This window comes from Streptomyces sp. NPDC001270 (assembly GCF_042896695.1).
GTDB lineage: Bacteria > Actinomycetota > Actinomycetes > Streptomycetales > Streptomycetaceae > Streptomyces.
This window is the reverse complement of the sequence record NZ_JBIAXM010000001.1, coordinates 112932-170602: the sequence shown is the minus strand read 5'-3', so window position 1 is coordinate 170602 and position 57671 is coordinate 112932. Positions and strand designations below refer to the sequence as shown.

The window sequence follows — 57671 nt, the reverse complement described above, 5'->3', positions numbered from 1 at the left end:
ACCATGCTGTCGCTCGGGGCGGGTCTGCTGGTGACGTTCCTCGGCGTGCCGGTCCTGGCGGCGGCGCTGGCGGGGTGCCGCGGTCTGGGCATGCTGGAGCGGGCGCGGGCCCGTGGCCTGCTCGGTCTTGAGGTGGCCGAGCCGGAACCGCTGCGGATGCGCAAGCCGGGCGTCATGGCCTGGGTCGGCGCGGTGCTGAAGAGCGGCGCGTCGTGGCGGCACGTGCTGTACGCGCTGCTGCACTTCCCGTGGGCGGTGTTCTCCTTCGTCGTCGGGGTGACCTTCTGGTCCATCGGCTGGTCGCTGCTGACGTATCCACTGTGGTTCTGGGTCTTCCCGATGTACGCCGGCCAGAGCGGTATCCAGCTGTACGGCGACGCCCACCACGGGATCTACCTCGACAACCCCTTCGAGATCACCGTCACGGCGCTGGTCGGGCTGCTGTTCACGCTGGCCACGCCGTGGATCGTGCGGGCACTGACGATGGTGGACCGGCTGCTGGTGTACGGGCTGCTCGGGCCGTCGCGGCTGTCGGCGCGGGTGGTGGAGCTGGAGTCGGACCGGGGCGTGGTGGTCGACACGGCGGCGGCGGACCTGCGACGGATCGAGCGGGACCTGCACGACGGGGCGCAGGCCCGGCTGGTGTCGCTGGCCATGGATCTGGGGCTGGCCAAGGAAAAGCTGGCCGAGGACCCGCACTCGGCGGCGCGGATGGTGGCGGAGGCGCACGGCGAGGTGAAGACGGCGCTCCAGGAGCTGCGCGACCTGGCCCGCGGCATCCATCCCGCCGTCCTGACCGACCGCGGCCTGGACGCCGCGCTCTCCGCGGTGGCCTCCCGCTGCACCGTGCCGGTGCGGGTCGAGGTCGACCTGACGCACCGCCCCGCCCCCGCGATCGAGGGCATCGCCTACTTCACGGTCTCGGAGCTGTTGCAGAACATCAGCAAGCACTCGCGGGCGACCTCGGCGTCGGTGGACGTGTGGCGGACGGACGACCGGCTGATGCTCCAGGTGGTGGACGACGGGGTGGGCGGCGCCGGGGTGACCGGGGGTTCGGGTCTGGCCGGGCTGGCGGAGCGCCTGGACGCGGTGGACGGAATCCTGGTGGTGGACTCGCCGCCCGGCGGACCGACCCGGGTGACGGCGGAACTGCCCTGGCGAGGCTGACCCCGGCCGGCCGCCGGACCCGCCCCTCGGCCGCCGGACCCGCCCCTCGGCCGCCGGACCCGTCCCTCGGCCGCGGGCGGCCCCTGTCCACCTACGGGGGCCGGGCGGATCGGCCCACCCGGCCGGAACCCGCCCGCTCACCGCAAGACCGCCAGACCGCCCCCTGTCGACTCCCGGAGCACCCCCTGCCGGCCTCCGGGACCGCCCCCAGCCGCCCCCTACATCCGCAGCCCGCGCCGACCCGGCGGCCGATCCGCGTGTTGAATGAGGAACCGCGGGCAACCCGGTCCGCCAGGCCGCGGTCTCCCCTCCCGGGGCCTGCCTTCGAAGACTCGTCCCGGGGTCCGGGCGCGATGCGCCGGGAATGCTGGGATGCTGGATTTCCGTACGGACAAAGACCGTCGGAAGTTCAGGCTGTGGGGGGCCGGAAGATCGTGGAGGACAGAGTGCGGGTCGTCATAGCCGAGGATTCAGTGCTGCTCAGGGAGGGCCTGACCCGGTTGCTGACCGACCGCGGGCACGACGTGGTGGGCGGTGTCGGGGACGCGGAGGCACTGCTCAAGACCATCGCCGACCTGAACGCGCAGGGCGCGCTGCCGGACGTGGTCGTCGCCGACGTACGGATGCCGCCGACCCACACGGACGAGGGGGTGCGGGCCGCCGTACGGCTGCGCAAGGCGCATCCGGACCTCGGGGTGCTGGTGCTGTCGCAGTACGTGGAGGAGCGCTACGCCACCGAACTGCTGGCCGGATCCAGCCGCGGCGTCGGCTACCTGCTCAAGGACCGGGTCGCCGAGGTGCGGGAGTTCGTCGACGCGGTGGTGCGGGTGGCTCAGGGCGGTACGGCCCTGGACCCGGAGGTCGTCGCCCAGTTGCTCGGACGCAGCCGCAAGCAGGACGTGCTCGCGGGGCTGACCCCGCGGGAGCGTGAGGTCCTGGGGCTGATGGCGGAGGGGCGGACCAACTCGGCGATCGCCAAGCAGCTGGTGGTCAGCGACGGGGCCGTGGAGAAGCACGTCAGCAACATCTTCCTGAAGCTGGGCCTGTCGCAGAGCGAGGGGGACCACCGGCGCGTGCTGGCCGTTCTGACCTATCTGAACTCCTGACGGTCCGGTCGTGGGACCGCGACGGCGGGCGTGGCAATGGTCACGCCCGCCCGGCACGCGGGATGGCGGTGCCCGAGAACGGGAAATGAGAACCGAGGAACGAGCGGGGAGCCACGCAGCGGAGCCCGGGGGGCGAAATGGTGAGAAGTCAGGGTGACGGGCCGTTCCGGAATGCCGGCCATCATGCGAATGGCCGCGGGAAGGCGACCCTAAGCGACGTAGGGTTGATCCTGGGAAGGTCCGGGGGACGACCATGCCCGGACAGCCGCCTCGAAGGAGGTCCACTTCAGTGACCAGCCAGGTCAGCAGCCCAGCGGAGCAGTCCGACGGAACCGTCGTAGGAGAGCAGCGCAAACCGGGCGGTACCAAGGACGTCCGGCGTCTCGACCGGGTGGTCATCCGGTTCGCGGGGGACTCGGGTGACGGTATGCAGCTCACAGGAGACCGTTTCACGTCGGAGACGGCGTCGTTCGGCAACGACCTGTCGACGCTGCCGAACTTCCCGGCGGAGATCCGCGCCCCCGCAGGAACCCTGCCCGGTGTCTCGTCCTTCCAGCTCCACTTCGCCGACCACGACATCCTCACACCGGGCGACGCGCCGAACGTCCTGGTGGCGATGAACCCGGCGGCGCTGAAGGCCAACATCGCCGACCTGCCGCGCGGCGCGGAGATCATCGTCAACACGGACGAGTTCACCAAACGGGCGATGCAGAAGGTCGGCTACGCGACCAGCCCGCTGGAGGACGGCTCGCTGGACGGCTACGGGCTGCATCCGGTGCCGCTGACCACGCTGACGGTGGAGGCGCTCAAGGACTTCGACCTCAGCCGCAAGGAGGCCGAGCGCAGCAAGAACATGTTCGCGCTGGGCCTGCTGTCGTGGATGTACCACCGGCCGACCGAGGGCACGGAGAGATTCCTGCGGACCAAGTTCGCGAAGAAGCCGGAGATCGCCGAGGCGAACCTGACCGCTTTCCGCGCGGGCTGGAACTTCGGCGAGACCACCGAGGACTTCGCGGTCTCCTACGAGGTAGCCCCGGCGGCGAAAGCCTTCCCGGTCGGCACCTACCGCAACATCTCCGGGAACCTGGCCCTGGCCTACGGCCTGATCAGCGCCTCCCGCCAGGCGGAGCTGCCGCTGTTCCTCGGCTCGTACCCGATCACGCCGGCCTCGGACATCCTGCACGAGCTGTCCAAGCACAAGAACTTCGGCGTACGGACCTTCCAGGCCGAGGACGAGATCGCCGGCATCGGCGCCGCGCTGGGCGCGGCCTTCGGCGGTTCGCTTGCGGTGACCACGACGTCCGGTCCGGGTGTGGCGCTGAAGTCGGAGACGATCGGTCTCGCGGTGTCGCTGGAGCTGCCGCTGCTGGTGATCGACATCCAGCGCGGCGGGCCCTCGACGGGGCTGCCGACCAAGACCGAGCAGGCCGACCTGCTACAGGCGATGTTCGGCCGCAACGGCGAGGCCCCGGTGCCGATCGTCGCGCCGTACACGCCGGCGGACTGCTTCGACGCGGCGCTGGAGGCGGCCCGGATCGCGCTGACGTACCGGACGCCGGTGCTGCTGCTGTCCGACGGCTATCTGGCCAACGGCTCCGAACCGTGGCGGATCCCCGGCATCGACGAGCTGCCGGATCTGCGGGTGCGGTTCGCGCAGGGCCCCAACCACACCCTGGACGACGGCACCGAGGTGTTCTGGCCCTACAAGCGCGACCCCGAGACCCTGGCCCGTCCGTGGGCCGTCCCGGGCACGCCGGGCCTTGAGCACCGCATCGGCGGCATCGAGAAGCAGGACGGGACGGGGAACATCTCCTACGACCCGGCCAACCACGACTTCATGGTCCGCACCCGGCAGGCGAAGATCGACGGCATCGAGGTGCCCGACATCGAGGTCGACGATCCGGACGGAGCCCGCCTCCTCGTCCTCGGCTGGGGTTCCACCTACGGTCCCATCACCGCGGCGGTACGCCGGCTGCGGCTGAAGGGGCTGCCGGTCGCACAGGCCCACCTGCGCCATCTCAACCCGTTCCCGGGGAATCTCGGGGAGGTGCTGCGGCGTTACGACAAGGTGGTGGTCCCGGAGATGAACCTGGGGCAGCTGGCCCTGTTGATCCGGGCGAAGTACCTGGTCGACGCCCGCTCCTACAACCAGGTCAGCGGAATGCCGTTCAAGGCGGAACAGCTCGCCGCGGCGCTGAAGGAGGCCATCGATGGCTGAGACGTCCACCAGCGGCACCGGCACGATCGAGGCGCTCTCGCTCGTACCGAAGGCCGGGGCCCGGCAGTCGATGAAGGACTTCAAGTCGGACCAGGAAGTGCGCTGGTGCCCGGGGTGCGGTGACTACGCGATCCTGGCGGCCGTGCAGGGCTTCATGCCGGAGCTGGGCCTGGCCCGGGAGAACGTCGTGTTCGTGTCGGGCATCGGGTGCTCCTCCCGTTTCCCGTACTACATGAACACCTACGGCATGCACTCCATCCACGGCCGGGCCCCCGCCATCGCGACCGGTCTGGCCGCCTCCCGCCGTGACCTGTCGGTCTGGGTCGTGACGGGTGACGGCGACGCGCTGTCCATCGGCGGCAACCACCTCATCCACGCCCTGCGCCGCAACGTCAACTTGAAGATCCTCCTCTTCAACAACCGGATCTACGGTCTGACCAAGGGCCAGTACTCGCCGACGTCCGAGGTCGGCAAGATCACCAAGTCGACGCCGATGGGCTCGCTGGACGCGCCGTTCAACCCGGTGTCGCTGGCGCTCGGCGCGGAGGCGTCGTTCGTGGCGCGCACCATCGACTCCGACCGCAAGCACCTCACCGGGGTCCTGCGGGAGGCGGCCGCCCATCCGGGCACGGCGCTGGTGGAGATCTACCAGAACTGCAACATCTTCAACGACGGCGCCTTCGACGACCTCAAGGACCAGCGCAGCGCCGAGGAGGCGGTGATCCGCCTCGAACACGGGCAGCCGGTCCGGTTCGGCCCGGACGGCGGCCGGGGCGTGGTGCGCGATCCGCTCACCGGCGACCTGGAGATCGTCACGGTGACGCCCGACAACGAGGACCGCGTCCTGGTCCACGACGCCCACGCGGCCTCACCGGCCACGGCCTTCGCCCTCTCCCGGCTGGCCGACCCGGACACCCTGCACCACACCCCCATCGGGGTGCTGCGCAACGTGGAGCGCCCGGTGTACGACACGCAGATGGCCGGGCAGCTCGACGCCGCCGTGGGGCAGAAGGGCAAGGGTGACCTCGCCGCCCTGCTCACCGGCAACGACACCTGGACCGTCATCGGCTGACGTACGCCGACGCCTGCACCGGCCGACGCCGCGCACGGACGAGGGCCCGGACGCACACGTGTCCGGGCCCTCGTCCGTTCCTGTGCCCGTACCGGGGCCGGGCGAGTCGGCCGACCGGGCCGCGCGTGTCACGCGTGTCGCGCGCACGGACCGCGTGTGACGGGCGAACGGACCGCCCGCGTCACGCGCGCCGGCCCGCCCGGCTCAGGCGCCCGGACCGCGCGTGTCGCACACCCGCGGCCGGGCTCGGCTCACACCGCCGAATCCTCCCCGACCACGTCCAGAGCCCGCTTGGCCGCGTCGTACGCCCCCCGGGCCGTCCGCACCTTCTCCATCCGTTCCTCGGTCCACAGCGCCAGGGCCCGGACCTGTTCCGCCGCCTCACGGCCCAGCGGGGTGAGGGAGTAGTCGACCCGGGGCGGGATCACCGGCTTGGCGTCGCGGTGGACGATTCCGTCGCGTTCCAGGGTCTGCAGGGTCTGCGCGAGCATCTTCTCGCTGACGGTGCGGCCGTACCGGCCGACCGCGCGGCGCAGCTCGCTGAAGCGGTGGGGGTGGTCCAGCAGCTCGATGAGGATCAGGACGCCCCAGCGGCTGGTGACGTGTTCGAGGACGAGGCGGTAGGGGCACAACGCCTCGTCGCCGGCACGGGCTGCGGTCTCCGTCGCACTCACTGTTTGTCCTGGCCGGGTAGTCCTTACTGGCACATCTGTACCTTACTTCAAAGTGGGTACTTTCCTGAAGTTAGCGCTCCTCCTAGGGTTTGTGGCACACCCACCCCACCAGGAGTTCTGAATCATGAGCATCGTCGTCACCGGAGCCACCGGACACCTCGGCCGCCTTGTCGTGCACCAGTTGCTGGAGAAGGTCCCGGCCGAGCAGGTCACCGCTGTCGTGCGCGACGAGGCGAAGGCCGCCGACTTCGCGGCGCGGGGCGTCAAGCTCGCCGTGGCCGACTACAACAGGCCGGAGACCTTCGACGGCCTCTTCGCCGCGGGCGACAAGGTGCTGCTGATATCCGGCAACGAGTTCGACAAGGGCCGGGTCGGACAGCACACCGTCGTCATCGACGCCGCCAAGGCGGCCGGTGTCGCGCTGCTCGCCTACACCAGCGCCCCCGGCAGCCTGACCGCCGCGCTCGCCGACGACCACCGGGCCACCGAGCAGGTGCTGCTCGCCTCCGGTCTGCCCTACACGCTGCTGCGCAACGGCTGGTACCACGAGGTCTACACCGAGAACCTCGCGCCGGTGCTGGCGCACGACGCCGTCGTCGCGGCGGCCGGTGCGGGCCGGCTGTCCTCGGCCTCGCGCGCCGACTACGCGGCCGCCGCCGTCGCCGTGCTCACCGGCGAGGGCCACGAGAACCAGACGTACGAGCTGGGCGGCGACGAGGCGTGGAGCTTCGCGGAGTACGCGGCCGAGCTGAGCAGGCAGACCGGCCGGGAGATCGCCTACAACTCGGTGCCGGGCGAGACCAAGCTGGGCATCCTGAAGGACGCCGGCATCCCCGAGCCGTTGGCCTCGATCCTGGTCGGCGTGGACGCCTCGATCGCCGAGGGCGAGCTGGTCATCTCCACCGGCGACCTGTCCCGCCTGGCCGGCCGGCCGACCACCCCGCTGGCGGAGGCCGTAGCCGCCGGCCTCAAGGGCTGACCCCCTCCACCGGGAAGATCCGGGTCTCCCCCGGTCACCCCCACGACCCGTCACCGCCCTCACCCGCCGTCCACCCGCACCCCCCTCACCGTCACACGCCCCCGCCTGTCATGACCGTATAGCGATACGGCCATGACAGGCGGGGGCCCTCGGCGCTACCTTCGTGCAGCGAACACGCGCGCGAGGAAAGCCGCGGCGGACGAGAAGGAGGGCCGGTGGCCGACAAGAAGGGCGAGCAGCGGACAGGTCTGCTGAACGGCTTCGCCGCGTACGGGATGTGGGGGCTCGTCCCGCTGTTCTGGCCGCTGCTGAAGCCCGCCGGGGCGATGGAGATCCTCGCCCACCGGATGCTGTGGTCCCTGGTCGTCGTCGCCGTGGCCCTGCTCGTCGTACGGCGCTGGGCCTGGGCGGGGCAGCTGCTGCGCCAGCCGCGGCGGCTCGCGCTGATCACCGTCGCGGCCGCGGTGATCACGGTCAACTGGGGCGTGTACATCTGGGCCGTGAACGCCGGGCACGTGGTCGAGGCGTCCCTCGGGTACTTCATCAATCCCCTGGTCACCATCGCGATGGGCGTGCTGATCCTGAAGGAACGGCTGCGGCCCGCGCAGTGGACGGCGGTCGGGGTCGGCTTCGCCGCGGTGGTCGTGCTGGCCGTCGGCTACGGCCGCCCGCCGTGGATCTCCCTGAGCCTCGCCTTCTCCTTCGCCACCTACGGGCTGGTGAAGAAGAAGGTCAACCTCGGCGGCGTCGAATCGCTCGCCGCCGAGACCGCCGTCCAGTTCCTGCCCGCGCTCGGCTATGTGCTGTGGCTGACCGCGCACGGCGAGGCCACCTTCACCACCGACGGCGCCGGGCACGCGGCCCTGCTCGCGGCCACCGGCGTGGTCACCGCACTCCCCTTGGTCTGCTTCGGCGCGGCGGCCATACGCGTGCCGCTGTCCACCCTCGGGCTGTTGCAGTACCTGGCGCCCGTCTTCCAGTTCGTGCTGGGCATCCTCTACTTCCACGAGGAAATGCCACCCGAGCGCTGGGCCGGGTTCGCGCTGGTCTGGCTGGCGCTGTCGCTGCTGACCTGGGACGCCCTGCGCACCGCCCGCCGCGCCGCCCGTACGCTCGCCAGCGAGAGCAGTGCGCCCAGCAGGACCATGGCGAAGGGCACGGTCAGGGCGGTGCGGAACGCCGAGAGCGTCGCCTCCGGATCCGCCTCGGGACCGGAACCCGACCCGGAACCCGATGCGGAGCCTGCCGCCAGACCGTAGACCGCGGTCACCGCCGAGATCCCGATCGCCGAGCCGAACTGGGTCGAGGTGGTCAGCAGACCGCCCGCGAGGCCCTGCTCCGCCTCGGCCACCCCGTCCGTCGCCGCGATCGTCAGCGGCCCGTAGGCGAGCGCGAAGGCCGTGCCGGCGATGATCAGCGTGGGGAACATCGCCGGATACGGCCAGTCCAGGCCGACCGGCAGGAACAGCCCGTAGGCCAGTACGGCCAGCACGAAGCCGCCGACGATCACGCGGGCGTTGCCGAAGCGGGCGACCAGTTTCGGGGTGAGGGTCGGGGCGAGGACCGCGTCGCAGCCCATGACGACGAGCGCGAGCGCCGTCTGCAAGGACGACCAGCCGCGCAGTTCCTGGAGGTAGAGGGTCACCACGAACTGGAATCCGAAGAAGGCGCCGACGAACAGCAGCGCCCCGAGGTCGGCGCGCACGAGCGAGCCGGTGCGCAGGATGCCGAGCCGCACCAGCGGGTGCGGCGAGCGGCGTTCGATCGCCACGAAGGCGGCGGCCACCAGCACCGCCGCGAGGGCCGTCAGCGCGGTCAGCGACCAGCCCGAGGCGCCGTGTTCCAGGCGTACGACGGTATAGGCGGCGAGCAGCATCGCGGCGGCGGCGGTGACCGCGCCGGGCAGGTCGAAGCCGCGCAGCCGGAGCGGCGGGGCGGCCTGCGCCGGGATCAGCCGCACGGCCGCCAGGAACAGCGCGCCGGCCAGCAGCACCGGAGCGAAGAACACCCAGCGCCAGCCGAGCTGGGTGAGCAGACCGCCGGTGACCAGGCCGAGCGAGAAGCCACCCGCGGCCGTACCGGCGAACACCAGCAGGGCCTTGTCGCGCCGCGGGCCCTCCTCGTACGAGGTGGTGATGAGGGACAGCGCGGCCGGTGTCATGAACGCCGCCGCGACACCGGTGACGAAGCGCGCCAGGACCAGTGTCCAGCCTTCGGTCGCGAACCCGCCGAGACCGGAGAACACGAGGAACACGATCAGCCACACCAGGAACATCCGGCGGCGGCCCAGCAGGTCGGCCGCGCGACCGCCGAGGAGCGTGAAACCGGCGTACCCGAGGACATAGGCGCTCATCACCCAGGCCGCGGTGTCGGTGGCGAGGCCGAGATCGGCGCGGATGGCGGGGATCGCCACGGCCATCATGGCGATGTCGATGCCCTCCAGGAAGATCGTTCCGCACAGCACGAGCAGCAGGGCCCAGGCACGGGTGCCCATGAGAACTCCTAGGACAGAGGCGAGGAGAAGGAAGGGAAGAGGAGGACGGGAAAGGGAGAGAGAGGGGTGTCGGTTCAGAGGCCGGGGGCCGGTTCCCTCTTGTAACCGAGGTCCAGCCTGGGGCAGCATCAAGAGGTATGGAAGAAGGCACTTCGAAGTCACCGAGTCACTGCGAGAGCACCGTGGACTACGGCGACGCCGATCCCTTTCAGTGGGACACCCGGGAGGACTGCCAGGTACGGCAGATCCTCGACCGGGTCGCCGACAAGTGGTCGCTCCTCGTCATCGCGCTGCTGGACAACCGGCGGCTGCGCTTCACCGCGCTGCGGCGGGAGATCGACGGGATCAGCCAGCGCATGCTGACCGTGACGCTGCGCCAGCTGGAGCGCGACGGACTCGTGAAGCGCACCGTCCATCCCGTGGTGCCGCCGCGGGTCGAGTACGAGCTGACCCCGCTCGGCGGAACCTTGCACGCCACCATCCGGTCCCTGGTGACCTGGACCGAGGACCACCAGGAGGAGATCGCGGCGGCCCGCTCCGCCTACGACGCACGGGACCAGCAGCCCGCCTAGAGGCAGGGTCCTTCGCCGGACCGGCACGGGCTCGGGCCGACCGGGATTGTCAGTGGCGACGGCTATACATGGCCGACATGCCGCAGACACCCGCACCGGGCCGCACCGCGGCAAGGTCCCGTTCTCGGTTCCGGAGCGGTTGTGCGCGGCGCAGGCCGCCTCAATTCGCCCATGAAGGCGGTGCGCCGGCCAGTCCCAGCGGGCCATTCGGCTGGGGTTTTCAGGCCACTGAGGTCCGGCCGGGGTATCAGTCGGCCGCTCGCGCCGCCCGCTCGGTCAGGCGGACCATACGGGCTCGGGCGGACTCCAGTTCCTCGATCTCGTCGGCCGCCGGGCCCTCCTCGACGACGAGCTCCGTCCACAGCGCGATCAGGTCCCGGCCGAGGCGTAGGGCCTGCTCGGGGGCGCGTACGGCACGCCAGGCCGTCGCCGCGCTGTGCACGTTCCCGTACGCCGCCTCGGGGTCGTGGGCGCGGTGGTGGAGCCGGGCCAGGTCGAAGGACAGTCGGAAGGCGTGCAGCGGGTCACCGGACAAGTAGGCGATGTAGGCGGTCAGTTCGCGCAGCCGGAGCACTTCGGGGTGGTCGGGCCCGAGGTCGGCGGAGGCCGTCTCGACCGTGTGCTGCGCCAGTTCGGCCGCCTGGTCGATCCGCCCCGCCCTGACGGCCTCGTTGATCCGGGCGGTCGGCTCCCCGAGCAGTTCGCCGGCGTTCCCGTCCCCGTCGGCGAGAACCGCCTCGGCCACGGCGTCGAACCCGCGCGCCGGGGTGGGCCTGGGGTCGTAGTCGGCCCCGACGGGGAGGTGGGTGACGGGGGGCAGGGGATTCCTGGGCGGCCGGGGAACGGAGGGCGGGGCGCCGACGGCCTTCACCTCGGCGGGGGCACCCGGCACGGCGGTCCCGGCGGATTCACCGGCGAGACCCGGGCCCGGCTCGGCGAACCGGGGCGGGGCGGTGGGCCGGGGCGGCACGGTCAGCTTGCGCGGCTCGGCGGGCCGGAGCGGACCGGCGGACCGGGACGGCTTGACGGAGCCGGGGGGATTCACGGAAGCGGGGGGATTCACGGAAGCAGGCGGGTTTACGGAGGCGGGTGGGATTGCGGAGGCGGGTGGATTCAGGGAGCCGGGCCGGCTTACGGAGCCGGGAGGATTGGCGGACCCGGGGGCATCGGTGAACCCGCCGGGATCGGCGGAGCCGGGGTTCCTGGTCGAGCCGGGGGGACTGGCGAGCCCGGGCCGGCCGGCGGGCATGACGGGGGGCGGTCCGAAGACGCCGGTCGGTGGCTGGACGGTGCCGGGGACGACGTCCGGCACCGGACGCAGGGCGGACGCGGGCGCACGCTCTCCCGGCGGCGCCGACTCGGAGACGGGCCGCAGCGGGGACGTCGGAGGGACGTCCCCGCGGGCCAGCTTGGCCGGATCCCCCGTGAAGCTGCTGGCGCCGTCGGTGTCCACCTGGAGGGGGACGACGTAGCCGACCCGGGCGTCGTGAATGGCCGCCTGTACGGGGTGGCCGACCGCGAGGGCGAGCCGGTGCAGGTGGTCCAGGACGGCGTGCTGGATCTCCCGGCCGGGAGGCGCGACGAGGGGCACGCCGTCGACCGTCGCCTCGCCCGCGTCCGAGACACGGATGTCCACCGGTACCACCGGACCAGTGCCGCGCCGTGCTTCCCGCTTGTGCTCGCGGCTGGGTCGAGACATCGGTCCCCTCACTCCCCCGGCGTAACGATCCGGGTTGTACTCATGCGTAATATCGAGTGTCGCTGCTCGGCCCCGCCCCCGCGTCACTGCGACGTCACAGCCTCGCACCAGGAACTCCCGGCCGCCGGCCCCGCAGGGTGCACGCGCCGCACGGACCTGATGTCAGCACCTTCGGCGCGCTCGACGACGGGCAGCGGTCCTCTCGACGGCGCCACCGAACATCCCGCCCGCGCCCGCCCGGCCGTGCTCAAGGACACGGACGGGCTCACCCGCTTCCGTGCGAGCGGAACACCCTGCCGACCGTACGAGACGGACTCCGTGCCGAGCGTACGAGAGGGACACCCTGCCAGCCATGCGAGGCGGGCCCCATGGCGACCATACGAGACGGACGCCCCGTCGGCCGCCACCGCCCGGTCCGCGGCGGTGACTCGCTACGCGGTGATGTCCTTCGCCGTGAACCGGGCCCAGGCCGCCGAGCCGAACACCACGGCGTACAGCGCCTGCAACCCCAGGTTCTTGACCAGGTCGTCCCAGTAGACCGGCTCCCGCATCAGATCGGCGAAGGACAGCCAGTAGTGGGAGAAGAAGTACGGCTGGAGCGCGTGCAGTTGCGGTATCTGATCGAGGATCTGCACGGTGATCACCAGCCCCACCGTGGTCGCCATGGCCGCGATCCCGCTGTTGGTCAGGGTGGAGACGAACAGGCCGAGGGCGGCGACACCGACCAGTGACGCGGCCACCACGAGGGCGATCAGCAGCGCACGCGCCAGGCCCTCGGCGAAGCTGATCTGCGTGCCGGAGATGGTCGTCAGGTCGCCCAGCGGGAACAGCAGTGCCCCGACGACCAGCGCCGAGACGGCCACCACCAGCGTGGCCACCAGGCAGAACGCGATCGTCGTCGCGTACTTGGTGAGCAGCAGGCGGGTGCGGCCCGCGGGGGCGACCAGGAGGTAGCGCAGCGTGCCCGCGTTGGCCTCGCCCGCGATGGCGTCTCCCGCGACGACCCCGATCGCCATCGGCAGGAAGAACGGCAGCGTGGCCGCCAGCGCGGTGAACACCAGGAACAGGCCGTTGTTGGTGATCTGCGTGATGAACGCCGGCCCCTCGCCGCCGCCCTGGCCGACCGACGAGCCGCCCCGCGTCTCGATCCGGACCGCGATTCCGACCAGGATCGGCACCGCCGCCAGCACGGCCAGCAGCGCGAGCGTGCGCCAGCGCCGGAAGGTGGTGATCAGTTCGCTGCGGAGCAGGCCGAAGGTCCACAGCGGGTTCGGGGCGCGCCCGGCACCGGGCCCGCCCGCCGGCACCGCCGCCGTGGCCCCGCTCACCCCGGCGTCGGCCCGTGACGCGTCAGCCTGCGACATCGAAGCCCTCTCCGGTCAGTGCCACGAAGGCGTCCTCCAGCGACGCCCGCTCGACCCCGAAGCCGCGGACCCGGACACCGGCCGCCACCAGCGCGGAGTTCAGGTCGGCGAGTTCACCCTCCGGTGGCTCGGCGGTCAGCCGGTCCTCGGTGACGACGACGTCACCCACGCCCCGCTCCTTCAGCACCCGGGCGGCGTCACCGGTGTCCGGCGTGGTCACGACCAGCCTGCCGCGCGCCCCCGCCGCCAGGTCGGCCACCGCGCCCTGGGTGATGAGCCGGCCCTGCGCCATCACCGCCGCGTGTGTGCACACCTGCTCGATCTCGTCGAGGAGGTGGGAGGAGAGGAAGACGGTCGTGCCGTCGGAGGCCAACTCCCTGACCAGCGAGCGGATCTCGCGCATGCCCTGCGGGTCGAGTCCGTTGGTCGGCTCGTCCAGGACGAGCAGCCTGCGCGGCTGAAGCAGCGCCGCGGCGAGCCCGAGGCGCTGTTTCATGCCCAGCGAGTACGCTCTCGCCTTCTTGCCGGCGGCGGCTGCCAGGCCGACCCGGTCCAGGGCGGCGGCGACGCGGGCGCTCCGGGTGCGCGGGTCGGCGGTCGGGTCGGCGGCGTCGTACCGTACGAGGTTGTCCCGGCCGGTGAGGAAGCCGTACAGGGCGGGGCCCTCGATGAGCGCGCCCACGTGCGGCAGCACGGCGCGCGCCGAGCCGGGCATGGGCCGCCCGAGCACCCGCGCCGTGCCGGAGGTGGGCTCGATGAGGCCCATCAGCATGCGGATGGTGGTGGTCTTGCCCGAGCCGTTCGGACCGAGGAAGCCGAAGACGCTGCCCGCCGGGACGGTCAGGTCGAGACCGTCGACGGCGAGCTGTCCGCCGCGGTAGCGCTTGGTCAGGCCGCGGGTGTCGATGACGCTCGGGCCCGCGTCTCCCGGCTCCCGCGCCGTCCTGCGCCCGGTGGCGGACGCTTCGTCCATCGGCTCCCTCGATTCGTCGTGCCGCAGTGTGCTACTGGGCCGAGTCCGCCGCCTTCACCAGGGCGTCCTTGGTCACGGCGCCGACGTACACCGTGCCGTCGTTCGTGATCAGGGCGTTGACCAGGCGGGTGGAGTACACCGTGCCCTTGCCGAACTTGCCGCTGACCTGGTCGCCGAGCGAGCCGAGGAAGCCGCCCAGGTCGCCGCCGCCGGAACCGGACGGCACGCCGCCCTGCGCTCCGGTGTCGAAGACCGCGATGGAGTTCCAGCCCTTGCCGAGGACCTTGTGGTCCTCGGAGCCCTTGGCGAGGTCGTGATCGGACTTCGCGCCCGGGACCTCGGCGGACTTGATGCCGTCGGGGGAATTGACCCCCTGGGGGGACTTGTCGCCCTCGGTGACCTTGGCGCCCTTCGGCGGGGTGAAGTCGAAGGTCGAGGCGGCCGGCTTGGCGAAGCTGACCTGGGTGAAGCCCGCGTCGACGACCGCCGCGCCGCCGCTCGCCGGGGTCAGCGTGAACTTCAGCGGCATGCCGGTCTTCGCGTCCACCGCGATGCTGATCGCGCCGACCGTGGTGCCGGACTGCTTCGGCTTGACGAGCAGCTTGTAGGCGTCCCGGCCCGCGACCCGCATGGTCCCGTCGACGGTCACCGACGTGGTGTCGTCCACCGACTTCAGGGCCTCGTCGGCGAAGTCCTTGGGCGTGGCCGGCGCCTCGTCCTTGTGCTCCGCCCCGTCCTGGCCCACGGTGCCGTGGTAGACCTCGTTCGACTTGCTGTCGTAGCCCCAGACGTCCTTGCCGTTGTGGATCAGGCTGTATTCGGCCGCGCTCTGTATCAGGGACAGCTTCTGCCGGTCCGGGCCGTCGGCGGCGACCCGCAGGGTGTGCGTCCCCGAGGCCAGCTCGGTGAGCTTGGACGTCGGGTCGGCGGAGGAGCCCGAGCCGGAGGGCGCGGCGCCCGAGGCCAGGCTGTTCTCCAGACCGCCCAGGTTCGGCAGGCCCAGGTCGGTGCTGACCTTCACCGTGCCGGACAGCTGCTGGACGTCCGACTTCGCGATCTTCTCTATGAGCTGCTGTGCGGTGATCTTCGGCAGACTGGGGTCACCGGAGTCGGCGAGTGCCGGGACCAGTCCGATGGTCGCCGCCGTCACGCCCACGACCGCGGCCGGGACGCCGTAGCGAGCGGCCTTGCGCCGGCCGGAGCGCAGTGCCCCGGTCTCCGCTGCCCCCGAGTTGTCATCGGAATCGGATTCGTACCGTGCCATGTGTGGCTTACCTCCGTCGTCGGCGGCGGCCTTCTTCGCACTGTTGCACTGTTCCCACCCTGAGCCGCCATTCTCACCCGAAACGGTGAGGAGTGGTGATGTCCGTGGCTTCCATCTGACCAAATCCGCCGCGCGGATGCGTCAACCCGCAGAGGCAAGTCCCTGTACACCTCCGGTATGACGGGGAGGGCGGACGCCTCCCCCCGTCCCGTAGGGGTTCCGGCCTGCCGGAGCGGTCCCGACCTGGTGGGAGCCCGTCCCCCAGGGGGCCCGGCCCCCAGGGTTCCCGGCGCCGCCCGGTGCCACGGGCTATCCCGCCCGGTGCACCACGGCGTCGCACAGCTCCAGCAGGGCCGCCTTGGAGCCGCCCTCCGGCAGCGGGGCGAGCACCGCCCGGGCCTCCTCCGCATACCGCACGGTGTCCCGCCGGGCCTGCTCAAGCGCCGGGTGCGCACGGAGGGCGGCCAGCGCCTGCGCATGCCGGCCGTCGTCGGACAGATCGGAGTCCAGCAGCTCGCACAGCGCGATGTCCTCGGGCAGCCCCAGCCGCGCCGCCCGCTCCCGCAGCCGCAGCACGGGGAGCGTGGCGATGCCCTCCCGCAGGTCCGTGCCCGGGGTCTTGCCGGACTCGTGCGAGTCCGACGCGATGTCCAGTACGTCGTCGGCGAGCTGGAAGGCGACGCCCAGCCGCTCACCGTACTGGGTGAGCATGTCCACGACCGTCTCGTCGGCGCCCGACATCATCGCCCCGAACCGGCACGACACGGCGACCAGCGACCCCGTCTTGCCGCTGAGCACGTCCAGGTAGTGCTCGACCGGGTCCCGGCCGTCCGTGGGCCCGGCCGTCTCCAGGATCTGCCCGGTGACCAGCCTCTCGAACGCGACGGCCTGCACCCGCACCGCCTCCGGACCGAGGTCGGCGAGGATCTGCGAGGCACGGGCGAAGAGGAAGTCCCCGGTCAGGACCGCGACCGAGTTGCCCCAGCGGGTGTTCGCGCTGTCCACCCCGCGGCGTACGGCGGCCTCGTCCATCACGTCGTCGTGGTACAGCGTCGCCAGATGGGTCAGCTCCACCACCACCGCGGACGGTACGACCCCGGGTGCGTACGGATCGCCGAACTGTGCCGCGAGCATCACGAGCAGGGGGCGGAAACGTTTGCCGCCCGCCCGCACCAGGTGCTGTGCGGCCCCTGTGATGAACGGGACCTCGCTCTTGGTGGCTTCGAGCAAGCCTTCCTCGACAGCCGCCAATCCGGCCTGGACATCGGCTTCCAGAGCCTGGTCCCGCACGCTCAGCCCGAACGGCCCGACGACGGTCACGAGGGGTCTCCTGTCTGCTGGTGTCTGCTGGCGTTACACGGTGTGTCGATAGGTCGGCGCCATCACTCAAGTCAGCGTATCCGGTCAGGTTTCGATCACCGATAGCGCCCACGGCCCAGGCCGGGCGGTACCGGATCACGGCCGGTATGTTGCCGATCAGTTGATACAACCCGATATTTATGGAGTTGGCGGGATATGACATCTTTTGACCCGCTAATGCCTCGGAACCTGGCCCAGGCACATCCGCACGTCGTTCCCCCACGAAACCGCTCACACAGACCTCCGGATCCCCCTGGCCGACGGGACACTCCTGTACGCGCGCGTGGCGCCCACCCATACGCGCGTGCGGCACCCACCGACGGCCGCATCCATACCGGCCCACCTCGGCGAATGCGCCCTGGACCGGCTCACCGACGGACCGCGCCACGCGACTCCCAGCGGCACTCCTGGTACGCGGGACACGGCCATACGTCCGTCCGGGTCGACGCGCGCGGGTACGGCGACAGCGAGGGGGTGCCGGCGGGAGCTGGCCCGGCGGCGCAGACAGCTGAGACGGAGGAGACGAAGAAGCCGGGGGAGACGGGGGACGGGGACGGGGTGGAGGTCGTCGGATGGCCGGCCGCGCAAGCGTGGTGCGACGGCGACATGGGCATGTTCGGCATCTCCCGGGGCGGCACCGCCTCCCTCCGGACCGCGGCCCTCGCGCCAGAGCCGCTCAAGGCGGTCGTCGCGCTCTGCTGTGCCGACGACCACTACGACAACGAAGGGCACGGCCCCGGAGGTTCCGCCCTCGCCACCGTTCCGTACGCCCGGTCCGCCTCGGCGCTCGCCACCGCCGCCCTGCCCCCTGACCCGCGGTACGCCGGTGCGTCCTGGCAGGCCACGTGGTCGACATGCCAAGTCGTCGACGGGCCCCGGGGCAGCAGGCCCAGGACCCACGGCGCGCCCGGAGACGGCAGCGGCAGCGGCAGCGGCAGCGGCAGCGGCAGCGAAACGTACGGCCCTACCGACGGGGCCGCGGCACGCGGTGCCATCAAAGCAGCGGTGCCGGCGGTGGGCTGCTGACACGTCCCGTACCACGACACTCCCCTCCGTCTGGTCGAGCCCCTGCCCCACGACCGTGTCCGCGCGCGGGCTGATCGGCCCCTGGTCGCACCAGTACCCCGGCCACGGCCCGCCACCCGGACCGGCCGTCCACTTCCTCAAGGAGACCGCACTTCCTCCAAGGCCGCCGGGTCGGCGAGCCCGCCTGGTCGTCCCCGGGTGATGTACCTCGCGTACGGACTCCAGGTGCCCCGGCCCTGGCGCGCTCACCGCTGCACACCGGCGCGGACACCGCCCCCTCCCGTCCGGTCGGCGACGACGGCGGCCTGGTGGCACCGGGCACGGCCTCCCGCCCTGCCTCCCGGCAGGCCGCCGTATCCGCGTCGCCGTCTCCACCGCCTGCCGGCCGTAGGCCCGGCCGCGCCCGGAGTCGGCGGCGGGCTGCCGGTACGGGCCCGGCGGGCAGCCCGCTCGAACTGCCGGTAAAGACCCGGCCCTTGAACCGCACCGATCGGCTTCGCGGCGCCGGAACAGCCGGAAGAAAGGCGCAAGTAAGACCAAGTAAGACAGAGAAGAAGCGGAGGAAAGGCACAAGGAAGTCACTCCGTGCCACACCGTCACACACGCACACTCGAACGGTACGGATATTCCGGGCTATTCGGACCTTCGACGTAGACCGGGGCCGCGCCGGAGGCGCACACGATCACCGGGCGCGCCGCACGTCGACCCGTGCCCGCGCCCGCTCGGACCTGCCATTTCGCCCGTACCGACCGGATCCACGCGGACACCGCGGTCCAGGCCCACCCGGAGTTCACCTGTGACGCAAGCCACTTCTACCCCGTCGGCAAGGCGATCCGCACGACAGGCGCCGAGGCAGCCTTCCACTGGGCGCAGAAAAGGTAATTCCGGGGACCATGGGGTGAAGTGACCGTTTTGCCGTCATTGGCACCTCAATTCCTCTTGGTGCTTAATGCACTTCGAGCCCGAGACGGGTGATTTGGGTCACACGAGGCGGCGTGTCGACACCCGGACCACACTTTCAACCCGCCGTACGCAGTCGCCCAGTTGACCGTTGGCAGTCGCAAAGGATCTACCGGTCATACCCACCATCCCGCAGTCAATCGGCATGAGCTATGAATCCGGTACTTGTTTCCGGCATGTGCGGTCGCATAGCTTCCGGGCCAGTCGGGTGGACGCCGAATCCTGCCGCCACCCGTCATGACCCATCGACGAACACAAATTCGCACGGCAGGAGCGGGGGACCCAGGTAGGTCGCCGGACCGGACGGCACAGCCGACCGGAACGGCTAGGGGTGAAGCCGAGTCGCCATGTGGCGGCCGGCCGGGCGTCTCCCCCGCCCGAACCCGACAGCTCACCTCGCAGGCGCCGGAGAGGAACACCATGTCTGCTGCCGCTCAGTACCGCCGTCACCGCGTCAACCGCCTCGCTCGCACCCTCGCGGTGGCCGGCACGGGCGCCGCCGTACTCGCCCTGCCTCTCATCGGCGCCGCCGGCGCCCACGCGGCCACCACCGCGACCACGACGGCCGTCAGCGGGACCACGACGGCCCTGACGACGGCTGGATACAAGAACAACCTCGACGGCTGGATCCGCGAGTCGCTCGCCGTCATGGCGCGCAACAAGATCCCGGGCACCTACAACGGCATCTACCGCAACATCATCCGCGAGTCCTCGGGCAACCCCCGGGCCATCAACCTCTGGGACTCCAACGCGGCCAAGGGCATCCCGTCCAAGGGCCTGCTCCAGGTGATCGACCCGACGTTCCGGGCCTACCACGTCGCGGGCACGTCCAACGACATCTACGACCCCGTCGCCAACATAACGGCCGCCTGCAACTACGCCGCCCACCGCTACGGCTCGATCGACAACGTCAACAGCGCCTACTGACGGACCCGCCGCGCTGAAGAACCGTTCGCGGCGTTCACGGAAACAGTCGTTCGAGGACGACGGCCACGCCGTCGTCCTCGTTCGACGTCGTGATCTCGTCGGCCACCGCCTTGAGTTCGGGGTGTGCTCCCCCCATCGCCACCCCATAGGCGGCCCACCGGAACATCGGGATGTCGTTCGGCATGTCGCCGAAGGCGACGGCCCGGTCGGCGCCCAGCCGCAGGTGCTCGGCGGCCAGCGCCAGACCGGTGGCCTTGGTGATGCCGCACGGCTGCAACTCCACGGTCCCCGGCCCCGACATCGTGACGTTCGCCAGGGAACCCACGACCGAGCGCGCCGTCGCCGCCAACTCGTCGTCGGACAGCGCCGGATGCCGCAGCAGAACCTTGCTGATGGGCGCGCACCACAGATCATCGCGCCGCTCGACGCGTACGGCGGGCAGCGTCGGATGCGGCATCAGATACCCGGGTTCGATGAGCGTGAGCCCGTCCACCCCGTCCTGGTCGACGGCCGCGTACACCTGCCCCACCTCGGCCTCGATCTTGCCGAGCGCGGTCTCGGCCAACTCCCGGTCCAGGGTGACCGACCACAGCAGGCGGTCCGCGCCGGCGTCGTACACCTGCGCGCCCTGTCCGCACACCGCGAGCCCCTCGCCGCCGAGTCTGTCGAGCAGCGGCCGTACCCGTGGCGCGGGGCGCCCGGTGACCACCAAGTGCCGGGCACCGGCCCGCGCCACGCGCGCGAGCACGGCGAGGGACCGGTCGGAGAGGGTGTCGTCACCACGCAGGAGCGTCCCGTCGAGGTCGGTGGCGACGAGTGAGAATGCGGGAGGAGCGGCCATGATCAGAGAATACGGACAGCGCGCCGCTCCGACTCACGTCCGCTTCCCACCCCTCCTCGCCGCGCCGTAGCGTCCGTCTCTTCTTCCCACTCCCCTTCTTCTCTTCCCACTCCCCTTCTTCGCGCCCTCGCGCCCGTCTCCCGTACGTTCGGCGCCCCTTCCCCCGGTGCCGGCCGTGACGCGGAGGCCGCGCCGGTCTCAGCCGTGGGCCGCCACCAGGTGTCTGGTCAGGCGCGGGGAGGCGAACTCGGTGCCGCACACGAAGCGCATCACCGGTCCGTAGGAGGCCGCGGCGGGCAGGCCGGTGAAGTAGAGGCCGGGGACCGAGGAGACGTATCCCGGGCCGAGCTTCGGAGTGCCGCGGCTGACGATGAGCCGGGTGCGAAGCCCATGGGCCAGGAAGCCCATCGCGGCTATGTCGACGCGGTAGCCGGTCGCCGCGATGACGTGGTCGGCCATCAGCCGGCCGGTGGCACCGGCACGGGTACGGACCGTGAGGACCGGGGCCCCGTCGAGGGCTTCCGCACCCAGGACACGGTCGATCTCCTCGACCCGTACCTTGCCCTCGAAGCGGTCCCGCAGCCACCAGGCGCCGAGCGGGCCGAGCACCCGGCGGACCAGATAGTGCCGGGTGCGGGCAGGGAGGTAGCGGTAGGGCTGCGGGTAGTGGCTGAGGGCCCACAGCGACCAGGCACGGCCGAACGGTGACCCGGGGCGCAGCCGCGGCTGACGCCACGGCGGGGCGCCGAAGCCGACGCGGCGCCGCGCGACCACCCGTACCCGCGCGCCCGCCTCGGCCGCCAGCGCCGCCGTCTCCAGCGCGGACTGGCCGGCGCCCACGACGATCAGCTCCTGGCCGGCGAACCGGGTGAGGTCGCGGTGCTGGCAGCTGTGGGACACCGGGCCGGTCGGGGCGGGCCCGTCCGCCGCAGCGGCGGCCAGCTCCGGGGGCAGATGGGACAGGCCCGACAGCCCGGTGGCCACCACCACCGCGCGCGCCGTGAACGACTCGCCCGAGTCCAGCTCGACCTCGAAGCCGCCGTCCGGGCGGCGGTCCACCGAGACGACCCGGACCCGCTCCAGGCCGGGCACCAGCTCCCGCTGGAACCACTCGCCGTAGGAGACGAACGTCTCGACGGGGACGATGTCCTCGTCGCCGACCAGCCGCGCTATGCCCGCCACGGCGCAGTAGTCGGCCAGGGTGTGGCCGCGCCGCGGCGCGTCGATGGTGGAGGCCGCCGGGGTCGACTTGAGGAGCATCCCGGCGGGCATGTGGTCGCGCCAGCTCACCATGGGGTCGCCGAAGACGCGCACGGGGATGCCGCCCGCCTTGAGGTGGGCGGCGGTGGACAGGCCGAAGGGCCCGGCACCGATGACTGCTACCGGTCGGATCACGAAGTCCCTCCCCAGGACGTGGTGCCTACTTCGTGTATTTCGCTTACTTCATGTACTTCACACACTTCGCGCACTTCACACACTTCGCGTACTTCACATGCTTCGCGTACTTCATCTATGTCGCGTGCTTCGTCCGCTTCCTGTGCTTGGTGGAGGTGGCGGTGCCGCTGCGGTTGCTCCGCCACAGCTGATAGAGGTGCTTCGCGCCCGGCCGCACGAACCGCGCGAGCATGGTGAGGAACGGCAGCGGATCGTCACCCGCGAACCAGGCGAGTTCCGTCCCGCTCGGCCGGTTCGGGGCGTGCGGCGTCGTATAGCCGCTTCGGTGGTAGGCGATGAGGGCGGGCAGGTCGATGTTCTCCACGACATACCGGCGTCCGGCGCGCTGCTCCCCCTCCGGAACGGGACGGCCGGTCAGATCCAGGTGCATGGCCCGTACGACGTCCACCCCCGCCCCGTTCTCGAAGAGCCGGAACTGGGCGCCCATGCGGGGGTTGAAGTCGAGGAGCTTGTACCGTCCGTCGCGCCGGTCGTAGCGCAGGTCGAGGTCGACGATGCCGCTGAAGCTGATCTGTTTGATGAAACGCGCGGCCAGGTCCGCGAGTTCCGGATTGTCGACGACGTACGCGTTCGCCGTCATACCCGCGTGCGGCGGCCAGGAGCGCACCTTGACGCCCGTGAACAGAGCGAGCGGCGTCGAGTCGGCGGCGAAGCAGGCGTGCACGATCCAGTCCTCGGCCTCCTCCCGCGGCAGGTACTCCTGGAGGATGACACCGGGCCGCTCGCCCCAGTCACGCGCAAGGGTGAGCAGCCCGGTAGGGGTGGCGATCTTGGTGGTGCCGTGCACGGCGGGCCGCCGACGCCGTACGAACGCCTCGCGGTTCTTGGCCACCACCGGGAACCGGGCCCGCTCGGCGAACTCCACGACCTCGTCGTACGACCGAGGAAAGGACGCCACCGGACTGGGCACGCCGTGCTGTGCGCACAGTTCGTGCAGCCCCTGCTTGCTGGCCAGGCGGCGTGGCAGGCGGGGATCGACCCGCGGGAAGAGGAACCGGTCCGCCAGCACGTCCTGGTGCTCGGCGATCAGCACGGCCGCCTCCTCGTCGGTGGGGATGAGCACGGTGGGCCGGCCGATGCGCCGGCCGACCCGCAGCAGACCCTCCACCAGGTAACCCGGTTCCTCCGCACCGCTCGTCGGCCAGACGAACGCGCGCTCCAGATAACGGGAGGACGCCGCCGGCGTGTAGCGGTCCTCGGTGATCGCGTACATGGGCACACCCAGTCGGCCCAGGCTGCGGATCGCTCCGACGCCGCCGTGGTGCAAGGGGTAGTCACCGAACTTGACGATCAGGCCGGGCACCTCACGGTCCGCCCGGAAAGGCATGCTGACGGCATTGCCGGCCACGGGTCCCCCCACGTGTCCCCCCACGGACCGGACCCACCCCGTCCGCGTCCCCCAAAGGACGCTAAGCCGGAATTACCCCCTCCGACAACAAGCCCTATTTGGACATTGCGAACTCTTTAGACACTGCCCTGGAAGGCGCCACACCCGTAACGTGTGCCGCGAACCATGGCACGCATGGCCATGCACGGCACGGATGAGAGCGAGGCACCACCCATGCCCCCCTTCGACGTCCCCGAGGGCGACACCTTCGGCCCGCACAACCTCCCGTACGGCGTGTTCTCGCCCCTCGGCAGCCAGGAGCGGCGAGTCGGCGTCCGGCTCGGCGACCACGTGCTCGACGCGGGCGCCGCGGCCGCCGCACTCGGCTCGCCGTATGTCTCCCTGCTCGCACGGCCCACCCTCAACCCGCTGCTCGCCGCGGGCCGCACGGCGTGGTCGGACGTGCGGCGCGCACTGACCGCGTGGGTGACGGTCCCCTCCCACCGGGAGACGATCGAGCCGCTGTTCCACCCGCTGTCCTCGGTGACCCTGCACCTCCCCTTCGAGGTCGCCGACTACGTCGACTTCTACTCCTCCGAACACCACTCCCGGAACGCCGGCCGGATCTTCCGCCCCGACGCCCCGGAGCCGCTGCCCCCGAACTGGAAGCACCTGCCGATCGGCTACCACGGCCGCTCCGGCACGGTCGTGGTCTCCGGCACCGACGTGGTACGGCCGTCGGGCCAGCGCAAGGCCCCCGCCGACCCGGCCCCGGTCTTCGGGCCGACGGTGAAGCTGGACATCGAGGCCGAGGTCGGCTTCGTCGTCGGGGTGCCGTCGCGGCAGGGCGAGCCGGTGGGGCTGGGCGACTTCCGCGAGCACGTCTTCGGGCTGTGCCTCCTCAACGACTGGTCCGCACGGGACATCCAGGCGTGGGAGGCCGCGCCCCTCGGCCCGTTCCTCGGCAAGTCCTTCGCCACCTCCGTGTCGGCCTGGATCACCCCGCTGGAGGCCCTGGAGGAGGCCCGGGTGGCACCGCCGCGGCGCACCCACCCCCTGCTGCCGTACCTGGACGACTCCGACTCCGGCGACGAGCCCGGCGGGTACGACCTGCGGATCACCGTCGCGGTCAACGGCCACGTGGTCTCCGAACCGCCGTTCTCCACCATGTACTGGACGGCGGCCCAGCAGTTGGCGCACATGACGGTGAACGGCGCCTCCCTGCGCACCGGCGACCTGTACGGGTCGGGCACGGTGAGCGGGCCGGAACCGGCCCAGCGCGGTTCCTTCCTCGAACTGACCTGGAACGGGCAGGACCCGCTGGAACTCCCCGACGGCAAGCGGGCGTTCCTGGAGGACGGGGACGTGGTGACGCTCTCGGCCTGGGCACCGGGCCCCGGCGGTGCCCGGGTGGGACTGGGCGACGTCACCGGCCGGGTCGCGCCACGCGCCTGACCCGCAAAACGGCCGCCGCCGCGTCACCACCGCGGCCCCGGAACGCCGAGCCGCCACCCAGCCGAGGCCGTCCGCCGAGCCGCCGGCTCACCTCGTCGAGTGATCCGGGTGATCCCGCGCGGCCGGGCTCCTCCGAACCCGGGCCGACGGGTACCTGGCCCTGACCACGACTCCGGCCCTGACCTCAACGTCAGCCCGACCCGAACTCGTCCTCCACCCCCGACCGCGACCGCATCCGCCCTCGGCTCCGGCACTGAGCACCGTTCGGCGCAGAACAGGCCCTCGGGCTCCGGGCTCCGGGCTCCGGGCTCCGGGCTCCGGGCTCCGGGCTCCGGGCTCCGGGCTCCGGGGGAATCGTCGCCGCCGGTGCTTCCTGGCGCCGACCGGAGGTGGCCGACCGAGTGAGCCAGGCGGGCGGTGCGCGGCACCGAAGGCCGGACCACCGGAACCGAGCGGGGCCGGACCACCCGGGCCGGGCCACCGGAACCGAGCGGAGGGTTCACTGCCGACAGCCCGCACGGACCGCAGGAGCCAGACGCGGCAGTCCGCCCGTGCGAGGCCGAGCGGGCCGAGCGGGCCGGGCGGTTCGCCGTTGCCAGGCCGGGCGGTACGCCGAAACCGGACACGGCAGTCGCGGCAGTCCGCCCGAACAAGGCCAGGCGGGGCGAAGGCGGAGCCCCGAGCCACCACATCCCCGGTTCGTCTCGACTCGCCCCCTTTCGACCTGACCAGACCCCACCCCATCCCCTGCCCCGCACCCCCGATCGAGTCGACGGGCAACGCGAGCCACAGGAAAGGCAGCCCGGAGCCCGACGCACGCGGCGCCGGTTCGGTCTCGACGCCTGACTCCAGACGCCCAACCCCGTCATACTGGCGAGCGGGACATCGCACCACCCGATGCGCCGGCTCCCACGCACCACCAGACACCCGTTCCGCTTCGACCAGGAACCGGAGCCCCCGGCATGACCGTCTGCCTGCTCCTGCTGAGCGTCGTCACCCTGACGTTCGCCGTGCCGGCGCCCCGTGCGCTGACCCGGGCCGCCTGGCCCGAACGGGAGCCCGTGGTCGGACTGTGGGCATGGCAGTGCCTGGTCGCCACGGTGCTGCTCAGCTGCCTGGCCGGACTGACGCTGGGTGCCGCGGCCGTCTTCCACACCGTTCGTGATCACGTCTTCGCCCCCGCTCCCCCTTCTGTCACCGCCGCGTACGACCTCTCCGCCACCCCGGTCTGGGCCGGCGCCCTCACCGTGCTGCTGGCCTGCGGCGCCGCCTGGACTACGGCGATGCTCGCCCGCGAGCTGGTCGAGGCGCGCCGGAGCCGCGACCAGACCCGCGCGCACCTGCGCGAACGCGCCCCCGACCTGCCCGCCGGGCTCCCCACGGCGCGCGGACCCATGCTGGTGCTGGAGGACGAGTACCCCGATGCCTGGTGGATGCCGGGTCATCCGCCGCAGCTGGTGGTCACCACCGGTGCGCTGCAACGTCTCACCGATCACCAGCTGGACGCCGTCCTCACCCACGAACGCGGCCACGCCCGCGCCCACCACGACTGGCTGCTGCATCTGTCCACCGCACTGGCCACCGGCTTCCCCCGGGTCCCGCTGTTCGCCCACTTCTGCGACCAGACCCACCGCCTGGTCGAACTGGCCGCCGACGACACGGCGTCGCGCCGCTGCGGACACCTCACCACGGCCCTCGCCCTGATCGAGCTGAACCAGCACCGCGGTGTTCTGACCTGCGCCTCCAGCCGACGCCTGCTGGGAGAGCGGGTGGACCGCCTGCTGGAGCCCCCGCCCCGGCTGCTGCGCCGACACCGGGCCCTGACCACGACGGTGGCCGCGCTGGTGCCGCTGCTGCCCCTGCTGATCACCTTCGCCCCGGGGCTGACGGCGCTGTCCTGACGCTCACCGCACAGCCCCGATACGGCCCTCGTCCATGAAGGTCCGGAGAACCGGAGAAGGGGTCCAGCAGAAGGCCCCAGGAAAGGGGTCCGGGACAAGGCCCCAGGAGAGGCCCAGGAGTCCCGGAAGAGGCCCTGGAGCGGCCCTGGAGCGGCCCTGGAGAGGTCCCGGAAACTTCCTAGAACCAGTCCTCCGGCTCGGGCTCCGGTTCGGCGTCCGGGTCGGGCCAGGCGTCGTCCGCCGCCGCCCCGCTCCCCCCGGCGGGACCGGCAGTAGCAGTGGCAGCAGGTTCCCCGGCCGCGGACGGGGCATCGAGCCCGGACAGCACCTCGATCACCCCGTCCCCGTACGTCGTCAGCTTCTTCTCACCGACGCCGCCCACCGTGGCCAGCTCCCGCACCGACCCGGGCCATCTGGTGACGATCTCCCGCAGGGTAGCGTCATGGAAGATGACATAGGCGGGAACGCCCTGCTCACGGGCCTGGTCGGCGCGCCAGGCGCGCAGCGCCTCGAAGGCGGGGAGCAGTTCCTCCGGCAGCTCGGCCACGGCCGCCTTGGGCTTGCGGTCGCCCCGGCCGGACGCCGAGGACGACGTGCGCGCGGCAGCCGGCTTCTTCGGCTCCTTGCGCAGCGGCACCTCCCGCTCCTGCCGCAGCACCGTGCCGCTCGCCTCGGACAGCACCAACGTGCCGTACTCTCCCTCGACCGCCAGCAGCCCCTGGGCCAGCAGCTGCCGGATCACCCCCCGCCACTCGCCCTCGGCCAGGTCGTCCCCGATGCCGAAGACGGACAACTGGTCGTGGTCGAACTGGATGACCTTGGCGGTGCGCTTGCCGAGCAGGATGTCCACGATCTGCAGGGCGCCGAACTTCTGCCCGCGCTCCCGTTGCAGCCGCACGACGGTCGACAGCACCTTCTGCGCGGCGATCGTGCCGTCCCAGGTCTCGGGCGGGGTGAGGCAGGTGTCGCAGTTGCCGCAGCCTGCCGGGGCGGAATCCTGGCCGAAATAGGCGAGCAGTCCGCCGCGCCGGCAGCCGGCCGCCTCGCACAGCGCGAGCATCGCGTCCAGATGGGCCGCGGCCCGGCGGCGGAACGCCTCGTCGCCCTCGCCGGACTGGATCAGCTTGCGCTGCTGCACGACGTCGTTGAGCCCGTAGGCCATCCAGGCCGTGGAGGGGAGTCCGTCGCGGCCCGCGCGGCCCGTCTCCTGGTAGTAGCCCTCGATGGACTTGGGCAGGTCGAGGTGGGCGACGAACCGCACGTCCGGCTTGTCGATGCCCATGCCGAAGGCGATGGTCGCCACCACGACCAGGCCGTCCTCCCGCAGGAACCGTGACTGGTGCGCCGCGCGCGTGCCCGCGTCCAGGCCCGCGTGGTAGGGCACCGCCTCGATGCCGTTGCGGCTCAGGAACTCCGCGGTCTTCTCGACCGAGTTGCGCGACAGGCAGTACACGATGCCCGCGTCGCCCGCGTGCTCCTCGCGCAGGAAGGCGAGCAACTGCTTCCTGGGGTCGGCCTTGGGCACGATCCGGTACTGGATGTTGGGCCGGTCGAAGCTCGCCACGAAGTGCCGGGCCGACGGCATGTTCAGCCGCTGCGTGATCTCCTCGTGGGTGGCGTGGGTCGCCGTCGCCGTCAGCGCGATCCGCGGGACGTCCGGCCAGCGCTCGCCGAGCAGGGACAGGGCGAGGTAGTCGGGGCGGAAGTCGTGGCCCCACTGGGACACGCAGTGCGCCTCGTCGATCGCGAAGACGGAGATCTTGCCGCGGGAGAGCAGGTCGAGGGTGGAGTCCAGACGCAGCCGCTCCGGGGCGAGGTAGAGCAGGTCCAGCTCCCCCGCCAGGAACTCCGCCTCCACCACGCGCCGCTCGTCGAAGTCCTGGGTGGAGTTGACGAACCCGGCACGCACGCCGAGCGCCCGCAGCGCGTCCACCTGGTCCTGCATCAGCGCGATGAGCGGCGAGACCACGATGCCCGTACCGGGTCTGACCATGGCCGGGATCTGGTAGCACAGCGACTTGCCGCCACCGGTCGGCATGAGGACGACCGCGTCCCCGCCCGCCACCACGTGCTCGATGACCGCTTCCTGCTCGCCCCGGAATGCCTCGTACCCGAAGACCCGGTGCAGCGTGGCCAGCGCCTCGCTCTCTGTCACCCCTGGCATTTCGCCGATCCCGCCCGTCACGCCCATCGCCGTGCCCCCGTACGTCGTCCTTCGACCACTGCCTCCACGATAGGGGTCCGGACCGACAGCCCCGGAGTTATCCACAGGCTCTGGTGTCGCTCCACGTCAAGGACACGGCACTCGTTCGCAGGCGTCGGTGTCCGGACCGGCGGCCGGGACCGGTGTCGTGCCGAAGGCGAACGACGGCGGCGCGGCACCCCCGAGCGGTGCCGCGCCGCCGCCATGGACGCAGGTGACGCGTCAGCGCACGAAGACGCCTGCCTGGTTCGCCAGATCCAGGAAGTACTGCGGTGCCACGCCGAGCACCACCGTGACGGCGACGCCGATCCCGATCGCCGCCATCGTCAGCGGCGACGGCACCGCGACGGTCGGGCCCTCCGGCTGGGGCGTGCTGAAGAACATCAGCACGATCACCCGGATGTAGAAGAACGCCGCGATCGCCGAGGAGATCACACCGATCACCACCAGCGGAGCCGCACCGCCCTCGGCCGCCGCCTTGAACACGGCGAACTTACCGGCGAACCCGGAGGTCAGCGGAATGCCCGCGAAGGCCAGCAGGAACACCGCGAACACGGCCGCGACCAGCGGCGAACGGCGGCCGAGCCCGGCCCACTTGGACAGGTGCGTCGCCTCGCCGCCCGCGTCGCGCACCAGGGTGACCACGGCGAACGCGCCGATCGTCACGAAGGAGTACGCGAGCAGGTAGAAGAGGACGGAGGAGACGCCGTCCTTCGAGGTCGCGATGACACCCGCGAGGATGAAGCCCGCGTGCGCGATCGACGAGTACGCCAGCAGCCGCTTGATGTCGGTCTGGGTGATCGCGACGATCGCGCCGCCCAGCATGGTGACGATCGCGACCGCCCACATCACCGGGCGCCAGTCCCAGCGCAGGCCGGGCAGGACGACGTACAGCAGCCGCAGCAGCGCGCCGAACGCCGCCACCTTGGTGGCCGCCGCCATGAAGCCGGTCACGGGGGTCGGCGCGCCCTGGTAGACGTCCGGGGTCCACATGTGGAACGGGACCGCGCCCACCTTGAACAGCAGGCCCATCACGATCATCGCGCCGCCGATCAGCAGCAGCGCGTCATTGCCCATGGTGTTGGCCAGGGCCGGGTCGACCGTGGTGACCGTGCCGTCGACGACCTGCGCGATCGTCGCGTACGACACCGAGCCCGCGTAGCCGTACAGCAGGGCGATGCCGAACAGGGTGAACGCGGAGGCGAACGCGCCCAGCAGGAAGTACTTGACCGCGGCCTCCTGCGACATCAGCCGCTTGCGGCGGGCCAGCGCGCACAGCAGGTAGAGCGGGAGGGAGAAGACCTCCAGGGCGATGAACAGGGTCAGCAGGTCGTTCGCCGAGGGGAAGACCAGCATGCCGGCGATCGCGAACAGCAGCAGCGGGAAGACCTCGGTGGTGGTGAACCCGGCCTTCACGGCCGCCTTCTCGCTGTCACTGCCGGGCACGGAAGCCGCCTGCGCGGCGAACGAGTCGACCCGGTTGCCGTGCGCCTCGGGGTCCAGGCGCCGCTCGGCGAAGGTGAACAGGCCGACCAGACCGGCCAGCAGGATCGTGCCCTGGAGGAACAGGGCCGGTCCGTCCACGGCGATCGCGCCCATCGCCGCGATGTGCGCCTTGGTCGTACCGAATCCGTCGGCCGCGAGCGCGACCACCGCGGCGAAGGCGGCGCACAGTGCCACGACGGACACGAACATCTGGGCGTAGTAACGGGACCTGCGCGGCACGAACGCCTCGATCAGCACCCCGACGATCGCCGCGCCGATGATGATCAGGGTCGGCGACAGCTGTCCGTACTCGATTTTCGGCGCGTCGATCTTCGAGATCGGGTCGGCCGCGGTTGTCCACAGGCTGTGGACGGCTGCTGCGCTCACTTGGCCGCCTCCACCTCGGGCTTGGGGTCGGTCTTGTGTACGTCGGACATGGTCTGTTTGACCGCCGGGTTGACGATGTCCGCGACGGGCTTCGGGTAGACGCCCAGGAAGATCAGCAGCACCACCAGCGGGGCGACCACCAGGACTTCCCGCACCCGGAGGTCCGGCATCCTGGCGACCTCGGCCTTCACCGGGCCCGTCATCGTGCGCTGGTACAGCACGAGGGTGTACAGCGCGGCGAGGACGATGCCGAAGGTGGCGATGATGCCGATGACCGGATACCGCGTGAACGTACCGACCAGGACCAGGAATTCACTCACGAAGGGCGCGAGGCCCGGCAGGGACAGGGTCGCGAGTCCGCCGATCAGGAACGTGCCGGCGAGCACCGGGGCGACCTTCTGCACTCCCCCGTAGTCCGCGATGAGCCGCGAGCCGCGCCGGGAGATCAGGAAGCCCGCGACCAGCATCAGGGCGGCCGTCGAGATGCCGTGGTTGACCATGTACAGGGTGGCACCGGACTGGCCCTGGCTGGTCATCGCGAAGATGCCCATGATGATGAAGCCGAAGTGCGAGATCGACGCGTAGGCCACCAGGCGCTTGATGTCCCGCTGGCCCACGGCGAGCAGCGCCCCGTAGATGATGCTGATCACTGCCAGGACGAGGATGACCGGAGTCGCCCACTTGCTCGCCTCCGGGAACAGCTGGAGGCAGAAGCGGAGCATCGCGAAGGTGCCCACCTTGTCGACGACCGCGGTGATGAGGACGGCGACCGGGGCGGTGGCCTCCCCCATGGCGTTGGGCAGCCAGGTGTGCAGCGGCCACAGCGGCGCCTTCACCGCGAAGGCGAAGAAGAAGCCCAGGAACAGCCAGCGTTCGGTGCTGGTCGCCATGTGCAGCGAGCCGTCGGCCCGTGCCTGCGCGATCTCCTGGAGGCTGAAGTTCCCGGCGACCACGTAGAGGCCGATCACCGCGGCCAGCATGATCAGACCGCCGACCAGGTTGTAGAGCAGGAACTTCACCGCCGCGTACGACCGCTGCGTCGCCGCCGCCTTCTCGCCGTGCTCGTGGGCTCGGTCCCCGAAGCCGCCGATGAGGAAGTACATCGGGATCAGCATGGCTTCGAAGAAGATGTAGAAGAGGAAGACGTCGGTGGCCTCGAAGGAGATGATCACCATCGCCTCGACGGCCAGGATCAGGGCGAAGAAGCCCTGGGTCGGCCGCCAGCGGCGGCTGCCGGTCTCCAGCGGGTCGGCGTCGTGCCAGCCCGCCAGGACGATGAACGGGATCAGCAGGGCGGTCAGGGCGATGAGGGCGACCGCGATGCCGTCCACGCCCAGCTCGTACCTGACCCCGAAGTCCCTGATCCAGGAGTGGGATTCGGTGAGCTGGTAGCGGTCGCCGCCCGGGTCGAAACGGACCAGGATGACGATCGCCAGGGCGAGCGTGGCCAGCGAGACCAGCAGCGCCAGCCACTTGGCGGCGGTGCGCCGCGCCGCCGGTACGGCCGCCGTGGCGACCGCCCCGACGGCCGGGAGCGCCGCCGTCACTGTCAGCAGGGGAAAGGACATCGGTATCAGACCGCCCTCATCAGCAGGGTCGCGGCGACCAGGAGTGCCGCACCGCCGAACATCGAGACCGCGTAACTGCGCGCGAAGCCGTTCTGCAGTCGGCGAAGCCGTCCGGACAGGCCGCCGACGCCGGCCGCCGTGCCGTTGACCACTCCGTCGACCAGGGTGTGGTCGACGTACACCAGGGAGCGCGTCAGGTGTTCGCCGCCGCGGACCAGGACGACGTGGTTGAAGTCGTCCTGGTACAGGTCGCGCCGGGCGGCCCGGGTGAGCAGCGAGCCGCGCGGGGCGACCGCCGGGACGGACTTGCGGCCGTACTGGAGGTACGCGACCGCGACGCCGAGGACCAGCACCACCAGGGTGGCGCCGGTGACCACACCGGCGCTGACCGGGGGATGCCCCTCCGCATGGCCGGTGACCGGCTCCAGCCAGTGCAGGAAGCGGTCACCGATGCTGAAGGCCGCGCCGCCGAAGACCGAGCCGACGGCCAGCACGATCATCGGGATCGTCATGACCCTGGGCGACTCGTGCGGGTGCGGCTCATTGCCGTTCTCGTCGGGCTGCCAGCGCTTCTCACCGAAGAACGTCATCAGCATCACGCGGGTCATGTAGAACGCGGTGATGGCCGCGCCGAGCAGGGCCGCGCCGCCGAGGATCCAGCCCTCGGTGCCGCCCTTGGCGAACGCCGCCTCGATGATCTTGTCCTTGGAGAAGAAGCCGGACAGGCCCGGGAAGCCGATGATGGCGAGGTAGCCGAGGCCGAAGGTGATGAAGGTGACCGGCATGTACGTCCTGAGGCCGCCGAACTTCCGCATGTCGACCTCGTCGTTCATGCCGTGCATGACCGAACCGGCGCCGAGGAACAGCCCGGCCTTGAAGAAGCCGTGCGTCACCAGGTGCATGATCGCGAAGACGTAGCCGATCGGGCCGAGGCCCGCCGCCAGCACCATGTAGCCGATCTGCGACATCGTCGAACCGGCCAGGGCCTTCTTGATGTCGTCCTTCGCGCAACCGACGATCGCACCGAACAGCAGCGTGACCGCGCCCACGACCGTGACGACGAGCTGTGCGTCGGGCGCCGAGTTGAAGATGGCGCCGGAACGGACGATCAGGTAGACGCCCGCGGTCACCATCGTGGCGGCGTGGATCAGGGCCGAGACCGGGGTCGGGCCCTCCATCGCGTCCCCGAGCCAGGACTGCAGCGGCACCTGGGCGGACTTGCCGCAGGCGGCGAGCAGCAGCAGCAGGCCGATCGCGGTGAGCTTGCCCTCGCCGGCGTCAGCGGCGTGGCTGAGGACCGGCTCGAAGGCGAACGTCCCGAACGTCGTGAACATCAGCATGATGGCGATCGACAGGCCCATGTCGCCGACCCGGTTGACCAGGAACGCCTTCTTCGCCGCGGTCGCCGCGCTGGGCTTGTGCTGCCAGAAGCCGATCAGCAGGTAGGAGGCAAGACCGACGCCCTCCCAGCCGACGTACAGCAGAAGGTAGTTGTCGGCGAGGACGAGCAGGAGCATCGCCGCGAGGAACAGGTTCAGATAGCCGAAGAAGCGGCGGCGCCGCTCGTCGTGCTCCATGTACCCGACCGAGTACAGGTGGATCAGCGACCCGACACCGGTGATCAGCAGGACGAAGGTCATCGACAGCTGGTCGAGGCGGAAGGTGACATCCGCCTGGAAACCGGCGACCGGGATCCAGCTGAACAGGTGCTGGATCAGGGTGCGGTCCTCGGCGCCCTTGCCGAGCAGGTCGGCGAAGAGGATCACACCGATCACGAAGGAAGCCGTCGACAGCAGTGTGCCGATCCAGTGGCCGACGGCGTCCAGGCGCCGGCCACCGACCAGCAGGACGGCCGCTCCGAGCAGAGGCGCCGCGATCAGCAGCGCAATCAGGTTCTCTGCGTTCATACGGTTCAGTGCCCCTTACAGCTTCATCAGGCTGGCGTCGTCGACCGAGGCCGAGTGGCGGGTACGGAACAGCGACACGATGATCGCGAGCCCGACCACGACCTCCGCGGCGGCGACGACCATCGTGAAGAACGCGATGATCTGGCCGTCGAGATTGCCGTGCATCCGGGAGAAGGTGACGAACGCCAGGTTGCAGGCGTTGAGCATCAGCTCGATGCACATGAACACGACGATCGCGTTGCGCCTGATGAGCACGCCCGTGGCGCCGATCGTGAACAACAGGGCGGCGAGATAGAGGTAGTTGACGGGGTTCACTTCGACGCCTCCTCGGTCCGCTTGGAGTTCGCCGGTTCGCTCTCGGTCCGCTCCAGCCGGTCCTCCGCGCGCCGTTCGAGCGCCCGGAGGTCGTCGAGCGCCTCCGTCGACACGTCACGGATCTGGCCCCGTTCCCGCAGGGTCTTGTTGACCGTCAGCTCGGCCGGGGTGCCGTCGGGCAGCAGGCCCGCGACGTCCACGGCGTTGTGCCGGGCGTAGACGCCGGGGGCCGGCAGCGGCGGTACGTGCGTACCCTCGCGCACCCGCTGTTCGGCCAGCTCGCGCTGGGTCTTGGCGCGCTCGGTGCGCTCCCGGTGGGTGAGCACCATGGCGCCGACCGCGGCGGTGATGAGCAGGGCGCCGGTGATCTCGAAGGCGAAGACGTACTTGGTGAAGATGAGGGAGGCGAGGCCCTCCACGTTGCCGTTCGCGTTCGCCCGGCCGGTGCCGTTGAACTGCTTCAGGGAGGCGTTCGCGATGCCCGCGAACAGCAGGACGCCGAAGCCGACCCCGCACAGAAGGGCCAGCCAGCGCTGGCCCTTGATGGTCTCCTTCAGGGAGTCCGCCGCGGTGACACCGACGAGCATCACCACGAACAGGAACAGCATCATGATCGCGCCGGTGTAGACGACGATCTGCACGATGCCCAGGAAGTAGGCACCGTTGGCGAGGTAGAACACCGCCAGGACGATCATGGTGCCGGCCAAGGAGAGCGCGCTGTGCACGGCCTTCTTCATGAAGACGGTGCACAGGGCGCCGATCACGGCGACGGTGCCGAGGACCCAGAACTGGAATGCCTCACCGGTGGAGGTGGTGTAGGCGGCGAGCTGCGCGGTCATGACTCCACCCCCTGCCCCTCGGGCTTCTCGCCCTTGGAGACGGCGGGCTGGCGCACGGTGCCCGGCGCCGCCTCGGTGACGAGTCCCCGGTAGTAGTCCTGCTCGTCGGTGCCCGGGTAGATCGCGTGCGGGGTGTCGACCATGCCCTCTTCGAGACCGGCGAGCAGCTGCTCCTTGGTGTAGATGAGGTTGGCCCGGCTGGAGTCGGCCAGTTCGAACTCGTTGGTCATCGTGAGCGCGCGCGTGGGGCACGCCTCGATGCACAGGCCGCACAGGATGCAGCGGGCGTAGTTGATCTGGTAGACGCTGCCGTACCGCTCGCCCGGCGAGTAGCGTTCCTCGTCGGTGTTGTCGGCGCCTTCCACATAGATGGCGTCGGCGGGGCAGGCCCAGGCGCACAGCTCGCAGCCGACGCACTTCTCCAGGCCGTCCGGATGGCGGTTCAGCTGGTGCCGTCCGTGGAACCGCGGGGCCGTGGTCTTCTTCTGCTCCGGGTACTGCTCGGTCAGCCGCTTCTTGAACATGGCCTTGAAGGTCACGCCGAAGCCGGCCACGGGGTTCTGGAAACCGGGTGACGTGTTCCCGGTCTCCTTGGGCTCCTCAGCCATCGGACGCCTCCTTTCCATCCGAAGATCCGTCACTGACAGTGTCCGCCCCACCACTGACAATCAGCTCCCGGTCACGGCGCGGGCGGCGCCGCGGAACCGGCGGCAGTTCCTGTCCGGGCAGGGGCGGCACCGGGAATCCGCCCGCCATCGGGTCGAAGCCGGGCGGTGGTCCGGCCGGCCGCCGGTCCGCCTTCGCCTTCTCCATGAACATGTCGACGATGAAGGACAGAAGCAGCAGGGCGAGGATGGCGCCGCCCACGTACAGGGCGATGTCGGCGAAGTCGTAGTTCTCGTTCCGCAGGGCCCGTACGGAGGCGACGAGCATCAGCCACACCACGGAGACCGGGATGAGGACCTTCCAGCCGAGCTTCATCAGCTGGTCGTAGCGGACGCGCGGGAGGGTGCCGCGCAGCCAGATGAAGAAGAACAGCAGCAACTGGACCTTGACGACGAACCAGAGCATCGGCCACCAGCCGTGGTTCGCGCCCTCCCAGAAGGTGCTGATCGGCCACGGGGCCCGCCAGCCGCCCAGGAAGAGGGTGGTCGCCACGGCCGAGACCGTCACCATGTTCACGTACTCGGCGAGCATGAACATCGCGAACTTGATCGACGAGTACTCGGTGTTGAAGCCGCCCACCAGGTCGCCCTCGGACTCCGGCATGTCGAAGGGGGCGCGGTTGGTCTCGCCGACCATCGTGACGATGTAGAGGATGAAGGAGACCGGCAGCAGCAGGATGTACCACTGGTCGTGCTGTTGTTCGACGATCCTCGATGTCGACATCGACCCCGAGTAGAGGAAGACCGAGGCGAACGCGGCGCCCATGGCGATCTCGTAGGAGATCATCTGGGCGCAGGAGCGCAGGCCGCCGAGGAGCGGGTAGGTCGACCCGGAACTCCAGCCCGCGAGGACGATGCCGTAGATGCCGACCGAGGCGACCGCGAGGATGTAGAGCATCGCGATCGGCAGGTCGGTGAGCTGCATCGTGGTGCGGTGGCCGAAGATCGAGACCTGGTTGTCGGCCGGGCCGAAGGGGATCACCGCGATCGCCATGAACGCCGGGATGGCGGCGACGATCGGCGCGAGCACGTAGACCACCTTGTCCGCGCGCCGGACGACGAGGTCCTCCTTGAGCATCAGCTTGATGCCGTCGGCGAGCGACTGGAGCATGCCCCAGGGGCCGTGCCGGTTGGGGCCGATGCGCAACTGCATCCAGGCGACGACCTTGCGCTCCCAGACGATGGAGAACAGCACGGTCACCATCAGGAAGGCGAAGCAGAACACCGCCTTGACGACGATCAGCCACCAGGGGTCACGGCCGAACATCGAGAGGTCTTCAGCGGCGATGTACGGGCTCATGCCTCCACCTCCTTGGGGGCCTGGTCGGCGGGGGTCGCCGGGCCGATGCGAACGAGGGAGCCGGGCCGGGCCCCGGTGTCGGAGGCCACGCCGCCGCCCACGGAGTTCAGCGGGAGCCACACCACCCGGTCGGGCATCTCGGTGATCTCGACCGGGAGTCCGACCGTCCCGGCGGGGCCGGTGACGGTGAGGACGTCGCCGTCCGTGACGCCCGCCTCGGCGGCCGTCGCGGCCGACACGCGCGCGTGGGCCGCGTGCCGGGTTCCGGCCAGCGCCTCGTCGCCCTGCTGGAGGACGCCCTGGTCGAGCAGGAGCCGGTGCCCGGCGAGCACGGCCTCGCCGACGGCCGGACGGGGCAGCGCGGTCACCGTCTCCAGCGGTTCGGAGGCCCGCGGACCGTCCCAGGGGCCGAGCCGGTCCAGTTCCGCGCGCGTGGTGCGCAGATCCGGCAGACCCAGGTGGACGTCCATGGCGTCCGCGAGCATCTGCAGCACGCGCGCGTCGGTCGGCGGCAGCCGCCGGGTCATCTGGTCGGGCTTGAGCGCGGCCTCGAAGAACCGGGCCCGGCCTTCCCAGTTGAGGAAGGTGCCCGCCTTCTCGGCGACCGCGGCGACCGGGAACACGACGTCGGCCTGCTCGCTGACCTCGCTGGGCCGCTGCTCCAGCGAGACCACGAAACCGGCCTCGGCGAGCGCCGCACGCGCGCGTGCGGGGTCGGGCAGGTCGGCGACCTCCACGCCCGCGACCAGCAGCGCCTGCAGTTCACCGCTCGCGACGGCCGACACGATCTGGCCGGTGTCACGGCCGTAGCCCAGCGGGAGTTCGGCGAGCCCCCAGGCAGCCGCGACCTCCTCACGCGCGCGCGGGTCGGTCGCCGGGCGTCCGCCCGGCAGCAGCGACGGCAGCGCGCCCGCCTCGATCGCCCCGCGCTCGCCTGCCCGGCGCGGGATCCACACCAGCTGCGCCCCGGTCGCGGAGGCGGCCCGTACCGCGGCGGTGAAGCCGCCGGTCACCCCGGCCAGCCGCTCACCGACGACGATCACCGTGCCCTCGGCCCGCAGCGCCTCGCCCGCCCTGATCCCCGGCCCGTCCAGGCCGACGCCGCACGCGAGCGCGTCCAGCCACTCGGTCTCGGTGCCCGGGGCCGCGGCCAGCAGCGTGCCGCCTGCCTTCTCCAGCCCGCGGGTGGCGTGCGTGGCCAGCGCGAACACCCGCTGCCCGTGCCCCCGCCATGCCTTGCGCAGCCGCAGGAAGACGCCGGGCGCCTCCTCCTCGGACTCGAACCCGACCAGGAGAACGGCGGGCGCCTTCTCCAGCGAGGTGTACGTGACACCCGTTCCGTCGAGGTCACGGCCGCTGCCGGCGATCCGGCAGGCCAGGAAGTCGGCTTCCTCGCTGCTGTGCACACGCGCGCGGAAGTCGATGTCGTTGGTGTCGAGCGCCACGCGCGCGAACTTGCTGTAGGCGTAGGCGTCCTCGACGGTCAGCCGACCGCCGGTGAGGACACCGGTCCTGCCGCGCGACGCCAGCAGCCCCTGGGCGGCGATCTGCAGGGCGTCCGGCCAGGACGCCGGTTCCAGCTCGCCCTCGGCGTTGCGCACCAGGGGTGTGTCGAGCCGGTCCTTCAGCTGGGCGTACCGGAACGCGAACCGCCCCTTGTCGCAGATCCACTCCTCGTTGACCTCGGGGTCGGTCGCGGCGAGCCGTCGCATGACCTTGCCGCGCCGGTGGTCCGTGCGCGTCGCACAGCCACCGGAGCAGTGCTCGCAGACCGACGGCGAGGACACCAGGTCGAAGGGGCGGGAGCGGAAGCGGTAGGCCGCCGACGTGAGCGCGCCGACCGGGCAGATCTGGATGGTGTTCCCGGAGAAGTACGACTCGAAGGGGTCGCCCTCGCCGGTGCCGACCTGTTGGAGCGCGCCCCGCTCCAGCAGCTCGATCATCGGGTCGCCCGCGATCTGGTTGGAGAACCGGGTGCAGCGGGCGCACAGCACGCACCGCTCGCGGTCGAGCAGCACCTGGGTGGAGATGGGGACGGGCTTCTCGTAGGTCCGCTTGCGTCCCTCGAAGCGGGACTCGGCGTTGCCGTGCGACATCGCCTGGTTCTGCAGCGGGCACTCGCCGCCCTTGTCGCAGACCGGGCAGTCCAGCGGGTGGTTGATGAGCAGCAGCTCCATCACACCGTGCTGGGCCTTCTCGGCGACCGGCGAGGTGAGGTGGGTTTTCACCACCATCCCGTCCGTGCACGTGATCGTGCAGGACGCCATGGGCTTGCGCTGGCCCTCGACCTCGACGATGCACTGCCGGCAGGCGCCGGCCGGATCGAGGAGAGGATGGTCGCAGAAACGGGGGATCTCGATGCCGAGCTGCTCGGCGGCCCGGATGACCAGGGTGCCCTTGGGCACGCTGATCTCGATGCCGTCGATCGTCAGCGTGACGAGGTCTTCCGGCGGGACCGCCGCTTCTCCCCCGCCTGAGGGAGCGCTGGTGGTCACGGTCATGCGTTCACCTCCGGGCGGTCGGCCCAGGCCGTGGACTTGGCCGGGTCGAAGGGGCAGCCCCGGCCCGTGATGTGCTGCTCGTACTCCTCGCGGAAGTACTTGAGCGAGGAGAAGATCGGCGAGGCGGCGCCGTCGCCGAGGGCGCAGAAGGACTTGCCGTTGATGTTGTCGGCGATGTCGGCGAGCTTGTCGAGGTCGGTCATGGCACCCTTGCCGGCCTCGATGTCCCGCAGCAGTTGCACGAGCCAGTACGTTCCTTCGCGGCACGGGGTGCACTTGCCGCAGGACTCGTGGGCGTAGAACTCGGTCCAGCGGGTCACCGCCCGCACCACGCAGGTCGTCTCGTCGAAGCACTGCAGGGCTTTGGTGCCGAGCATGGAACCGGCGGCGCCCACTCCTTCGTAGTCGAGGGGGACGTCCAGGTGCTCGTCGGTGAACATCGGCGTCGAGGAGCCGCCCGGCGTCCAGAACTTGAGGCGGTGGCCGGGTCGCATCCCGCCGCTCATCTCCAGGAGTTGGCGGAGTGTGATGCCGAGCGGCGCCTCGTACTGGCCGGGGCTCGCGACGTGCCCGCTGAGCGAGTAGAGCGTGAAGCCGGGAGACTTCTCGCTGCCCATCGCCCTGAACCATTCCTTGCCGTTTTTCAGGATGGCGGGAACCGACGCGATGGACTCGACGTTATTCACAACAGTCGGGCAGGCATAGAGCCCTTCGACAGCAGGGAAAGGGGGACGCAGCCGCGGTTGACCGCGGCGGCCTTCGAGCGAGTCCAGCAGCGCGGTCTCCTCACCGCAGATGTACGCGCCGGCGCCGGCGTGCACGGTGAGTTCGAGGTCGAGTCCGCTGCCCAGGATGTTCTCGCCGAGGTAGCCGGCCGCACGGGCCTCGCGCACGGCCTCGTGCAACCGCCGCAGAACGGGGACGACTTCACCACGCAGATAGATGAAGGCATGAGACGACCTGATGGCATAGCACGCGATCACAATGCCCTCGATGAGGCTGTGCGGGTTCGCGAAGAGGAGCGGGATGTCCTTGCAGGTTCCGGGCTCCGATTCGTCGGCGTTGACAACTAGATAGTGCGGTTTTCCATCCCCCTGGGGAATGAACTGCCATTTCATTCCCGTCGGGAAGCCGGCCCCGCCGCGCCCGCGCAGACCGGAGTCCTTGACGTACGCGATCAGGTCGTCCGGCGACATGGCGAGCGCCCTGCGCAGCCCCTCGTACCCTTCGTGCCTCCGGTAGACGTCCAGCGTCCAGGACTTGTCCTCGTCCCAGAAGGCCGACAGCACGGGTGCGAGCAGCTTCTCGGGGCTGTGGTCCTTGAGCTCGGCTGCCACGCTCATCACTCCCCCTCCTCGGTGGCCTGGCCGGTGGGCGGCGTGTCCTGGGGTTCCTGGGCACGCGGATGGACCACGCGCGCGGGTGCGGTCTCCCCCTTGGCCAGGCGGAGGCCCACCAGCGAGGCGGGTCCCGCGCTGCCGCTCTCCTCGACGGCCCCTGGCCGCTCGTCGGGGAAGCCGGCCAGGATGCGTGCGGTCTCCTTGAAGGTGCACAGGCGGGCCCCGCGCGTGGGCTCGACAGGGCGTCCCGCGCGGAGGTCGTCGACGAGGCGGGCGGCGCTCGCCGGGGTCTGGTTGTCGAAGAACTCCCAGTTGACCATCACGACCGGTGCGAAGTCGCAGGCCGCGTTGCACTCGATGTGCTCCAGGGTGACCTTGCCGTCGTCGGTGGTCTCACCGTTGCCGACGCCCAGGTGCTCCTGGAGCGATTCGAAGATCGCGTCGCCGCCCATCACCGCGCACAGTGTGTTGGTGCAGACGCCCACCTGGTAGTCACCGGACGGCTTGCGCCGGTACATGGTGTAGAAGGTGGCGACCGCGGTGACCTCGGCCGTGGTCAGGTCCAGCACATCCGCGCAGAACCGCATCCCGGTGCGCGTGACGTGGCCCTCCTCCGCCTGCACGAGGTGCAGCAGCGGCAGCAGGGCCGACCGGGAGTCGGGGTAGCGCGCGATGACCTCACGCGCGTCCGCCTCCAGCCGGGCCCGTACGTCGTCCGGATACGCGGGCGCGGGCAGTTCCGGCATGCCCAGGCTGACGCCCCGCTCCGAAGAAGAGGTGGTCACCGGTCGACGCCTCCCATCACTGGGTCGATGGACGCCACGGCCACGATCACGTCGGCCACCTGGCCGCCTTCGCACATCGCCGCCATGGCCTGCAGGTTGGTGAAGGACGGGTCCCGGAAGTGGACCCGGAAGGGGCGGGTGCCGCCGTCGGACACGACGTGCACCCCGAGTTCACCCTTGGGCGACTCGACCGCCGCGTACGTCTGTCCCGGCGGAACGCGGAAGCCCTCGGTGACGAGCTTGAAGTGGTGGATCAGGGCCTCCATGGAGGTGCCCATGATCTTCTTGATGTGGTCGAGGGAGTTGCCGAGCCCGTCCGGTCCCAGGGCGAGCTGGGCGGGCCAGGCGATCTTCTTGTCGGCGACCATGACCGGTCCCGGCTGGAGCCGGTCCAGGCACTGCTCGACGATCCTGAGCGACTGGCGCATCTCCTCCAGGCGGATCAGGAAGCGGCCGTAGGCGTCACAGCTGTCGGCGGTCGGGACGTCGAAGTCGTACGTCTCGTAGTCGCAGTACGGCTGGGTCTTGCGCAGGTCGTGCGGCAGGCCGGTGGAGCGCAGGATCGGGCCGGTGGCGCCCAGGGCCATGCAGCCGGCCAGGTCGAGGTAGCCGATGTCCTGCATGCGGGCCTTGAAGATGGGGTTCCCGGTGGCGAGCTTGTCGTACTCCGGGAGGTTCTTCTTCATCTTCTTCACGAACTCGCGGATCTGGTCCACCGCGCCGGGCGGCAGGTCCTGGGCGAGTCCGCCGGGCCGGATGTACGCGTGGTTCATCCTGAGGCCCGTGATGAGCTCGTAGATGTCGAGAATCAGTTCACGATCACGGAATCCGTAGATCATGATCGTGGTGGCGCCCAGTTCCATGCCGCCGGTGGCGATGCACACCAGGTGCGAGGACATCCGGTTCAGCTCCATCAGGAGCACCCGGATGATCTTGGCTCGCTCGGTGATGTCGTCCTCGATGCCGAGGAGCTTCTCGACGCCGAGGCAGTAGGCGGTCTCGTTGAAGAAGGACGTCAGGTAGTCCATGCGCGTCACGAACGTGGTGCCCTGCGTCCACGTCCGGTATTCGAGGTTCTTCTCGATACCGGTGTGCAGGTAGCCGATGCCGCAGCGGGCCTCGGTGACCGTCTCGCCCTCGATCTCCAGGATCAGGCGGAGCACCCCGTGGGTGGAGGGGTGCTGGGGCCCCATGTTGACGACGATGCGTTCGTCGTCGGCACGGGCCGCCGACTGGACGACCTCGTCCCAGTCGCCACCGGTGACCGTGTAGACGGTGCCCTCGGTGGTCTCGCGCGCCGAAGCCGCCGACGCCGCGGATGCTGACTGCGTGCTCACGAGTAAGACCTCCGCTGGTCCGGGGCCGGGATCTGGGCGCCCTTGTACTCGACGGGGATGCCGCCGAGGGGGTAGTCCTTGCGCTGCGGATGGCCCTGCCAGTCGTCCGGCATCATGATCCGCGTCAGGGCCGGGTGACCGTCGAAGACGATTCCGAAGAAGTCGTAGGTCTCGCGCTCGTGCCAGTCGTTGGTCGGATAGACGGAGACCAGGGACGGGATGTGCGGATCGCTGTCCGGGGCGCTGACTTCCAGGCGGATCAGCCGGTTGTGGGTGATCGAGCGCAGGTGGTAGACGGCGTGCAGCTCACGACCCTTGTCCTGCGGGTAGTGGACGCCGCTGACGCCGGTGCACAGTTCGAAGCGCAGGGCCGGGTCGTCGCGCAGGGTGCGGGCGACCCGGAGCAGGTGCTCGCGCTCGATGTGGAAGGTCACCTCGCCCCGGTCGACGACCGTCTTCTCGATGGCGTTGCCGGGGACCAGGCCCTGCTCCTCCAGCGCGCCCTCCAGTTCGTCGGCGACCTCGTCGAACCAGCCGCCGTAAGGGCGGGTGGCCGGTCCCGGGAGCCGGACCGAGCGCACCAGACCGCCGTAGCCCGAGGTGTCACCGCCGTTGTTGGCACCGAACATGCCGCGCTGGACGCGGATCTCCTCACCCCCGTCGCCACGCTGGCCGGGGAGGTTGGAGGCGGCGAGGTCCTTCTCGGGGTTCACGCCGTTGGTGCCGCCGGTGCCGTTCGCGTCGCTCATCGCAGCAGCCCCTTCATCTCGATCGTGGGCAGGGCCTTGAGCGCCGCCTCCTCCGCCTCGCGGGCCGCTTCCTCGGCGTTCACGCCGAGCTTGGAGGACTGGATCTTCTGGTGGAGCTTGAGGATCGCGTCCATCAGCATCTCGGGGCGGGGCGGGCAGCCGGGGAGATAGATGTCCACCGGGACGATGTGATCGACGCCCTGGACGATCGCGTAGTTGTTGAACATGCCGCCCGAGGACGCGCAGACACCCATGGAGATCACCCACTTGGGGTTGGGCATCTGGTCGTAGACCTGGCGCAGCACCGGGGCCATCTTCTGGCTGACCCGGCCCGCGACGATCATGAGGTCCGCCTGGCGCGGCGAGCCGCGGAAGACCTCCATGCCGAAGCGCGCCAGGTCGTAGCGGCCGGCGCCGGTCGTCATCATCTCGATGGCGCAGCAGGCGAGGCCGAAGGTCGCGGGGAAGACGGACGACTTGCGCACCCAGCCCGCGGCCTGTTCGACGGTGGTCAGCAGGAAACCGCTCGGCAGTTTTTCTTCGAGTCCCATGTCCGTAGGCCCCTCAGTCCCATTCCAGGCCGCCGCGCCGCCATACGTACGCGTACGCGACGAAGACGGTGAGTACGAAAAGCAGCATCTCCACGAGCCCGAAGACACCTAGGGCGTCGAAGGTGACGGCCCAGGGGTAGAGGAAGACAATCTCGATGTCGAAGACGATGAAGAGCATCGCCGTCAGGTAGTACTTGATCGGGAAGCGTCCGCCGCCGGTCGGCGTGGGGGTCGGCTCGATGCCGCACTCGTAGGCTTCGAGCTTGGCGCGGTTGTACCGCTTCGGCCCGACCAACGTGGCCATGACCACGGAAAAGATCGCAAAGCCTGCCCCGAGGGCTCCCAGTACGAGGATGGGCGCATACGCGTTCACCGCTCCTCGCTCCTCTCAGTCGGCACTGACTGCATGGGCGTCCCCCCTGGTCGGGCGAAGCCGGGACCCGGGGGAGGTTGCATCGGACTCACATCCGCCCCACCCGTCCCACGGGCCCCGCTCGTCCCGAGCGAAGATCGAGAACATGTGAAGCAGGTCACAAGCCCAACTGACACGCATCTTATGCCCGCCGCTCTGTGATCTGCGACACGGGGTATTACACAAGCTTTGTGATCTCCACCACCTGACGAAGGATCATGAAGTCGGATGAGCAGTGATCTTCACACGCGAAGCGTTCGAGCAGTCACCAGAGGTGACATTTTCGCTCGTCAGCGCAGGCTGGAGGGCGCGTCTCAATATCAAGAGACTTCTCTTGCATGCAAATTGGCATGGGACCGGACGTGGTGATAGAGGAGCGCATTCACACATCAGAGGAGGACGAGGGGCGCGATGTGGACGCGCACACGCACCCGTGGCCGCGTGCACGCGTTCACGAAGTCGACGGGGCGCAAACCGGACACGAGACGCGAGCGCGGTGGTGACCGTTCCGTGACCTCTGCCACATCGATGAGAGGCGCATAAGAGCAGGCTTGGCCCCGACTTCAAGCGGTGATAGGCGCAGGGCAATTCGGGCGTATTAGCGAAAGCCCATGATCACGGGCATGATCGCCTGCGTCCACAATGTCCGTTACGGCGTCAATAAAAAGCGACACGCCCGGGATTCGCTGTCGCGACCGAGCAACTGTGGCGCACCACACGTTTCTTGAAGATATGAAGGAGCCCCTGGTACCGCTTATTCCCATGTCCCACACCGCTCACATACGAAGCCACCGGAAACCCCGCCGCAGCTCGTCCAAGATGGCGATGCGGGCCGGAGTTGCCGGTGGTGTCCTCGGCACCCTGGCAGTCGCCGGAGCGTCGGGTTCGGCGAACGCGGCCGAACCCGTGACCCAGACGCTCGAACTGCCCACCCTCACGGCCGACATGGCCGTGCAGGTAGCCCAGTCCGCGGAGGTCACTCAGCTGGCCGCCGCCAATTACGAACTCGCGGCCGAACGCGATGCCGCCGCCGCAAACGCCGCGAAGCAGGCCAAGGCGGACTTGGCGGACGCCAAGAAGAAGGCAGCGGCCAGGAAGAAGAAGGCAGCGGAGGAGGCCGCCCGCAAGGCCGCCGCAGAGCGCGCCTCGCGCGACGCCGCACGGGCCGCCCTCACCGCTTCGGCGTCCACCTCCGGCTCGGGCGCCTCGGCGAGCGTCTCCAGCAGCAGCTCCACGGCCACCGGTTCGGTCGCCGCCGTCATCTCGTTCGTGAAGGCGCAGATCGGCAAGTCCTACGTGCTGGGCGCCTCCGGCCCCAGTGCCTACGACTGCTCCGGCCTGGTTCAGGCGGCCTTCAAGCAGATCGGGGTCAGCCTGCCGCGCGTCTCCCAGGACCAGTCGACCGCGGGCACCCAGGTCTCGCTGAGCAACCTTCAGCCGGGCGACATCCTCTACTGGGGCGGTTCGGGCAGCGCCTACCACGTGGCCGTCTACGTCGGCGACGGGATGTTCGTCGGCGCGCAGAACCCGTCCACGGGCATCGTCGAGAAGCCGCTGTCGTACGACCCGCCGAGCGGCGCGGTGCGCGTGCTGTGAGCACACCTCCGACAGGAAAGGGCCGCCGCCGCTCGGGGGCGGCGGCCCTCCGCCTCATCCCAGGTCGAAGGTGTTGGGCAGGCCGAGCCGGTAGCGCAGCTCGTCGACCCGCTTGAGGGGTTCCAGCTCCGGCGGGCGGAACAGCTCCCACAGCCGGCAGGGTTCGGCGTCCGAATTGTCCGCATCCAGGAGTGCGTTGACGGCCCGTCGCGCGGACTCGTTGGCGCCTTCCATCGTCGCGAGGTCCACATCCGTGCGGATGTAGTCGCCCGCGAGGAAGAAGTTCGGTACGGCCGTCTTCGCCGAGGGCCGGTTGTAGAGCGTGCCCGTGGGGTGGATGAGCAGCTGCTCGCGGTTCTGCGGGTCCGGGCCGCCCAGTCCCGTCACCGCCGGGTCCATGAACCAGCCCAGCCTGTCCTCGTCCCTGAGGGTGGTCTTGCCCGGGTCGTTCAGACCGTCCTTCAGCTGTGCCCACAGCTCGGCGACGATCTCCTCCCGGGTACACTCACGGGCCGTCTTCCCGTACAGAATGCCGGGCTTGTCCCACTCCGAGACGATGGCGGAGAGACAGTCGCGGGCCTGCCCGTCCCCGTAGTCGCGCGCGAAGTCCCGGCCGTCCCAGAACTGGGCCTGCCCGACGGCGGTCACCGCCCAGGGTGAGTCCATGCAGTTGATGTGCCCGTGCACGACCGGGGTCGGGCCTCGCATGTAGAACATCACGCCCGTCATCCAGTCCGTCTTCAGCGCGTCGCACCGGCCCAGTTGCGGGTCGGCCGCGCGCAGGGCCCGGCCCCAGGTCGCGCGGGCGTGCTCGACGGGCAGCGCGGAGACGTAGTGGTCGGCGGTGACGGTGTGCTCCGCGCCGCCGTCCCGCGCGGACACCCGCACTCCGGTCACCCGGCCGCCCTCGTACACCACCTCCCGCACCTGCGTACCGAGCACGAACTCGACGCCGAGTGAGCGCAGGTACGTCTCCCAGGGGTCGATCCATGCCTCGCTCGTGGGGGCGTTGAGGACGCGGTCGACGTCGGCGTCGCCGTCCATGCCCCGGCCCAGCAGACCCCACAGCAGCAGGGCCTCGATGATGACCCGGCCGACCGTGCGGGTGGAGGCGATCTCGGCGCGGGTGGCGACCAGGTTGCGGGTCTGGCCGATGCCGAGCAGCACCTGGTACTCGCGGCTCATCTCGCCGGCCCGGATGAAGTCCCACCACGCGACCTTCTCCCACTGGTCCTCGCGGCGGGCGTCGCAACTGGTGAGGTGGACCAGGAGGCGGTCGGCGAAGTAGGCGGCCTCGTGGGCGGGCAGCCGGGCGCCGAGGTCGAGGACGGACAGGACCTGGTCGCGGATCCAGGCCGGAGTGAGGTCACCGGGTGCGGGCGGGGTGGTGAGCCGGCGCAGCGGGAAGTGCAGATCGGGGCGGCCGGCGTCGCGCGCGAACAGCGCCTCGGTGCCGCTGCGGAGGTTGTCGTGGACCCCGCCCGGGTTGCCGGGGACGGGGATGCGGCGCATGGTGTCCGGCAGGTTCCGGTAGAAGCCGGGGAAGAAGCGGAACCCGTGCTCGCCGGGCAGCGGCCTGCGTCCGCCGACGCCGGTGCCGGGGACGTCCATCGAGCGGGCCTTGCCGCCGAGGGCGTCGTAGTACTCGTAGACGGTGACCTCGTAGCCGCGTTCTGCCAGTTCGTGGGCGGCGCTGAGACCCGAGACGCCGCCACCGAGGACGGCGACCCGTCTGCCCGCGGAGCCGGGGGCCGCGGCAGCGCTTCCCGCCGGCCCCAGGACGGTGGCGGCGACCGCTCCCCCGGCCGCCATCCCGCCGGCGGCGGCAAGGAAACGTCTGCGGGAGTGTCCGACGCGCCCCTGGGACTGCTGAGCGTGTTCTGGTGTCATGAAACCCGGAGAGTAGGGAGGGGTTCCGCAACCGGGAACCCAAAAGTCCCGTCACCCACAGCATTCTCACAACCACGAGGAGACATCAGATGCCGAGCGTCTTCGTCCAGGGCAGGCCCGTCGACTCCTATCCACGGCTCGCCCCCGAGGCCGGGCGCGGCTCGGTGCGGCGGATCACCGAGGCCGGCGAGGAGGTGCTGCACAAGCCGTGCCGGGACGTCACCGAGTTCGGACCCGACCTCGCCGCGCTCATCGACGACATGTTCCTGACGATGTACATCGCCGAGGGGGCCGGTCTCGCGGCGAACCAAGTCGGTGTCGACCTCCGGCTGTTCGTCTACGACTGCCCCGACGACGACGGTGTCCGACATGTCGGGCACATCGTCAATCCCGTGCTGGACCAGCTCGACCCGGCCGGCCGGAACCTGCTCGACGAGGGCGAGGGCTGCCTGTCCGTACCGGGTGCCGTGGTGGAGGTGCCGCGCCCGGACCGGGCCGTGGTGCGCGGCCTGGACCGGGACGGCGGTCCGCTCGTCGTCGAGGGCACCGGGTACTTCGCGCGCTGCCTCGCGCACGAGACCGACCACGTGAACGGACACCTCTACCTGGACCGGCTCTCCAAGCGGGAGCGCAAGGAGGCGCTGCGGCAGGCGGCGGACCGCCGGGAGGAGGTGTTCGCCCACCGGGCCGCCCGGACGGCGGCCCTGACGAGTTAGGCGGGGCGGCGGCCGCCGGTTGCTGGTTGCCGGTTGCCGACCGCCGCCGGCTGCTCGCCGCCGGGCGCTGGCCGCCAGCCGCTGGGCCGGTCCGCTGGGCGCTGGCCACCAGCCGCTGACCGCCGACCGCTGGGCGCCAGCCGCCGGCCGCTGGAAGGACCGTGCGCCGTCGTGCGTCCGCGGCTGTGTCGTGGCTGGGCGCGCAGTTCCCCGCGCCCCTTTCGGGGCGCGCCCTTTCGGACGCGCCCCGAGAGGGCGCTCTCTCCGGACGGATTGCACTCGGGCCGGATTCCGGTCGGGCCGGATTCCGGTCGGGCCGGATTCCGGTCGGGGCGGATCAGGCCCTGGGGGCCACCTTGGTCAGGCCGTTGATGATCCGGTCCATCGCGTCGCCGCCCGTCGGGTCGGTGAGGTTGGCCAGGAGCTTCAGGGCGAATTTCATCAGGATCGGGTGGGACAGGCCCCGCTGGGTGGCGATCTGCATGACCTTCGGGTTGCCGATGAGCTTCACGAAGGCGCGGCCCAGCGTGTAGTAGCCGCCGTAGGTGTCCTTGAGGACGCGCGGGTAGCGCTGGAGGACCAGTTCGCGCCCGCCCGGGGTCGCCCGCGCCTGCGCCTGGACGATGACGTCGGCGGCGATCTGGCCGGACTCCATGGCGTAGGCGATGCCCTCGCCGTTGAAGGGGTTCACCAGACCGCCGGCGTCGCCGACGAGCAGCAGGCCCTTGGTGTAGTGCGGCTGGCGGTTGAAGGCCATGGGGAGCGCGGCGCCGCGGATCGGGCCGGTCATGTTCTCCGGGGTGTAGCCCCAGTCCTCCGGCATGGACGCGCACCACGCCTTGAGGATCTCGCGCCAGTCCAGGTCCTTGAAGGAGGCGGAGGTGTTGAGCACGCCCAGGCCGACGTTCGACGTGCCGTCGCCCATGCCGAAGATCCAGCCGTAGCCGGGCAGCAGCCGGTCCTGCGAGCCGCGCCGGTCCCACAGCTCCAGCCAGGACTCCAGGTAGTCGTCGTCGTGGCGCGGGGAGGTGAAGTACGTACGGACCGCGACGCCCATCGGGCGGTCCTCGCGCCGGTGCAGACCCATCGCCAGGGACAGCCGGGTGGAGTTGCCGTCGGCGGCCACCACCAGGGGCGCGCGGAAGGTGACTTCCCGCTTCTCCTCGCCGAGTTTGGCCGTCACCCCGGTGATGCGGCCGGTGCGGTCGTCGACGATCGGCCCGGAGACGTTGCAGCGCTCGTACAGCCGGGCCCCCGCCTTCTGCGCCTGGCGGGCCAGCTGCTCGTCGAAGTCGTCGCGCTTGCGGACGAGTCCGTAGTCGGGGAAGGAGGCCAGATCGGGCCAGTCCAGCTGGAGGCGGACCCCGCCGCCGATGATCCTGAGGCCCTTGTTGCGCAGCCAGCCGGCCTCCTCGGAGATGTCGATGCCCATCGACACGAGCTGCTTGACGGCGCGCGGGGTGAGGCCGTCACCGCAGACCTTCTCCCGTGGGAACTCGGTCTTCTCCAACAGGAGTACGTCGAGTCCGGCCCTGGCGAGGTGGTACGCGGTCGTGGAGCCGGCTGGCCCCGCGCCGACGACGATCACATCGGCGGTGTTGTCGGAGAGGGGCTCGGTCACGGCGGGATCTCCCCCAGGTTCGAGTGGTAGGTGCCGAAGGGCACTGGACATGGGCAGTCTATTCAGCGGTACTGATCACCCGGCTGAAGGGCTGCCCCGTGAACCGAACCCTCCCCACAGTACGGCTGCGTGTGCCCACCCACGAGGACGCGTTCGCCTGGCACCGGGTGTTCGACGATCCGGAGGTCATGGAGTTCCACGGCGGCCGGCCCGCGGAGCTGTCCGTCTACGAGGAACTCACCGCGCGCCAGCGGCGGCACGACGCTGAACTGGGCTTCTGCCTGTGGACGATGCTCGACGCGTCGGGTGAGGTGATCGGCTTCACCGGCGCCCAGCCGTGGGAGCGGAGCTGGGGTCCGACGGGCGAGCTGGAGATCGGCTGGCGGCTCGGACGGGCGCACTGGGGCAAGGGGTATGCCACGGCGGCGGCGCTGGAGACCCTGGAGCGGCTGCGGGCGGCGGGGGTGCCGAGCGTGGTGGCGATGGTGGACGCCCGCAACGAACGGTCCATCGCGGTCACCCGGCGGCTGGGGATGCGGCTCGCGGAGAGGTTCATGACGCCGCCCGCGGAGCCGACGGAAGTACGGCCGGGGGCGACGGGACGGACGGGAACGGGGCGGACGGGAACGGAAGGGGCGCGGCCGGGGACGGTGGGACCGACGGCGACGCAGCCGATGGGGGCAGGGCGGATGGGGGCGGGGCCGATGGGGACGGCAGGGCCCACTGGGGTGGCGGTGGCGAGGGAGGCGACGAGGGCCGGACAGCGGCAGGGGCACTGCTACCGCCTTGATCTGTGACGGACAGTAGTCATCTGTCACAGAAAGACATCTTTCGCTTCCGGGTGGCGCGTGCTGGGGTTACCCTTCCAGTACCGCTGGGGGTGACATCTGTGCGCATAACACCCAAAACACCCGAAGTGCGTGTCCCGCGTCTGGTCGGTCTGATGGCCGTGGACGCGCGCGAGCGGGCCCTGGCACAGGGCCTGTTTCTCAACGCGCCGGACCGGCCGGACTTCCCTCTCACCGTCGTCGACTACGTCGTGCGCCAGTACCCGCAGCCCGGTGCCGAGGTGCCGCGGGAGTCCATGGTGTACGTGTGGTTCGACTTCGGCGAGGGAGAAGGCGGCGGCGGAGTCCGCGAGCCACGCATCCCGAGACCGCCCTCGGGCGGACTGCAACGGGAACTGGACGAGCCGGGCGGCACCTTCGAGATGACCAAAGGGTGAGCCACGAGCCGGGGACGGCCTGCCGGGACCGGCGCGTGAACCACGCCGGCCGGCCGGCGCAGCCGGTGCGGGAACCGCGCGGACGGACCGCCCCGCGTCCGGCGGGCGCCGGCGCTCAGCTCACCTTGAAGCCCCGGTGCAGGGCCACCACACCGCCGGTGAGATTGCGCCATGCCACCTTCGACCAGCCCGCCGCGCGCAGCCGCCCGGCCAGGCCGGGCTGGTCGGGCCAGGAGCGGATGGACTCGGCGAGGTAGACGTACGCGTCGGGATTGGAGGAGACCGCCCGCGCCACCGGCGGCAGCGCGCGCATCAGGTACTCGGTGTAGACGGTGCGGAACGGCGTCCAGGTGGGATGCGAGAACTCGCAGATCACCACCCGCCCGCCGGGCCGGGTCACCCGGTACATCTCCCGGAGCGCGGCGTCCGTGTCCTGGACGTTGCGCAGCCCGAAGGAGATCGTCACGGCGTCGAAGGTGTCGTCCTTGAACGGCAGCTTCGTCGCGTCCCCCGCGGTGAACGGCATCCAGGCGTGCCGCTGCTTGCCGACCCGGAGCATGCCGAGGGAGAAGTCGCACGGGACGACGTAGGCGCCGGTACGGGTGAACGGCAGCGACGAGGTCGCCGTACCCGCGGCGAGGTCGAGGACCTTCTGGGCGGGGCGGGCGTCGACCGCCTGCGCGACGGCCTTGCGCCACACCCGGTCCTGGCCGAGCGACAGCAGGTCGTTGGTGAGGTCGTACCGTTCCGCCACGTCGTCGAACATCGAGGCGACTTCGTGCGGCTGCTTGTCCAGGGATGCGCGGGTCACGGACCCATTGTGGCAGGAGGGTCCGGACCGCCCCGGCAGCAGCCTCGCCCTCCGCCCCACCTGAGACGTTTCCCGCTTCCCGCTTCCCGTACGGCCAGCGGTGACGCTGCGATCAACCCGACCCGATCCGCCCCGCGCCGCCCCGCCACAAACCTACGGCGGCCGTCACGAAGCGCCGGCCCGGACCCTCACCGTCTGCGGTGCACGAGGCGGCCCGCGCACACCGTGGCGATGCAGGCGCCGGTGTCGTCCAGGACGGCCAGGTCGGCGCGGCCGGACGGACGGAGCGCGGTCGGCCCTGCACTCGGCAGCACCGCCACGTCGTTCCGTTCGGCGGCCGCGCGGAGCGCGGGCGAGTCGACGTGCTCCGCCAGGACCGCCGCCGCGCCGAGCTTCAGCACGGCGTGGATCCGTTCGCGGGGGCTCGGGGCGTCCGGGAGCGGCCCTTCGTGGACACGGGCGGGACCCAGCCGGCCGGGCCAGCGGCGCACCCGCGCGCCCGGGAACCGCTCACGCAGTTCCGCGAACGTCCCCACGGCATCGATCCGGTCCCGCCCCACCACGACGGCACCGTCCACGACCGGCGCGGACTCCCAGGTGACGTAGACCTGGTCGGCCGCGTGGATGGTCTCCAACTCGCCCCCTCGCCCGCTCAGTTCGACGCGAGCAGCTTCAGCTCGGGGTGGGCCGTGCCGCCCTCGATGGCCGTGGACGAGATGTGCGACATCACCCGCTCGTCGACGGGGTCGTTCGCCGGGTCGTCGTGGACGACCAGGTGCTCGTACGTCGTCGCGCGCTGCGCCGGTACCCGGCCCGCCTTGCGGATCAGGTCGATGATCTCCAGCCGGTTGGAACGGTGCTTGGCGCCGGCCGAGGAGACCACGTTCTCCTCCAGCATGATGGAGCCGAGGTCGTCGGCGCCGTAGTGCAGGGACAACTGCCCGACCTCCTTGCCCGTGGTCAGCCACGAGCCCTGGATGTGCTGGACGTTGTCGAGGAAGACGCGGGCGATGGCGATCATCCGCAGGTACTCGAAGAGCGTGGCCTGGGTGCGGCCCTTCAGGTGGTTGTTCTCGGGCTGGTAGGTGTACGGGATGAAGGCCCGGAAGCCGCCCGTACGGTCCTGTACGTCGCGGATCATCCGCAGGTGCTCGATCCGCTCGGCGTTGGTCTCGCCCGTGCCCATGAGCATCGTCGACGTGGACTCGACGCCCAGCCGGTGCGCGGTCTCCATGATCTCCAGCCAGCGCTCGCCGCTCTCCTTCAGCGGGGCGATGGCCTTGCGCGGCCGCTCGGGCAGCAGTTCGGCGCCCGCGCCCGCGAAGGAGTCGAGGCCGGCCTCGTGGATCCGGGTGACGGCCTCCTCGACCGTCACCCCGGAGATCCGGGCCATGTGCTCGACCTCGGACGCGCCCAGCGAGTGGATCACCAGCTGGGGGAACGCCTCCTTGATGGCCCGGAAGTGCTTCTCGTAGTACTCGACGCCGTAGTCCGGGTGGTGCCCGCCCTGGAACATGATCTGGGTGCCGCCCAGCTCGACGGTCTCGGCGCAGCGCCGCAGGATGTCGTCGAGGTCGCGGGTCCAGCCCTTGGCGGTGTCCTTGGGCGCGGCGTAGAAGGCGCAGAACTTGCACGCGGTCACGCAGACGTTCGTGTAGTTGATGTTGCGCTCGATGATGTACGTCGCGATGTGCTCGATGCCCGCGTACTTGCGCCGGCGCACCGCGTCGGCGGCGGCGCCCAGCGCGTGCAGCGGAGCGTCGCGGTAGAGGTCGAGTGCCTCCTCGGGGGTGACCCGCCCTCCGGCGGCCGCACGGTCGAGGACGGACTGGAGGTCGGCCTTCTCGGTCACCGGGGCGTCCCTTTCGTCGACGAAATCAAAAGGTGCGCGCGAAACGCGCTGTGAACGGTGGTGTGGGCAGCGGCGGACAGACCGGACCAGCGTACGCCAGGCCGTTCACCTGCCCCGCCGCAGGCTCCGTACGGCCTGGTCCCGGGCCACGTACCCGCCCGGCCGCGGGTTCCGTACGAGCCCGGCCACCGGCCACGAGCCGACCGCCCGCATGCCCGCCGTCACGAGCACCCCGGTCTCAGCCCGCGAACTCGCGGCCACAGGCGCCCTGGTCCCGGCCCGCGACCCCACCCGTCTCAGGCCGCGTACCCGCCGATCAGCAGCCCCACGTACGCCCCGGCGATCAGGAACGGCCCGAAGGCGATGGCCGATTTCCGGCCGGCCCGGCGGGCCACCACGAGGCCGCCTGCGTACAGCGCGCCGGACAGGAAGCCGGCGAAGGTGCCGAGCAGCAGGGTCGGCCAGCCGTACCAGCCCAGTGCGGCGCCCGCGCCGAGGGCCAGCTTCACATCGCCGAAGCCCATGCCGCCGGGGTTGACGAGGAACAGCACGAAGTAGCCGCCGCCGAGCGCGAGGGCGCCGTACAGCGCCGTGAGCCAGTCACCGGCGTGCTCGGGCACGGCGGCGGCCACGGCGAGCAGGCCGAGCGCGGCGGCGGCCAGCGGCAGGGTCAGCGGGTCCGGCAGCCGCTGCACCCGGAAGTCCACGACCGCGAGCAGCACCCCCGGCGGGGCGAGCAGCAGCCAGACGCCCAGTTCGGGGCGGGTACCGGTGGTGGCGGCGAGGGCGGCGCAGACGAGCGCGGTGACGGCCGCGAGGCTCAGGACACGAGGGCCGTACCGGGCCGCGCCGCGGGCGCCGCGCGCGCTCCGGTCGTCCCGGGGCGGGCCGTCGGGGGGCAGGGCGTCCGGCTCGGCCGGCCGTGCGGCGCACTGCCCGCAGCGGCCCGGTCCGAGCCAGCCCCGTACCGGGTGTCCGGCCGGGCAGTGGTCGCGCCACGGCTCGCCCGCCGGGGCGGCGAACCGGTAGGCGGCCCGGGGCAGCAGCGCGCCCGCCGCCACGCCCCACAGCGCGGCGACGACGATCAGCGCGAGGTCGCTCATCCCGCCGCCGCGACGCCGTCGCGCCACGTCGGCAGCAGCTCGTCCAGGAGCGCTTCCGTGCGCGGCGGCAGTCCGCGGGTGCCGCTGCGGGTGAGCAGGTCGGCGGCGCGGGCCCGGAGCCGGGCCGGTTCGCCGGTGGCGTGGGTGGCGCGCAGCGACTCGTTCCACAGCCGCTCGTCGGACGGCGCGGTGCGCAGCGCCGCGTCCAGCGCCTCGATCGCCTTCTCCGCGCGGTCCTTCTCCAGGTGGAACGCGGACAGCGCGAGCCCGATGTCGGCGACCAGCAGCGGCAGCTGGGCGTCGATGATCTCGTGGGTGAGCCAGCGGTACCGGCTCTCGGGACGGTCCGCGAGCAGCGGCCCGCGGACCAGGACCAGCGCGTCGGTGAGCAGCCGCCCGCGGACGGCCCTGTTGTCCACGCCCTTGCCCTGCGTGGCCTCGTGGTAGAGGGAGCGCAGGACGTCCAGGTCGGAGACGACGGACTTGGCGAGGGTGAGCCGGCCGGTCGCGTCGGCGGCGAGGCGGGCGGTGCCGTCCGGGTCGCTGCCGAGCCAGCCGCGCAGCCGCTCGACGAGCGCGTCCCGTACGTCCTCGGTGACGCCGCGCGGCCACAGCGCGGAGGCCAGCACCCGGGGGTGCACGCCCTCCCGGTGCAGGAGCAGCAGGGCCAGCGCCTCGTGGAGCAGCGCGCTGCGCTCGCCGTCCGGGGTGTCCAGGCCGATGATCTCGTACGGTCCGACGAGGCGGGCGTAGACCGCGGGCCGGCCCTGCTCGCTGATGTCGACCAGGAACGGCGGGACGTTGACCGGGCCGTCCGGATCGTGCTCGGGGTCGGCTTCGACGAACAGTTCGACGACGGCGCGCTGCTGGGCCACCGGCAGCAGCTGGGCGTCCAGCTCCAGGCCGAGCAGCGGGGCGAGCAGCCTGCCCGCGGCGGTGATCTCCATCTCCCAGGCCGCGCCGGGCAGGTCGCCGGTCTCGGTGCCGACCAGGTAGCCGATGCCGAGGCGGCCGGCGTCGGCGGCGAGTTCGGCGAGCCGCACGGCGTCCTCGGCGGAGGGCTGCGCGGCGAGCAGCACCAGGTGCGGCGCCCAACGGGTGTGCTGGGCGGGCCCGGTACGGCCGGTGAGGACGGAGTCGTGCCCGGCGGCGCCCAGGGCGCCGCGCCGCTGCCGGGTCTCGGCCGCCATGGTCTCGATCAGCGCCTCGATGCCGTCGAGGTGGCGCAGCCGGTTGGGGGCGAGCGCGGTCAGGTCCTCGCCGAAGCCGACCAGGGTGATGGTCATGCGGTCCGACCAGCCGTTGGTGGCGAGTTCGGCGGCGACCGACGCGAACACGGCGGCCCGGTCGGCCTCCCGTCCGCTGAGCGAGACGATGCCGGGCACCGCCTCCAGGTTGAGCAGCAGCCGGGAGTCGTCCATGGTGCCCAGGCTGACGAGGCCGGGGTAGGGCGCGGCGGTGTCCGTGTCCTCGTACCGGTCGGCGTCGGCGCGGGCGAGCGTCCAGAACGTCTGGTCCTGCCCGAGCTGCCAGGGCGCGGGCGGTTTCCCGGCGGGCTGGGCGAGTTGGAGGTGCAGGTCGCCGTTGCTCAGCCAGGCGGCGTAGACGACGGGCAGCGGGCGGGACTCGGCGGCGAGGGTGGCGGACAGGCCGCGCAGCGAGCGGTCGAGCAGCCGTACG

At 71.0% G+C, this 57671-nt stretch carries 46 protein-coding genes, 2 pseudogenes and 1 riboswitch (2 of these 49 cut by a window edge); of the genes and pseudogenes, 16 read left to right on the top strand and 32 right to left on the bottom strand.

Translation table 11 applies throughout. The features are described 5' to 3' along the window. From ACFY2B_RS00780 to ACFY2B_RS00765, 4 genes are all read left to right on the top strand, one after another. Window positions 1-1167 carry the 3' portion of a sensor histidine kinase gene (locus ACFY2B_RS00780; RefSeq protein WP_390761506.1) on the top strand. 183 nt of this gene lie to the left of the window's left edge, so the window shows 1167 of its 1350 coding nt (coding positions 184-1350); its start codon lies off the left edge, out of view; it ends in the stop codon at window positions 1165-1167. Between the two features lie 446 nt (window positions 1168-1613). Further along, complete coding sequence (locus ACFY2B_RS00775; protein WP_390761505.1) at window positions 1614-2273, top strand: LuxR C-terminal-related transcriptional regulator; 660 nt, start codon at window positions 1614-1616, stop codon at window positions 2271-2273. Between the two features lie 289 nt (window positions 2274-2562). Next, a complete protein-coding gene (locus ACFY2B_RS00770; protein ID WP_390760997.1) occupies window positions 2563-4491 on the top strand; it encodes a 2-oxoacid:acceptor oxidoreductase subunit alpha in 1929 nt (642 codons plus the stop codon). After that, window positions 4484-5563, top strand: a complete 1080-nt coding sequence (locus ACFY2B_RS00765) for a 2-oxoacid:ferredoxin oxidoreductase subunit beta (RefSeq protein WP_390760996.1) — start codon at window positions 4484-4486, stop codon at window positions 5561-5563. Before ACFY2B_RS00770 ends, ACFY2B_RS00765 begins: the two co-directional genes overlap by 8 nt. A gap of 251 nt (window positions 5564-5814) precedes the next feature. On the opposite strand, the gene ACFY2B_RS00760 is transcribed toward ACFY2B_RS00765, so the two are convergent. Next, on the bottom strand, window positions 5815-6237 hold the full coding sequence (locus tag ACFY2B_RS00760) for a winged helix-turn-helix transcriptional regulator (protein ID WP_390760995.1): 423 nt from the start codon (window positions 6235-6237) through the stop codon (window positions 5815-5817). A gap of 124 nt (window positions 6238-6361) precedes the next feature. Between ACFY2B_RS00760 and ACFY2B_RS00755 the strand changes: the two genes are divergently transcribed. Together ACFY2B_RS00755 and rarD are read left to right on the top strand one after the other, a co-directional pair. Then, on the top strand, window positions 6362-7216 hold the full coding sequence (locus ACFY2B_RS00755) for an NAD(P)H-binding protein (protein WP_390760994.1): 855 nt from the start codon (window positions 6362-6364) through the stop codon (window positions 7214-7216). Window positions 7217-7491: 275 nt separating this feature from the next. Then, on the top strand, window positions 7492-8475 hold the full coding sequence (gene rarD / locus ACFY2B_RS00750) for an EamA family transporter RarD (RefSeq protein ID WP_390761504.1): 984 nt from the start codon (window positions 7492-7494) through the stop codon (window positions 8473-8475). Between the two features lie 80 nt (window positions 8476-8555). On the opposite strand, the pseudogene ACFY2B_RS00745 reads toward rarD, so the two are convergent. Beyond that, window positions 8556-9635: pseudogene (locus tag ACFY2B_RS00745) on the bottom strand (MFS transporter); the annotation flags it as partial. Between the two features lie 212 nt (window positions 9636-9847). Here ACFY2B_RS00745 and ACFY2B_RS00740 point away from each other — a divergent pair. Beyond that, the gene (locus ACFY2B_RS00740; RefSeq protein WP_376529885.1) at window positions 9848-10282 is read left to right on the top strand and encodes a winged helix-turn-helix transcriptional regulator; all 435 of its coding nucleotides are present in this window, start codon (window positions 9848-9850) and stop codon (window positions 10280-10282) included. Window positions 10283-10529: 247 nt separating this feature from the next. On the opposite strand, the gene ACFY2B_RS00735 is transcribed toward ACFY2B_RS00740, so the two are convergent. The 5 genes from ACFY2B_RS00735 to ACFY2B_RS00715 all read right to left on the bottom strand — a co-directional run bounded on the left by ACFY2B_RS00735 (window position 10530) and on the right by ACFY2B_RS00715 (window position 16902). Continuing rightward, window positions 10530-11981, bottom strand: a complete 1452-nt coding sequence (locus tag ACFY2B_RS00735; RefSeq protein WP_390760993.1) for a tetratricopeptide repeat protein — start codon at window positions 11979-11981, stop codon at window positions 10530-10532. A 431-nt stretch (window positions 11982-12412) separates the two neighbouring features. Further along, window positions 12413-13345: an ABC transporter permease subunit gene (locus tag ACFY2B_RS00730; protein ID WP_390760992.1), complete on the bottom strand. Its 933-nt coding sequence runs from the start codon at window positions 13343-13345 to the stop codon at window positions 12413-12415. Next, a complete protein-coding gene (locus ACFY2B_RS00725; protein ID WP_390760991.1) occupies window positions 13332-14318 on the bottom strand; it encodes an ABC transporter ATP-binding protein in 987 nt (328 codons plus the stop codon). The genes ACFY2B_RS00730 and ACFY2B_RS00725 overlap by 14 nt, the downstream gene beginning before the upstream one ends. A 31-nt stretch (window positions 14319-14349) precedes the next feature. Then, window positions 14350-15582 (bottom strand): outer membrane lipoprotein carrier protein LolA, encoded by a 1233-nt coding sequence (locus tag ACFY2B_RS00720; RefSeq protein WP_390760990.1) that lies wholly within the window; start codon window positions 15580-15582, stop codon window positions 14350-14352. A gap of 309 nt (window positions 15583-15891) precedes the next feature. Beyond that, window positions 15892-16902, bottom strand: a complete 1011-nt coding sequence (locus ACFY2B_RS00715) for a polyprenyl synthetase family protein (protein ID WP_390760989.1) — start codon at window positions 16900-16902, stop codon at window positions 15892-15894. 390 nt (window positions 16903-17292) lie between these two features. Between ACFY2B_RS00715 and ACFY2B_RS00710 the strand changes: the two genes are divergently transcribed. The 3 genes from ACFY2B_RS00710 (at window position 17293) to ACFY2B_RS00700 (ending at window position 19854) form a co-directional block, all read left to right on the top strand. Then, the gene (locus tag ACFY2B_RS00710; protein ID WP_390760988.1) at window positions 17293-17967 is read left to right on the top strand and encodes a CocE/NonD family hydrolase; all 675 of its coding nucleotides are present in this window, start codon (window positions 17293-17295) and stop codon (window positions 17965-17967) included. 708 nt (window positions 17968-18675) lie between these two features. Then, window positions 18676-18849, top strand: a complete 174-nt coding sequence (locus ACFY2B_RS00705; RefSeq protein ID WP_390760987.1) for a hypothetical protein — start codon at window positions 18676-18678, stop codon at window positions 18847-18849. Window positions 18850-19163: 314 nt separating this feature from the next. Next, window positions 19164-19345: riboswitch (cyclic di-AMP (ydaO/yuaA leader) on the top strand. Window positions 19346-19347: 2 nt separating this feature from the next. Beyond that, the gene (locus ACFY2B_RS00700; protein WP_390760986.1) at window positions 19348-19854 is read left to right on the top strand and encodes a transglycosylase SLT domain-containing protein; all 507 of its coding nucleotides are present in this window, start codon (window positions 19348-19350) and stop codon (window positions 19852-19854) included. 34 nt (window positions 19855-19888) lie between these two features. Here ACFY2B_RS00700 and ACFY2B_RS00695 read toward each other — a convergent pair whose 3' ends face one another. The 3 genes from ACFY2B_RS00695 to ACFY2B_RS00685 all read right to left on the bottom strand — a co-directional run bounded on the left by ACFY2B_RS00695 (window position 19889) and on the right by ACFY2B_RS00685 (window position 23477). Continuing rightward, window positions 19889-20695: an HAD family hydrolase gene (locus tag ACFY2B_RS00695; RefSeq protein WP_390760985.1), complete on the bottom strand. Its 807-nt coding sequence runs from the start codon at window positions 20693-20695 to the stop codon at window positions 19889-19891. A gap of 198 nt (window positions 20696-20893) precedes the next feature. Further along, window positions 20894-22090 carry an NAD(P)-binding domain-containing protein gene (locus ACFY2B_RS00690; protein WP_390760984.1) on the bottom strand — a complete coding sequence of 399 codons (1197 nt, stop codon included), beginning with the start codon at window positions 22088-22090 and terminating at the stop codon, window positions 20894-20896. A 115-nt stretch (window positions 22091-22205) separates the two neighbouring features. Further along, entirely contained in the window at window positions 22206-23477 is a 1272-nt protein-coding gene (locus ACFY2B_RS00685; RefSeq protein ID WP_390760983.1) for an ATP-grasp domain-containing protein, read from the bottom strand. Between the two features lie 234 nt (window positions 23478-23711). Here ACFY2B_RS00685 and fahA point away from each other — a divergent pair, with 234 nt between their 5' ends. After that, window positions 23712-24932 carry a fumarylacetoacetase gene (fahA, locus tag ACFY2B_RS00680; RefSeq protein WP_390761503.1) on the top strand — a complete coding sequence of 407 codons (1221 nt, stop codon included), beginning with the start codon at window positions 23712-23714 and terminating at the stop codon, window positions 24930-24932. Window positions 24933-25894: 962 nt separating this feature from the next. Further along, window positions 25895-26833 (top strand): M56 family metallopeptidase, encoded by a 939-nt coding sequence (locus ACFY2B_RS00675; RefSeq protein WP_376529911.1) that lies wholly within the window; start codon window positions 25895-25897, stop codon window positions 26831-26833. 178 nt (window positions 26834-27011) lie between these two features. Here ACFY2B_RS00675 and recQ read toward each other — a convergent pair whose 3' ends face one another. From recQ to ACFY2B_RS00600, 15 genes are all read right to left on the bottom strand, one after another. Further along, complete coding sequence (gene recQ, locus ACFY2B_RS00670; protein ID WP_390760982.1) at window positions 27012-29024, bottom strand: DNA helicase RecQ; 2013 nt, start codon at window positions 29022-29024, stop codon at window positions 27012-27014. Window positions 29025-29258: 234 nt separating this feature from the next. Next, complete coding sequence (nuoN, locus tag ACFY2B_RS00665; RefSeq protein ID WP_390760981.1) at window positions 29259-30908, bottom strand: NADH-quinone oxidoreductase subunit NuoN; 1650 nt, start codon at window positions 30906-30908, stop codon at window positions 29259-29261. Continuing rightward, on the bottom strand, window positions 30905-32476 hold the full coding sequence (locus ACFY2B_RS00660; RefSeq protein WP_376529917.1) for an NADH-quinone oxidoreductase subunit M: 1572 nt from the start codon (window positions 32474-32476) through the stop codon (window positions 30905-30907). Before ACFY2B_RS00660 ends, nuoN begins: the two co-directional genes overlap by 4 nt. Window positions 32477-32481: 5 nt before the next feature. After that, on the bottom strand, window positions 32482-34383 hold the full coding sequence (gene nuoL, locus ACFY2B_RS00655) for an NADH-quinone oxidoreductase subunit L (RefSeq protein WP_390760980.1): 1902 nt from the start codon (window positions 34381-34383) through the stop codon (window positions 32482-32484). Between the two features lie 15 nt (window positions 34384-34398). Continuing rightward, window positions 34399-34698: an NADH-quinone oxidoreductase subunit NuoK gene (gene nuoK / locus ACFY2B_RS00650; RefSeq protein WP_023547474.1), complete on the bottom strand. Its 300-nt coding sequence runs from the start codon at window positions 34696-34698 to the stop codon at window positions 34399-34401. Continuing rightward, the gene (locus tag ACFY2B_RS00645; protein WP_390760979.1) at window positions 34695-35537 is read right to left on the bottom strand and encodes an NADH-quinone oxidoreductase subunit J; all 843 of its coding nucleotides are present in this window, start codon (window positions 35535-35537) and stop codon (window positions 34695-34697) included. Before ACFY2B_RS00645 ends, nuoK begins: the two co-directional genes overlap by 4 nt. Further along, on the bottom strand, window positions 35534-36145 hold the full coding sequence (gene nuoI, locus ACFY2B_RS00640; RefSeq protein ID WP_390760978.1) for an NADH-quinone oxidoreductase subunit NuoI: 612 nt from the start codon (window positions 36143-36145) through the stop codon (window positions 35534-35536). The genes ACFY2B_RS00645 and nuoI overlap by 4 nt, the downstream gene beginning before the upstream one ends. Next, window positions 36138-37502, bottom strand: a complete 1365-nt coding sequence (nuoH, locus tag ACFY2B_RS00635) for an NADH-quinone oxidoreductase subunit NuoH (RefSeq protein WP_390760977.1) — start codon at window positions 37500-37502, stop codon at window positions 36138-36140. Before nuoH ends, nuoI begins: the two co-directional genes overlap by 8 nt. Continuing rightward, window positions 37499-40003, bottom strand: coding sequence for an NADH-quinone oxidoreductase subunit G (locus tag ACFY2B_RS00630; RefSeq protein WP_390760976.1), 2505 nt, complete (start codon window positions 40001-40003; stop codon window positions 37499-37501). Before ACFY2B_RS00630 ends, nuoH begins: the two co-directional genes overlap by 4 nt. Beyond that, window positions 40000-41349 (bottom strand): NADH-quinone oxidoreductase subunit NuoF, encoded by a 1350-nt coding sequence (gene nuoF, locus ACFY2B_RS00625; protein ID WP_390760975.1) that lies wholly within the window; start codon window positions 41347-41349, stop codon window positions 40000-40002. The genes ACFY2B_RS00630 and nuoF overlap by 4 nt, the downstream gene beginning before the upstream one ends. Further along, a complete protein-coding gene (gene nuoE / locus ACFY2B_RS00620) occupies window positions 41346-42128 on the bottom strand; it encodes an NADH-quinone oxidoreductase subunit NuoE (protein ID WP_390760974.1) in 783 nt (260 codons plus the stop codon). The genes nuoF and nuoE overlap by 4 nt, the downstream gene beginning before the upstream one ends. Next, complete coding sequence (locus tag ACFY2B_RS00615) at window positions 42125-43465, bottom strand: NADH-quinone oxidoreductase subunit D (protein WP_376529934.1); 1341 nt, start codon at window positions 43463-43465, stop codon at window positions 42125-42127. Before ACFY2B_RS00615 ends, nuoE begins: the two co-directional genes overlap by 4 nt. Beyond that, entirely contained in the window at window positions 43462-44214 is a 753-nt protein-coding gene (locus ACFY2B_RS00610; protein ID WP_390760973.1) for an NADH-quinone oxidoreductase subunit C, read from the bottom strand. The genes ACFY2B_RS00615 and ACFY2B_RS00610 overlap by 4 nt, the downstream gene beginning before the upstream one ends. Continuing rightward, window positions 44211-44765 carry an NADH-quinone oxidoreductase subunit B family protein gene (locus tag ACFY2B_RS00605; RefSeq protein WP_018528252.1) on the bottom strand — a complete coding sequence of 185 codons (555 nt, stop codon included), beginning with the start codon at window positions 44763-44765 and terminating at the stop codon, window positions 44211-44213. The genes ACFY2B_RS00610 and ACFY2B_RS00605 overlap by 4 nt, the downstream gene beginning before the upstream one ends. 13 nt (window positions 44766-44778) lie before the next feature. Then, window positions 44779-45138 carry an NADH-quinone oxidoreductase subunit A gene (locus ACFY2B_RS00600; RefSeq protein WP_376529938.1) on the bottom strand — a complete coding sequence of 120 codons (360 nt, stop codon included), beginning with the start codon at window positions 45136-45138 and terminating at the stop codon, window positions 44779-44781. An 801-nt stretch (window positions 45139-45939) separates the two neighbouring features. Between ACFY2B_RS00600 and ACFY2B_RS00595 the strand changes: the two genes are divergently transcribed. Further along, window positions 45940-46773, top strand: a complete 834-nt coding sequence (locus ACFY2B_RS00595; RefSeq protein WP_390760972.1) for a C40 family peptidase — start codon at window positions 45940-45942, stop codon at window positions 46771-46773. Between the two features lie 54 nt (window positions 46774-46827). Here ACFY2B_RS00595 and ACFY2B_RS00590 read toward each other — a convergent pair whose 3' ends face one another. Next, a complete protein-coding gene (locus ACFY2B_RS00590; protein WP_390760971.1) occupies window positions 46828-48663 on the bottom strand; it encodes an FAD-dependent oxidoreductase in 1836 nt (611 codons plus the stop codon). Between the two features lie 89 nt (window positions 48664-48752). On the opposite strand from ACFY2B_RS00590, the gene def reads away from it, so the two are divergent. Continuing rightward, window positions 48753-49379, top strand: a complete 627-nt coding sequence (gene def / locus ACFY2B_RS00585) for a peptide deformylase (RefSeq protein ID WP_390760970.1) — start codon at window positions 48753-48755, stop codon at window positions 49377-49379. Window positions 49380-49716: 337 nt separating this feature from the next. On the opposite strand, the gene ACFY2B_RS00580 is transcribed toward def, so the two are convergent. Next, entirely contained in the window at window positions 49717-51051 is a 1335-nt protein-coding gene (locus tag ACFY2B_RS00580; RefSeq protein WP_390760969.1) for a geranylgeranyl reductase family protein, read from the bottom strand. A 47-nt stretch (window positions 51052-51098) separates the two neighbouring features. Here ACFY2B_RS00580 and ACFY2B_RS00575 point away from each other — a divergent pair. Both ACFY2B_RS00575 and ACFY2B_RS00570 read left to right on the top strand, forming a co-directional pair. Then, a pseudogene (locus ACFY2B_RS00575) lies at window positions 51099-51563 on the top strand (GNAT family N-acetyltransferase); the annotation flags it as partial. A gap of 353 nt (window positions 51564-51916) precedes the next feature. Next, window positions 51917-52225, top strand: a complete 309-nt coding sequence (locus ACFY2B_RS00570) for a PASTA domain-containing protein (RefSeq protein WP_390760968.1) — start codon at window positions 51917-51919, stop codon at window positions 52223-52225. 115 nt (window positions 52226-52340) lie between these two features. On the opposite strand, the gene ACFY2B_RS00565 is transcribed toward ACFY2B_RS00570, so the two are convergent. The 5 genes from ACFY2B_RS00565 to ACFY2B_RS00545 all read right to left on the bottom strand — a co-directional run. Next, window positions 52341-53036, bottom strand: coding sequence for a demethylmenaquinone methyltransferase (locus ACFY2B_RS00565; protein WP_390760967.1), 696 nt, complete (start codon window positions 53034-53036; stop codon window positions 52341-52343). A gap of 188 nt (window positions 53037-53224) precedes the next feature. Further along, window positions 53225-53671 carry a hypothetical protein gene (locus ACFY2B_RS00560; protein ID WP_390760966.1) on the bottom strand — a complete coding sequence of 149 codons (447 nt, stop codon included), beginning with the start codon at window positions 53669-53671 and terminating at the stop codon, window positions 53225-53227. Between the two features lie 17 nt (window positions 53672-53688). Then, on the bottom strand, window positions 53689-54888 hold the full coding sequence (gene mqnC / locus ACFY2B_RS00555; protein WP_390760965.1) for a cyclic dehypoxanthinyl futalosine synthase: 1200 nt from the start codon (window positions 54886-54888) through the stop codon (window positions 53689-53691). A gap of 296 nt (window positions 54889-55184) precedes the next feature. Beyond that, window positions 55185-55991 carry a prepilin peptidase gene (locus ACFY2B_RS00550; RefSeq protein WP_390760964.1) on the bottom strand — a complete coding sequence of 269 codons (807 nt, stop codon included), beginning with the start codon at window positions 55989-55991 and terminating at the stop codon, window positions 55185-55187. After that, window positions 55988-57671 carry the 3' portion of a BTAD domain-containing putative transcriptional regulator gene (locus ACFY2B_RS00545; RefSeq protein ID WP_390760963.1) on the bottom strand. 1340 nt of this gene lie beyond the right edge of the window, so the window shows 1684 of its 3024 coding nt (coding positions 1341-3024); its start codon lies beyond the right edge, outside the window; the stop codon is at window positions 55988-55990. Before ACFY2B_RS00545 ends, ACFY2B_RS00550 begins: the two co-directional genes overlap by 4 nt.

Excerpts from the sequence above, each read along its gene's own strand:
- ACFY2B_RS00685 (WP_390760983.1), bottom strand. The coding sequence starts at position 23,477 with ATGCCTTTCCGGGCGGACCGTGAGGTGCCCGGCCTGATCGTCAAGTTC.
- ACFY2B_RS00740 (WP_376529885.1), top strand. The coding sequence starts at position 9,848 with ATGGAAGAAGGCACTTCGAAGTCACCGAGTCACTGCGAGAGCACCGTG.
- rarD (WP_390761504.1), top strand. The coding sequence starts at position 7,492 with ATGTGGGGGCTCGTCCCGCTGTTCTGGCCGCTGCTGAAGCCCGCCGGG.
- recQ (WP_390760982.1), bottom strand. The coding sequence starts at position 29,024 with ATGGGCGTGACGGGCGGGATCGGCGAAATGCCAGGGGTGACAGAGAGC.
- ACFY2B_RS00645 (WP_390760979.1), bottom strand. The coding sequence starts at position 35,537 with ATGACCGCGCAGCTCGCCGCCTACACCACCTCCACCGGTGAGGCATTC.
- ACFY2B_RS00700 (WP_390760986.1), top strand. The coding sequence starts at position 19,348 with ATGTCTGCTGCCGCTCAGTACCGCCGTCACCGCGTCAACCGCCTCGCT.
- ACFY2B_RS00735 (WP_390760993.1), bottom strand. The coding sequence starts at position 11,981 with ATGTCTCGACCCAGCCGCGAGCACAAGCGGGAAGCACGGCGCGGCACT.
- nuoH (WP_390760977.1), bottom strand. The coding sequence starts at position 37,502 with ATGAGCCCGTACATCGCCGCTGAAGACCTCTCGATGTTCGGCCGTGAC.
- ACFY2B_RS00595 (WP_390760972.1), top strand. The coding sequence starts at position 45,940 with ATGTCCCACACCGCTCACATACGAAGCCACCGGAAACCCCGCCGCAGC.
- nuoI (WP_390760978.1), bottom strand. The coding sequence starts at position 36,145 with ATGGCTGAGGAGCCCAAGGAGACCGGGAACACGTCACCCGGTTTCCAG.
- ACFY2B_RS00605 (WP_018528252.1), bottom strand. The coding sequence starts at position 44,765 with ATGGGACTCGAAGAAAAACTGCCGAGCGGTTTCCTGCTGACCACCGTC.
- def (WP_390760970.1), top strand. The coding sequence starts at position 48,753 with ATGCCGAGCGTCTTCGTCCAGGGCAGGCCCGTCGACTCCTATCCACGG.
- fahA (WP_390761503.1), top strand. The coding sequence starts at position 23,712 with ATGCCCCCCTTCGACGTCCCCGAGGGCGACACCTTCGGCCCGCACAAC.
- ACFY2B_RS00725 (WP_390760991.1), bottom strand. The coding sequence starts at position 14,318 with ATGGACGAAGCGTCCGCCACCGGGCGCAGGACGGCGCGGGAGCCGGGA.
- nuoL (WP_390760980.1), bottom strand. The coding sequence starts at position 34,383 with ATGAACGCAGAGAACCTGATTGCGCTGCTGATCGCGGCGCCTCTGCTC.
- ACFY2B_RS00765 (WP_390760996.1), top strand. The coding sequence starts at position 4,484 with ATGGCTGAGACGTCCACCAGCGGCACCGGCACGATCGAGGCGCTCTCG.
- ACFY2B_RS00580 (WP_390760969.1), bottom strand. The coding sequence starts at position 51,051 with ATGTCCAGTGCCCTTCGGCACCTACCACTCGAACCTGGGGGAGATCCC.
- ACFY2B_RS00630 (WP_390760976.1), bottom strand. The coding sequence starts at position 40,003 with ATGACCGTGACCACCAGCGCTCCCTCAGGCGGGGGAGAAGCGGCGGTC.
- ACFY2B_RS00590 (WP_390760971.1), bottom strand. The coding sequence starts at position 48,663 with ATGACACCAGAACACGCTCAGCAGTCCCAGGGGCGCGTCGGACACTCC.
- ACFY2B_RS00695 (WP_390760985.1), bottom strand. The coding sequence starts at position 20,695 with ATGGCCGCTCCTCCCGCATTCTCACTCGTCGCCACCGACCTCGACGGG.
- ACFY2B_RS00710 (WP_390760988.1), top strand. The coding sequence starts at position 17,293 with ATGCGCCCTGGACCGGCTCACCGACGGACCGCGCCACGCGACTCCCAG.
- ACFY2B_RS00610 (WP_390760973.1), bottom strand. The coding sequence starts at position 44,214 with ATGAGCGACGCGAACGGCACCGGCGGCACCAACGGCGTGAACCCCGAG.
- ACFY2B_RS00720 (WP_390760990.1), bottom strand. The coding sequence starts at position 15,582 with ATGGCACGGTACGAATCCGATTCCGATGACAACTCGGGGGCAGCGGAG.
- ACFY2B_RS00550 (WP_390760964.1), bottom strand. The coding sequence starts at position 55,991 with ATGAGCGACCTCGCGCTGATCGTCGTCGCCGCGCTGTGGGGCGTGGCG.
- ACFY2B_RS00675 (WP_376529911.1), top strand. The coding sequence starts at position 25,895 with ATGACCGTCTGCCTGCTCCTGCTGAGCGTCGTCACCCTGACGTTCGCC.
- ACFY2B_RS00730 (WP_390760992.1), bottom strand. The coding sequence starts at position 13,345 with ATGTCGCAGGCTGACGCGTCACGGGCCGACGCCGGGGTGAGCGGGGCC.
- ACFY2B_RS00755 (WP_390760994.1), top strand. The coding sequence starts at position 6,362 with ATGAGCATCGTCGTCACCGGAGCCACCGGACACCTCGGCCGCCTTGTC.
- ACFY2B_RS00660 (WP_376529917.1), bottom strand. The coding sequence starts at position 32,476 with ATGTCCTTTCCCCTGCTGACAGTGACGGCGGCGCTCCCGGCCGTCGGG.